The following is a 56,010-nucleotide window of genomic DNA, read 5'->3' on the forward strand; positions in this document are numbered from 1 at the left end:
GCGAGCAGGTCGTTCAGCACCTCGACCGCGGGGGCGCTGGTGAGCGCGTCGCGGCTCGCCTCGGGCGCGGCCGTCGCCCGGCCGTCGGATCCCCAGGCCATGCCCGAGTCCTCGTAGATGTAGGGGGGAAGCCCCTCGGCGCGCGCGGGCTCGGCGCCCAGGAAGGCGTGACGCTCAACGCCGAGCATGCCGAGCGCGGTGCGCAGCTCGTTCTGGCGCACGACGGCCAGCCCGTGCGAGCCGGCGAGCGCCTGCAGCGGGCCGGGCGTCACCTCGCCCTGCTCTCCGCGGGTGAGCGTGACGAGCAGGGGCTCGAGTCCCGCCTCGGCGAGCGCGGCGAGCGTGCCCCCGGTGGTGATGGTCTCGTCGTCGGGGTGCGCGTGCACGAACATCACGCGGGGCCGCCCCTCGAACCAGGTCGTCGGATCGACCGTCTGCTCGCTCATCATGCCCTCCAGCTTCGATCCGCGGTTCGGATCTCACCAATCATTCGGATCTTCCCGGTCGAACCCATCCGAGACAACGCCCTCGTCCGAAGCATCGGCGCGGGATCAGCCCTGCTGCTCGTACCACTCGCGCAGGCGCTGCTCGGCCTCGGCCACACCGATCGGCCCCTCGTCGAGGCGCACCTCGAGCAGGTACCGGTAGGCGCGGCCCACGAGCGGCCCGGGCGGGATCCCGAGCAGCGCCATGATCCGCTCGCCGTCGAGCTCAGGCCGCACCGCGGCGAGCTCCTCGGCCTCGGCGAGCTCGCCGATGCGCCGCTCGATGTCGTCGTACGCGTGCGCGAGGCGCTCGGCCTTGCGCCGATTGCGGGTCGTCACGTCGGCTCGGGTGAGGATGTGCAGACGGTCGAGCTCATCGCCGGCGTCGCGCACGTAGCGGCGCACCGCCGAGTCGGTCCACTGCTGGTCGCTGTAGCCGAAGAAGCGCAGGTGCAGCTCGACGAGGCGCGCCACCCGTTTGATCGTGTCGTTGTCGAAGCGCAGCTCGCGCAGGCGCTTCTTCGCGAGCTTCGCGCCCACGACGTCGTGGTGGTGGAACGTCACGCCGCCGCGCTCGAAGCGCCGGGTGGCCGGCTTGCCGATGTCGTGCAGCAGCGCCGCGATCCTGAGCACCACGTCGGGGGAGGGCTCGTGCCCGCGCTCCGCCTCCAGCTCGATCGCCTGCCGCAGCACCGTGAGGCTGTGCTCGTAGACGTCCTTGTGCCGGCCGTGATCGTCCTGCGTGGCGAGCAGCGCCGTGAGCTCGGGCAGGAAGCGCTCGACGAGGCCCGTCTCGACGAGCAGGCGGATGCCGGGGATCGGATCAGCGGTCGACAGCAGCTTGACGAACTCGTCGCGCACCCGCTCGGCCGAGATGATGTCGAGCCGCTCGGCGAACTCCCACATGGCCGCCTGCGTTTCGGGCACCACCTCGAAGCCCAGCTGCGAGGCGAAGCGCGCCGCGCGCAGCATGCGCAGCGGGTCGTCGGTGAACGACGCCTCGGGGGAGCCGGGGGTGCGGATCCGCCCGGCCAGCAGGTCCTCGACGCCGTCCGAGACGTCGACGAGCCGCATGTCGGGCAGCATGAGGGCGAGTGCGTTGATGGTGAAGTCGCGGCGCACCAGGTCTCCCTCGATGCTGTCGCCGAAGCTCACCTCGGGCTTGCGCGAGTCGTCACGATACGTGTCGGCGCGATAGGTGGTGATCTCGACGATCTCGCCGTGCACCCGCGCGGCGATCGTGCCGAAGTCGCGGCCCACGTCCCACACGTTCTGGGTGAGGGAGTCGAGGATCGCGCGCGTCTCGTCGGGGCGCGCGGAGGTGGTGAAGTCGAGGTCGGTGACGGATCTGCCGAGCAGCGCGTCGCGCACCGGTCCGCCGACGAGCGCGAATTCGTGGCCCCGGTCGGCGAACGCCCGCGCGAGCGTCGCGACGGGTGCGGACGCCGCGATGGTGCGCAGCGCCTCCATGGATTCGGCAAGGGTGGGCATCCCTCAAGGGTACCTGGGCGCAGGCCCCCGACCCGATCCCTAGACTGGTGGCCATGCCCTCGGTTTCCCGGTTTCGCGCGCGCCCGCTGCTCGCGGCAGTGTTCGCCCTGGGGCTTCTCGGCGCGCCGGCGGCCGGGGGAACGGCCGCCGCAGCGGCCGACGACGCGGTCGAGCTCACCCCCGCGACGGTCGACCTCTTCGCGTCCCCGCGCGAACCGGTGCTGCACGACGACGACTCCGAGCTGCAGATCGACGTGCTGGTGGGCAATCCGGGGGAGCAGCCGCTGCCCGAGACCGCGGTCGAGGTCACGCTCGACCCCCGCCCGCTCGAGACGATCGATGACCTCGACGGCGTCTTCCCCGAGCACCCGATCGAACTCGCCGACGCGCAGATCGGCGCCACCGCGGCCGAGACGGATCAGAGGGTCACCGTCACGGTGCCGCGCGATCGGCTGCCCTTCACCTCCGCCACCGAGTCGGGCGTCTACCTGCTGCGGGTCGCGCTCGGGGCCGAAGCCGACGTCACCGTGCCGCTCGTGTGGCAGGGCGCGGCCTCGACCGGCAGGGCGGGCGCGAGCGCTGAGGCGCCGTCGGTGCGGCTCGGCACGATCGTGCCCATCGTGCTGCCGAGCGACATCTTCACGCTGCCCACGCGCTCGCAGCTCGAGGAGCTGACGCCCGGCTGGTCCGATCTGCTCGACGAGGCGCGGGCGGCGCAGGCCACGCTCGCGATCGATCCGCGGGTCATCGCCGGGATCCGCGCCTACGGCGACGAGGCGCCCGAGCCGGCGCGGCAGTTCCTCGCACGGCTCGAGGCGAGCACGCTGTCGAGCTTCCTGCTGCAGTTCGCCGACGCGGATCCGTCGGCGCAGGCCGACCTCGGCTTCACCGCGCTGATGCAGCCGACCAGTCTCGACTTCGTGACGCGGTTCGGGAGCTTCAGCGCCGACGACGACACCGGCGACGACACCGACGCGGGGGAGACTCCGGGATCCTCCGCGGGGGAGCAGGGCGGCGATGACGCGGATCCACCCGCGTCCGACGACGCGACGAACACCGGCGACGGCACGAGCCCGGGCGATGAGCCGGCTTCCCAGGGGGGCGACGCGGGTCCGACGGAGGGGGATCAGAGCGACGGCGAACCGGTTCCGACCCAGCCGACCCTCGAGCAGCTGCTGAGCTGGGACGCGACCGCGGCCGTGGCGTGGCCCGCCGAGGGCTCCGCCGATCAGGGCACCCTCGAGCTGCTCCGTCTCGCGAACATCGACGCCTTCGTGCTCGATTCCGACAACATCGACCGCGCGAGCGGCGGGCCGAGGGTCTCCCTCGAACAGGGATCCGCGCTCATCACCGACGCCGCCCTGGCCGACGCGGCCCGCACCGCGCTCTCCGCTCCGAACGAGGTGCAGCGCGCCGCCGGCGTCTCCCGACTGTCCGCCCACCTGCTGCTCGCCGCGCAGAACGGCTCCGAGGATCTCGTGCTCGGCCTCGACCGCGGAGCGGTGGGCGACGCCGAGGATCCTGCCCTGCTCGTGGAGCAGCTGCGCGCGCTCGACTGGGTCGCCCCGACCGGCATCGCCGATCTTGACGAGGGCGAGGCGCTGCTGCGCGGCTCCGACACCCTCGAGGAGCGCCGCGAGCTGCTGCGGGCCGCGGTGGGCCGCGAGTCGTCGGTGAGCGAGCTCGGCGCGGTGCTCGTGCACCCCGAGTACCTGAGCGGCTACCAGCGCGCCCGCCTGCTCGAACTGTTCGCCACGCGCCACGCGGCCCCCGGGGTCGACTTCGACGAGGTCGCCTCGCGCTACCGCGAGCGGGACGCCGAACTGCTCGAGGGGGTGCGCGCCATCACCACCGAGCGCATGCAGCTCGTCGGCGCCACCACGCGGGTGCCCGTGCAGCTGCACAACTCGCTGCCGTTCGAGGCCGTCGTCGACGTGCAGGTCGTGCCGGCGTCGGCCGCGCTCGCCGTTCAGGAGCCCCGCTTCGCCTCGGTCGCGGTGCCCGCCGAGGGCAATGAGCGCGTGCTCGTGCCGGTGCACAGCCGCCTCTCGTCGGGCGAGTCGGGGCTCGTCGTCACCGTGGCGGCGACGTCGGGCGACCTCACCGTGTTCACCGGCACCCTGCCGATCTCGATCCGCAGCGGCGTCGAGACCATCGCCCTCGTGGTGCTCGGCGCGCTCGCGTCGCTGCTGCTCGGCTTCGGCATCTGGCGCAGCGTTCGACGACGACGCCGCGCGTCGGCGCTCGCCCGATCGGGCACTGCCGGAGGGGAGGCCGACGACAGCGGCCAGCGGGCCGGAGCGCGCGTCACGGCACCCGCGGAATAGCCCGCGCCTAGGATTGGTTGTACCCCCCGCGGCGGCCGATGGCCGTCGCCTCTGACCAGCATCGTGCGCGAGGAGCTTCATGCACCAGATCATCATCATCGGTTCCGGCCCGGCCGGGTTCACCGCGGCCGTCTACGCCGCTCGAGCGGGCCTGAAGCCGGTGCTCTTCGCGAGCTCCGTCGGCATCGGCGGCGAGCTGATGAACACCACCGATGTCGAGAACTTCCCCGGCTTCCCCGAGGGCATCCAGGGCCCCGACCTCATGCAGCGCATGCAGGAGCAGGCCGAGCGCTTCGGCACCGAGGTCGTCTACGACGACATCGTCGAGGTCGACTTCTCGAGCCCCGTCAAGCGGGTCACGGCGGGCGACGGCAGCGTGCACGAGGCGCGCACCGTCATCTACGCGACCGGCTCGGCCTATCGCAAGCTCGGTCTGCCCGACGAGGATCGCCTCTCGGGGCACGGCGTCTCCTGGTGCGCCACCTGCGACGGCTTCTTCTTCCGCGAGAAGACGATCGCCGTGGTCGGGGGCGGCGACTCCGCGATGGAGGAGGCCACCTTCCTCACCCGCTTCGCCGACAAGGTCTATGTGATCCACCGTCGCGAAGAGCTGAAGGCCTCGAAGATCATGCAGCAGCGGGCGTTCGACAACGAGAAGATCGAGTTCATCTGGAACTCCGAGGTGGCCGCGATCCACGGCGCAGACGAGGTCACCGGCGTCACGCTGCGCAGCACCGTCGACGGCGGCGAGCGCGAGCTCCCGCTGCAGGGCCTCTTCATCGCGATCGGCAACGATCCGCGCACCCACCTGGTGCACGGCAAGCTCGACCTGACCGTCGACGGCACCATCGCCGTCGAGGGCCGCAGCTCCCGCACCTCGGTCGCGGGCGTCTTCGCGGCCGGCGACGTGGTCGACCCCACCTACCGCCAGGCCATCACCGCCGCCGGCTCGGGCACGGTCGCCGCGCTCGACGCCGAGCACTACCTGGCCGCCCTCGACGGCTGAGCCTCACCCGCGTACGAAGGAGAAGAACAATGTCAGAACCCATCAACGTCGACGAGCAGACCTTCGACAAGGTCGTGCTGCAGAGCGACATCCCCGTGCTGGTCGACTTCTGGGCGGCCTGGTGCGGCCCGTGCCGCGCCGTCGCCCCGGTGCTCGATCAGATCGCCGCCGAGCAGGACGGCAAGCTGCGCATCGTCAAGCTGAACGTCGACGAGAACCCGAATCTCGCGGCGCAGTACCGCATCACCTCCATCCCCGCGATGAAGGTCTTCAAGAACGGTGAGGAGGTGCGCGAGATCATCGGTGCGATGCCGAAGCCGATGATCGAGGAGCACCTGAACGGGATCATCTGACCCCGTCGCCCCGCGGCTCATGCCGCGTCCGAGCCCCAGAGCCCGGAAGCCCGAACCCCGCCCCGGCTTCTTGCCGGGGCGGGGTTCGTCGTGCGCGGCGGGCCTTCCTCGCGCAGAGCCGGACGCACGCCCCGCGCGATTGGCGCCGCCGTGGTCAGCGTTCGGCGAGCGCGGCGAGACGATCGATCGACGCCCGCAGCGAATCCGCCGTCGTCGCCCGGGCTCGCGCCAGTCGCGACTCGTCGGTGAGCGCGGTCCAGTCGTAGGTGTGCCGCACGAGCGTGCCGCCCGCGGCGGCCTCCAGCTCCCAGCGCCAGACGTGCCCCCGCGGCTGCTCGCCGGTCGGGGCGGGCTTCCAGGCGATCCGGCGCCCCTCCTCGAACTCGACCACGTGATTCTCGCGTCCCTGGCCGTTGTGGATGACCATCTCGAAGACGTCGCCGACCGCGCGCACCCGCTGGCCGTCGGGGGCCTGTACGAGGTTGTCGTTGCCGTCCCAGCGGGGCTGCTGTGCGGGATCGGCGATCAGCTCGAAGATGTCGGCCGCGTCGGCGACGATCAGGCGTTCGGCGGTCACGATGCGGCTCTGCTCAGTCATGCCGCCAGTCAACCACAGGGCGCCGGTCGCCGTACTGCCGATCCCGGTCAGCTGAAGCCCGGGTCGCCCAGCTCCGACAGAATGCGCTTGAGGTCGGCGATCGTCGCGAAGTCGATGATGATCTGCCCCTTCTTCGCGCCGAGCTTCACCGCGACCCGGGTGTCGAAGCGGTCGCCGAGGCGATCCGCGATCTCGCCGAGCTGCGCCTGCACACCGCCGGCGCGCGGCTTGGGCGTCTTGCGCTTCGGCTCCTCGGAGGCCGCTGCTTCGGCGGCGCGCACCGACAGCCCCTCGTTGACGATCTTGTCGGCGAGCCGCTGCATCGACTCCCCGTCGCCGTCGAGCGACAGGATCGCGCGGGCGTGCCCCGCCGACAGCACACCGGCGGCCACGCGAGCCTGCACCTGCTCGGGCAGGCGGAGCAGACGGATCGTGTTCGAGATCTGCGGGCGGGAGCGGCCGATGCGCTCGGCCAGCTGCTCCTGAGTGATGCCGAAGTCGGCGAGCAGCTGCTGGTACGCCGAGGCCTCCTCGAGCGGGTTGAGCTGCGCCCGGTGCAGGTTCTCGAGCAGCGCGTCGCGCAGCATGTGCTCGTCGGCGGTGCTGCGCACGATCGCGGGGATCGTCTCGAGCCCGGCGCGCTTCGAGGCGCGCAGGCGGCGCTCGCCCATGATCAGCTCGTACCGGGGCTCGCCCTCGGCGGGCGTCGGCTCGATCGCGCGCACCACGATCGGCTGGAACACGCCGAACTCGCGCACGCTGTGCGTGAGTTCCTCGAGCGCCTCCTCGTCGAACTCGGTGCGCGGCTGCGAGCGGTTGGGCACGATCTCGGCGACGGGCAGGCGCGTCAGCTGCGCGCCCGGAACCTCCTGCAGCCGGGGTGCATCGGCGGCCTCCGGGGCCTCGCTCGTCGCGCCCTCGCTCTCGGCGGCGGCAACGGCGGCCGCGCCGTTGTTGGCGGGGAAGAACACATCGACCGGTCGCTCACCGGTCGCGGGAGCCTGGGGGATGAGCGCGCCGATCCCGCGGCCGAGCCCGCCTCGCTTCTTCGTCGCCATGCGTTACGCCTCTCCGTCTTCATGTGTGTCGGCTCCGTGCGGAGCCTCCGCGCCTCGCTCCGCCATCTCGGCGGCGGCCTCCAGGTACGCCAGCGCACCGATGGACCCTCCGTCATAGGCGTGCACCGTCTGCCCGTAGCTCGGCGCCTCCGAGATGCGCACCGATCTCGGGATCACGGCCGCGAGCACCTGCTCCGGGAAGTGCGAGCGCACCTCACCGGCGACCTCCTGCGCGAGATTCGTGCGCGCGTCGTACATCGTGAGCAGGATCGTGGAGATGGCGAGCCCCGGGTTGAGGTGCTTCTGAATGAGTTGGATGTTGCCGAGCAGCTGGCTCAGACCCTCGAGGGCGTAGTACTCGCACTGGATCGGGATCAGCACCTCGTCGGCGGCGACGAAGGCGTTGACGGTGAGCAGCCCGAGCGAGGGCGGGCAGTCGATGAAGACGTAGTGGTACGTGTTCTCGGGCTCCGCGAGGAACGCCTGCAGGGCCGTGCGGAGACGCTGCTCGCGGGCCACGAGCGATACGAGCTCGATCTCGGCGCCCGCGAGGTTGATGGTCGACGGCACGCAGAAGAGGTTCTCATGGTCGGTGGTCGGCTGCAGCGCGTCCTCGATGCTGCTGTCGCCCAGCAGCACGTCGTAGACGCTCGTGACCTCGGGGCGGTGGGGCACCCCGAGAGCCGTCGAAGCGTTGCCCTGGGGGTCGAGATCGATCACGAGCACCCGCGCTCCGCGTCGCGCGAGAGCCGAGGCGAGATTGACGGTGGTCGTGGTCTTGCCGACGCCGCCCTTCTGATTCGACACCGTGATCACGCGCGGTGCGTCGGGCAGGGGCGAGACCGTCTCGGCCAGTTTGCGGCGTCGTCGGATCTTGTCGACGAGGTGGTCGCCGACGAGCGTCTTCTCCGCTTCAGCCATGAGTACCGATTTTAGCTCGAAATACGCGGGTGGTCTCGGCGAGCCGCCCGGCCCCGAGTTCTTCGACCGAGATGTCGCGCACGCGGTGCTTGCGCAGCACCTTCTCGGCCGCGTCGATCTCGTTCTGCACCGAGGCGCCCTTGAGGAACAGCATCTCGCCGCCGTCACGCAGCAGGGGAGCGGTGAGGGGCACGAGCTTGCGCAGCGCGGTGACCGCTCGGGCGGTGACCTGATCGACCTCGAACGCGCCGTGATACTCCTCGGCCCGACCCCGCAGCACCTCGACGTTGTCGAGGCCGAGACGCTCGACCTGCTCGTTCAGCCAGTTGCACCGGCGCTCCATCGGCTCGATCAGACGGAAGGCCGCGTCGGGGCGCACGATCGCGAGCACGAGGCCGGGCATGCCTCCGCCCGTACCGATGTCGGCGACACGGGATCCCGCGGAGATGAGGGGAGCGAGGATCGCACTGTTCAGCAGGTGACGCGTCCAGAGGCGCGGCGGCTCGAGCGGGCCGATCAGGCCGAGCTCTTCACCGCGCTCGCCGAGATCCCGCGCGAACTCGCGCAGCGCGCCGACGCGGTCGCCGGCGATCTGCGCCGCGGCGCCCGGTTCCGCTTCGACCTGAGTCTCGCTCACCGCGCCCTCCTTCGCGTTCGTGTGTCCAGTGATGAGTCGGCCGGCGGACCGGCGCGAGCGGTGGTCCGTCGGGTGCGCGTTTCACGTGAAACGCGCACCCGCGTCGCTCAACCCCGGCTGATGACGAGTCGGCGATCCTTGCCCTCACCGCGCGACTCGGAGAAGAAGCCTCGCTCCGCCACGTCGTCGTGCACGAGCTTGCGCTCGTACGACGACATCGGCTCGAGCTCGACCCGATCTCGGCCCGCGGCGATCTGAGCGATCGCGGCGTCGACCATGCGCTTGAGCTCGACGGCGCGCGCGTCGCGCGAGCCGCCCACGTCGATGATGAGTCGGGAGAAGCGGCCGGTCTTCGCCTGCACCGCGAGCCGCGTGAGATCCTGCAGCGCCTGTACGGTGTCGGGTGCCGCGAGCTTGTCGAGATCGGTGCCGCCTCCGGTCACCGACACGTACGCACGACCGTTCGCGACATCGATGTCGATGTCACCGTCGAGATCAGCGATATCGAGCAAGCCCTCGATGTAGTCGGCCGCGAGATCGCCGTCGGCCTCCAGCTCCTCGAGGGCCGGATCCTCGTGCACGCGGTCGGCGGTTGCCTCGTCAGTGCTCACAGTGACCTCACTTTTTCTTCTTCTTGGCGCGCTTCGCGCTGACCGGCTGCTGACGCTGACCCTGCGGCTTCGGCTGCTCGGAGACCTCGAGCGCGCGCACCTCGTCGTCGGTCAGCTTACCCTTCGCCTTCAGGCGGGCCTGACGCGCCCGCCAGGCGTCGCTGCCCGGGGTCGGCATGCTGCGGATCACGATGAACTGCTGACCCATCGTCCACAGGTTCGACGAGAACCAGTAGATGTTGAGCGCGAGAGGGAACGCGACGCCCGAGAACAGGAACGCGAAGGGGATGATGTAGAGCAGGATCTTCTGCTGGCGGTACATCGGCGAGTTCTTCGTCTCATCCGAGACGTTCTTCGACATGATCTGCAGCTGGGTGAAGAACTGCGAGGCGATCATCAGCACCATGATCGCGCCGAGCAGCGCGACGACCATCCAGTTGCCGGTCTCCCAGCCCTGCGTGAAGGTCATCTTGAGCGGAGCGCCGAAGATCGACGCCGCGTTGAAGCTCTCGGTCAGATCCTGCGTCATGAAGCCGATGCCGGTCTTGTTCTCAGCCGCGTGACGCAGCACGTAGAAGAGCGAGAAGAAGATGGGCATCTGGATGAGGATCGGCAGGCACGATGCGAACGGATTGGTGCCGTGCTTCTTGTACAGCGCCATGGTCTCACGGCTCATCGCCTCGCGCGAGAACTGATCCTTCTTGCCCCGGTACTTGTCCTGAACCTTCTTCAGCTCGGGCGCGATCTCCATCATGCGGCGCTGCGACTTGATCTGCCGCACCATCACCGGGATGAGCGCCGAGCGCACCACGACCACGAGGCCGATGATCGACAGCACCCAGGTCACACCCGAGGCCGGATCCATGCCCACCGCGGTGAAGAGCCAGTGCCACGCCCACAGCACCAGCTCGACGAGCCAACGAAGCGGCCAGAGTATCGTTTCGAAGAAGTCCACCGGGATCAGGCCTTTCGCTCGATGGGGCGGACGAAGCCGCGCTGATTGATGAAGAAGTTCTGGCGCCGCCCGGGCGAAACATCATCGACACCGCCGGGGCTGAACGGGTTGCAGCGCAGCAAGCGCCAGATCGTCATGAGCGATCCGACGAGAAAGCCGCGCAGTTGATACGCCTCCACAGCGTACCGGGAACACGATGGATAATACCTGCACACCTGGCCGTAGAGCGGCGAGATGAAGCGGCGGTAGAGGTGCATGACGCCGATCATCAGGTTCCGAGGCAGGAACCAGAGTTCGTAGGCCGCGCGCCTCATCGCTGCTCCCCGGCGACGAGCTCGCGCTCGACGCGGTCGAGCGCTCGATTCATCTCGCGCTCGAGCTCGGAGAACGGCGCACCCGCCGCCGCAGGCAGCGCCCGGAAGACCACGTCGACGCCCCGTATGCCACTGCGGATGCGGCGCTCCACCACACTCTTCATCCGACGACGCACCAGATTGCGGGTCACCGCGTTTCCGACGGCCTTCGAGATGATGAACCCGAAGCGGGCGGGGGGAACCGGATCCGACCCTTCTGCGCGCTCGCCGCCCCCGGCCGGCGCGCCGGCCTGCGAGGAGGCATCGAGCCGACCGGTCGGAGAACGCAAAACCGCGTGGGTGATGCAGTACGCACCACCCACGCGGCGTCCGGTTCGCACGGCGAACCGATAATCCTCACCCCGGGTGACGCGATGCCGCTTGGCAGGCACGATCGGCCAGGGAGCAGAAGACGATTACGCGGTGAGCTTCGAGCGGCCCTTGCCGCGACGAGCCGCGACGATGGCGCGGCCGGCACGCGTGCGCATGCGAGCGCGGAAGCCGTGCACCTTGGCGCGACGGCGGTTGTTGGGCTGGAAAGTACGCTTGCTCATGAAAGACTCCGTGACTTATGGAACAGATCCCCGAAGCTCGCAGGCGTCGAGGAAGTCGGAATTGGGCAGGGCTGCAATGGCTGCCGCCCATACAAGGTAATCACTTTACGCCCAAACCGCGCCGCAGTCAAAGCCGATTCGCGGGGTTCCCCACCGCGCATCGCCCAGGGGTTTTCGGACTTGCCTGTGGACAAATCTGTGACTAACGTGGGCGCAGGTGTTCGTCCGGTCCTGAACTCGCCAGTAATCTCGGGCCTCCACGCGCGTCAGGCTGTGGATAAAGCTGGGCATAACATCTCCTCTTCCAGCTACGAGACCGAACCGAGTATCCGCGTGACAGACGACGAACTGCAGGAAGTCTGGGGCCGAGTCACCCAGACCGTCATGGGCGATCCCACGGTCGGGCCGGCCGTCGGCGCGCAGCTGGCGCTCGCAGTTCCCCGCGGCATCGCCGCAGGCACCCTCTACCTCGCGGTGCAGCTCGAATTCACCCTCAAGCTCCTCGAGAACCGTCTCCGACCCGCGATCATGAACGCCATCGCGGGCATCCCCGAGGCGCAGCAGATCGAGAACTTCGTGGTCATCGTCGACGAGGACGCCCACCCGGCGCTCGATCCCGATCCCGAACCGGCTTCGCATGCCACCGCGACCGCGCCGGCTCCCTTCCAGGGCGGCGACACCGATCCCGGCCTGCACACCACCGCGCCCACCCGGCACGACAGCGTGCGCCCCGTCGCCGAGCCGCGCAGCCGTCACGGCGTCGAAGACCAGGTCGACAGCCGTCTCAACGAGAAGTACGGTTTCGACAGCTTCGTCATCGGCCAGTCGAACCGCTTCGCCCACGCAGCGGCGGTCGCGGTGGCCGAGGCGCCGGCCCGCGCCTACAATCCGCTCTTCATCTACGGCGACTCGGGGCTGGGCAAGACCCACCTGCTGCACGCGATCGGCCACTACGCGCGCGAGCTCTTCCCCAGCGTGCGCGTGCGGTACGTGAGCTCCGAGGACTTCACCAACGACTTCATCAACTCGATCGCCAACAACCAGGGAGCGGCCTTCCACGCCCGCTACCGCAGCGTCGACATCTTGCTCGTCGACGACATCCAGTTCCTCGAGGACAAGGTCGAAACGCAGGAGGCGTTCTTCCACACTTTCAACACGCTGCACGACCACAACAAGCAGGTGGTCATCACGAGCGACGTGCAGCCGAAGCAGCTGCGCGGCTTCGAGGAGCGCATGCTGTCGCGCTTCGAGTGGGGTCTGCTCACCGACATCCAGGCGCCCGACCTCGAGACCCGCATCGCGATCCTGCGCAAGAAGGCGCAGCGCGAGAGTCTCGAGATCGATCACAGCATCCTCGAGTTCATCGCGAGCAAGTTCTCGTCGAACATCCGCGAGCTCGAGGGCACCCTCATCCGGGTCACGGCCTACGCCAGCCTCAACCAGCAGCGCATCGACATGCAGCTCGTGCACACGGTGCTGAAGGATCTCATCACCCTCGACGCCGACAACGAGGTGCAGCCTTCGGACATCATCAGTCGCACCGCCGAGTACTTCGACCTCTCGATCGACGATCTGTACGGCCCCACCCGGGCGCAGCAGATCGCCACCGCTCGGCAGATCGCGATGTACCTCTGTCGTGAGCTGACCCCGCTCTCGCTGCCGAAGATCGGACAGCTGTTCGGCGGGCGCGACCACACGACCGTGATGTACGCCCACAAGAAGATCTCGCAGCTCATCGCGGAGCGGCGATCGATCTACAACCAGGTGACCGAGTTGACCACCCGCATCAAGCAGGGATCGCACTGATCCGGGAGTCGGTTCCGCCGGTCACGGCCGGCGATGTTATCCACAACTTTCCACGGCCCTGTGAATAGATGGGGAGAAGTCGCGCGAATCTGTGGAGGAGATCGCCGCTCCTGTGGAAACAGGTGAATGACAGGAATTCCGCGTCATTCCGCCGATCCCCAGTAGTCCACGGTCTGCCAACAACTCACAGAGGTGTAGTTCTCTACGAAACACTGGCCTTGTGAGAGTTATCCACAGTTTCCACAGCTGTTAACACTGTTAACATCCCAATTCTTGTTAACGGGCACTCGATCACGCGGACCGCTCGGCGTTCTCAGCTGCACCCCGCTGTCACACGAAGCCCGCGGATGCCAGTGGGCTCCGAGTATGCAAAGATTGTGAACCGATGAGATTCACGCACACTCGTGCGCGTGGGAGGGAAGCCAGATGCGATTCACCGTCAACCGCGACGTGTTCAGCGACGCCGTGTCGTTCGCAGTGAAGCTGCTTCCGCAGCGCCCCACCCAACCCCTTCTGAGCGGGGCTCTCATCGAGGCCGAGGGCGACCAGCTCACCGTCTCATCCTTCGACTACGAGGTGTCGGCTCGCACGAGTGTCACCGCCGAGGTGTCGGAGGCGGGCCGCGCGCTCGTCTCGGGCCGCCTGCTCAGCGAGATCGCTCAGCGCCTTCCTCACGCCGACGTAGAACTTTCCCTCGTCGAGAATCGTGTCGAGGTGCGCTGCGGATCGGCGTCGTTCCGCCTTCCCGCAATGCCCGTGGAGGAGTACCCGCAGGTTCCGCAGGTCGACTCCGTCTCCGGATCGGTGCCGGCGGATCTCTTCGCGGACGCGATCGCTCAGGTGTCGCTCGCCGCGTCGAAGGACGACGTCACCCCGGTCATCACGGGTGTGCAGTTCGAGGTGAGTGAGAACTCCCTGACGCTCACCGCCACCGATCGCTATCGCGTCGCCACGCGCAGCATCGACTGGGAGAACCAGAGCGGGCAGAGCGATCTCAGCGCCCTGGTGCCGTCGAAGATCGTCACCGAAGTCGGCAAGACTTTCTCCGGCGATGGTCAGGTGCAGGTGTCGATCATCAAAGACGATGAGCGCGAACTCATCGCCTTCACGGGCGGGTCGAAGACCGTGACCTCGCTGCTGATCAAGGGCAACTACCCGCCGGTGGGCCGCCTGTTCCCGACGAGCGTCGACAACTACTCCGTGATCAACACCTCCGAGCTGGTCGAGGCGGTCGGTCGTGTCGGTCTGGTGCTCGAGCGAGAGGCCGCTCTGCGGTTCTCGTTCGCCGAGGGCACCGTCACTCTCGAGGCCGCCGGCACCGAGTCCGCCCAGGCCGTCGAGACCGTCGATGCTCACCTCGTCGGCGAGGAGATGGTGGTATCGCTCAAGCCGCAGTTCCTGCTCGACGGGTTGCGCTCGACGCACTCCGAGTTCGCGCGTATCGCCTTCACCCGCACCGACAACCCGGGCAAGCCCGGCCCCGTGCTCATCACGAGCCAGCGGAGCAAGGACGACGCCGACGAGGAGAGCTTCCGCTACCTGCTGCAGCCGAACCTGCTGCTTCGATAGGGGAGGGGAGCGATGCGGGTCGCGCATCTCTCGCTCGGAGACTTCCGCAACTACGCGACCGCGGAGCTCGAACTGGCAGCGGGCCCGAATCTTCTCGTCGGGCGCAACGGGCAGGGCAAGACGAATCTGGTCGAGGCGATCGCCTACTTCGCGATGCTTCGATCGCACCGCGCAACCGGTGACGCACCGCTGATCCGTGCCGGAGCGGAATCCGCGATCGCACGCCTGCGAGTCCAGGCTGCGGAGCGCGACGTGCTGCTCGAGCTGCAGTTGAATCGGGATCGGCCGAACCGTGCCCAGGTGAATCGCAACTCCGTGCGTCCGCGGGAGGTGACGAGATGGTTCTCGTCCGTCTCGTTCATGCCCGAGGACCTGGGAATCGTTCGTGGAGAGCCCTCAGGACGCCGACGCTTCCTCGATGATGCGCTCGTGTCGCGGCATCCGGTCGCTGCGGGAGCGCTCAGCGACTATGAACGAGTGGTGCGACAGCGCACATCGCTGCTCAAATCGGCGCGTCGCGGGAGCGGAGCGATCGAATCTACCCTGAGCATCTGGGATGATCAGCTCATCGAGTACGGCACTCAGATCATTCTGGCTCGCCGTGAACTCGTGCGGGATCTCGGCGCGCCGCTGCGCGCCGGATATCGGTCGCTGGTGGATCAGGATCACGGTCCGATATTGACGCTGCAGGAGTCGGTGGGTGCGGCACTGGGTGACGTTTCACGTGAAACACTGGCAATCGAGCAACTCGCCGACGTTTCACGTGAAACACTTGCCGAACAGTTTCGCGCGGCGCTTCAGGCTGTTCGCGTACGAGAGCTCGAGCGGGGAGTCACGCTCGTCGGACCCCACCGAGACGATCTCGTCTTGAGTCTCAACGATCTTCCGGTGAAGGGTTATGCAAGCCACGGCGAGTCCTGGTCGTTCGCGCTCTCGCTGAAGATGGCGCTCGCGTCGGTGCTTCGGGCAGAGTCTCCGGCGGGTGATCCGGTGATCATTCTCGACGACGTCTTCGCGGAACTCGATGCGCGCCGACGAGAACGGCTCATGTCTGCGGTGAGCGACTTCGAGCAGGTCATCGTGACCGCGGCAGTGGAGGATGACGTGCCCGACGGAGTAGCCTGGCATCGGGTCCGCATCGAGGCGGGCAGAATCCTCGAGGGGGAGCGGTGACGCAGACAGGAAGCGGTGGTTTCGCAACCGAGTCCTATCTGCGTGCGAAATCCATCTGGCGCGGCGTGCCCGCACGTCGGCGCAACCGGAGGCACCAGGACGACGACTCGCCGGGTGGGCGACCCTTCGGTGGGGGGCGCGATCCGCGTGCGCTCGGCGAGGTGCTCACGGTCATGGCGAGTGACATGGGCTGGAGCATCGAGCTCGAGCAGGCTCGCCTGGTCGCGGAGTGGCCGGAGTTCGCGGGGGAGGCCACGGCCGAGCACACCACCGTGCTCGGTATCAGTAATGGCGTGCTGCAGGTGCAGTGCGACTCCACCACCTGGGCCACGGAACTGCGGCGTCTGCGAGCCGAGATGCTGACGCGTCTGCTGCGAGACTATCCCGATGCCGAGGTGCGGGATCTGCGGTTCCTCGCGCCGGGGGCACCCAGCTGGCGGCACGGCCCCCGAACGGTCAAGGGGCGCGGTCCACGGGACACCTATGGGTGACGAAGAACCCCGGATCGGAGCCGTGCGTGTGTTCGCCGCATCGATGTGAGAACCCGGCGTGCCGCGCCTCGGTGGCGACGAGTGCCGCCCGCGCGGTCGATGCGTTTCAACCCGGGACGGTGCGGTCTCGATGGCTCGCCGGCCTGAGCGGCCCTCTGGGACAGACCGCGCCTCGATATTTCTCGCACCACCGGCAGCTTCTCCGATAAACTTCTGTGAGGCGAGGGCGCGGAGTTCATGCCGGTTGGCTGGATGCGCGTTCGATTGGGCGGCGGGGGTCAGCTGTCCGGCACATGCCGCTTCGCCGGTCGGCTCAGCGCGGCCATTTTTCGGGTGCTTCCGCGCGCCCCGAGCCTCCGTTGACGGCTGTGTGATTCGACCAGGGGCGATCCACGTCGAGAAATAGCCTTCTGAGGCCCGTCGCGGGCCTTTTCTCGGGCTGCGCTTGATAAGCTGGTGTGCGGAAGTGTCCTGGGCGCAAAAACGCGCCGAGAGGGCCGGAAAAGGATCATTGAAGGCATGAGTTCAGAACAGGCCGCGGCTGCGGAAGACTACGGCGCCGGTGCAATCCAGGTGCTCGAGGGCCTCGAGGCAGTACGCAAGCGTCCTGGTATGTACATCGGCTCCACGGGCCCACGGGGTCTGCACCACCTCGTCTACGAGATCGTCGACAACTCTGTCGACGAGGCGCTGGCCGGGTTCTGCGACACCATCGACGTGACGATCCTCGAAGACGGGGGAGTGCGCGTCGTCGACAACGGCCGAGGCATCCCCGTCGATCCCCACTCGTCGGATCCGTCGAAGTCGACCGTCGAGGTGGTGCTCACCGTGCTGCACGCCGGAGGCAAGTTCGGCGGCGGCGGCTACGCCGTCTCCGGCGGCCTGCATGGTGTCGGTTCCTCGGTGGTGAACGCTCTCTCGAGCCGCTTCGCAGTCGAGGTCAAGCGTCAAGGTTTCACGTGGAACATGTCGTTCAGCGGCAGCGTGCCCGATGCCCCGCTCGCGCAGGGCGAGCCGAGCGACGAGACCGGCACCACCATCACCTTCTGGCCGAGCGCCGAGATCTTCGAGACCGTCGAGTTCGATTATCAGACGCTGCGCACCCGGTTCCAGCAGATGGCGTTCCTCAACAAGGGCCTCAAGATCATCCTCACCGATCTGCGTCCGCAGGAGCCCGAGGAGAACGCGGAGGGCGAACTCGTCGCGCCGCCGGCGCCCCATGACGAGTTCCTCTACGAGAGGGGCATCGAGGACTACGTTCAGCACCTCAACGCGACCAAGCGCGCCGATGTGGTGAACGAGCAGATCATCTCCTTCGAGTCGGAGGACACCGAGCGCAAGATCGCGGTCGAGGTCGCGATGCAGTGGACCACGGCATACACCGAGAGTGTGCACACCTACGCGAACACGATCAACACGCACGAGGGCGGTACGCACGAGGAGGGCTTCCGCGCAGCGTTGACCACGCTCGTCAACCGCTACGCCCGCGAGAAGAACATCCTGCGCGAGAAGGACGACAACCTCTCCGGTGACGACGTGCGCGAGGGCCTCACCGCGGTCATCTCGGTGAAGCTCGGCGAACCTCAGTTCGAGGGTCAGACGAAGACCAAGCTCGGCAACACCGAGGCCAAGGCCTTCGTGCAGAAGGTCGTGGGCGATCAGCTCGGCGACTGGTTCGAGCGCAATCCCGGGCCGGCGAAGGACATCATTCGCAAGTCGATCCAGGCGGCCACCGCGCGACTCGCGGCGCGCAAGGCGCGCGAGACCGCGCGCCGCAAGGGTCTGCTCGAGTCCGGCGGCATGCCGGGCAAGCTCTCCGACTGCACCAGCAAGGATCCGAGCGTCTCCGAGATCTTCATCGTGGAGGGCGATTCGGCGGGCGGCTCGGCGAAGACCGGGCGCAATCCCCATACCCAGGCCATCCTGCCGCTTCGCGGCAAGATCCTGAACGTTGAGAAGGCTCGCCTCGACCGCGCCCTCAACAACGCCGAGGTGCAGGCCATGATCACCGCCTTCGGCGCCGGCATCGGCGAGGAGTTCGACCCGGAGAAGGCGCGGTACCACAAGATCGTGCTCATGGCCGACGCCGACGTCGACGGCCAGCACATCACCACGCTGCTGCTCACGCTGCTCTTCCGCTACATGCGGCCCCTGATCGACCTCGGTTACGTGTATCTCGCCCAGCCGCCGCTCTACCGCATCAAGTGGGCGAACGCCGAGCACGAGTACGTGTACAGCGATGCCGAGCGCGATGCCCGGCTCACTGCGGGATCCGAGAACGGCCGCCGTCTCGTGAAGGAGAGCGGTGTGCAGCGCTACAAGGGTCTCGGCGAGATGAACCACGAAGAGCTGTGGGAGACCACCATGAACCCCGAGACCCGCACGCTGCTGCAGGTCACGATGGAGGACGCCGCGGCGGCCGACGAGATCTTCGCCACGCTCATGGGCGAGGATGTCGAGGCGCGCCGCGGCTTCATCCAGCAGAACGCGAAGGACGTGCGCTTCCTTGACATCTGAGAACAACATCCCCGAGACCGAGACCGAGGCCGACGAGCCGGTCGAGCAGCAGCCGGCCATGCACGGCCGCATCGATCAGGTCGATCTGCAGCTCGAGATGCAGCGCTCGTACCTCGACTACGCGATGAGCGTGATCGTGGGTCGCGCGCTTCCCGATGTGCGCGACGGCCTGAAGCCGGTGCACCGCCGAGTCATCTACACGATGTACGACGGCGGCTATCGTCCCGACAAGGCGTTCTCGAAGTGCACCCGTGTCATCGGCGACGTGATGGGTCAGTTCCATCCGCACGGCGACAGCGCGGTCTACGACTCGCTCGTGCGCCTCGTGCAGCCGTGGTCCCTGCGCTACCCGCTGGCGCTCGGCCAGGGCAACTTCGGCTCGCCCGGCAATGACGGCGCCGCCGCGCACCGATACACCGAGACGAAGATGTCGCCGCTCGCCATGGAGATGGTGCGCGACATCGACGAAGACACCGTCGATTTCCAGGACAACTACGACGGCCGCACGCAGGAGCCGACCGTGCTCACGAGCCGGTTCCCGAACCTGCTCGTCAACGGCTCCGTCGGCATCGCGGTCGGCATGGCCACGAACATCCCGCCGCACAATCTGCGCGAGGTCTCCGAGGCCGCCATCTGGCACCTCGAGCACCCCGAGGCCAGCCGGGACGAACTGCTCGAGGCGCTCATGGAGCGCGTGCACGGCCCCGACTTCCCGACGGGCGCCCAGATTCTCGGCTCCAAGGGCATCCGCGAGGCGTACCGCACGGGCCGCGGCTCGATCACCATGCGCGCCGTGGTCAACATCGAGGAGATCCAGGGCCGCACCTGCCTCGTCGTCACCGAGCTGCCCTATCAGGTCAACCCCGACAACCTCGCGGTGAAGATCGCCGACCTGGTCAAGGACAACAAGGTGCAGGGCATCGCGGACATCCGCGACGAGACCAGCGGCCGCACCGGCCAGCGCCTCGTGATCGTGCTCAAGCGCGATGCGATCGCGAAGGTCGTGCTCAACAACCTGTACAAGCACACGCAGTTGCAGGAGAACTTCGGCGCGAACATGCTCGCGATCGTCGACGGCGTGCCCCGCACGCTCGCACTCGACGGCTTCATCACCACCTGGGCCAGGCACCAGGTCGAGGTGATCGTGCGCCGCACCGAGTTCCGCCTGCGCAAGGCGGAGGCCGAGGCACACATCCAGCGCGGCTACCTCAAGGCGCTCGACGCGCTCGACGAAGTCATCGCACTGATCCGGCGCTCGCCCACCGTGGAGGAGGCGCGTGAGGGCCTCATGGGACTGCTCGGCGTCGATCAGATCCAGGCGGATGCGATCCTCGGCCTGCAGCTGCGCCGCCTCGCGGCGCTCGAGCGTCAGAAGATCCTCGACCTGGCCGCCAAGCTCGAGGCTCAGATCGCCGAGTACCAGGCCATCCTGGCCTCCCCGAGCGAGCAGCGCGGCATCGTCGTCTCCGAGCTCACGGAGCTCGTCAACAAGTACGGCGACGAGCGGCGCACCACGATCCTGCACGGCTTCGACGGCGACATGTCGATGGAGGACCTGATCCCCGAAGAAGAGATGGTCGTGACCGTCACGCGCGGCGGCTACGTGAAGCGCACGCGCATCGACAACTACCGATCGCAGCATCGCGGCGGCAAGGGCGTGAAGGGCGCGCAGCTGCGCGCCGATGACATCATCGAGCACTTCTTCGTGACGACGACGCATCACTGGCTGCTGTTCTTCACGAACACCGGCCGCGTCTACCGGGCGAAGACCTACGAGGTGCCCGAGGGCGGCCGCGACTCCAAGGGACAGCACCTCGCGAACCTGCTGGCGCTCGCTCCCGACGAGACCGTCACGCAGATCCTCGACGTGCGCGACTTCGAGGCCGCCGGCTACCTCGTGCTCGCCACCCGCGACGGCCTCGTGAAGAAGACCGCGCTCCCCGAGTACGACACCAACCGCACGGGCGGCATCATCGCCATCAAGCTGCGCGAGGGCGACGAGCTCGTCTCGGCGCTCATCGCCGAGTCGAGCGACGACGTGCTGCTCGTGTCGAAGCACGGTATGTCGGTGCGATTCACCGCCTCTGATCAGGCACTTCGACCGATGGGACGTTCGACGAGCGGCGTGCGGGGCATGAACTTCCGAGACGGCGACTCGCTGCTGTCGGCCTCCCGTATCAACGGCGTCGAGGGCTACGTGTTCGTCGTCACCGAGGGCGGGTACGCGAAGCGCACCGCGGTCGACGAGTACCGCGTGCAGAACCGTGGCGGCTACGGCATCAAGGTGGCGAAGCTCGACGAGAACCGCGGCGACCTGGTCGGCGCGCTCATCGTGGAGGAGACGGACGAGGTGCTCGCGGTGCTCGCCAGCGGTAAGGTCGTGCGGTCGGCGGTGGCCGAGGTGCCGGCGAAGGGCCGCAACACCATGGGGGTCGTCTTTGCAAGATTCCCAGAGCGGGACCGTATCATTGGCATCGCGCGAAACACGGAGCGCGGGCTCGACGACGAAGAGTCCGAGTCCCTGGGCACCGAGAACGCTGAGAACAAGGAAGACGTGAATGAGTAACACTGTCGCCGACAAGCTGGCAAAGAAGACCCGCAAGAAGGCCCCGGCGAAGCAGGTGCGCCTGAAGCTCGTCTACATCGACTTCTGGTCGGCGGTGAAGTTCTCGTTCCTCATCTCGCTGTGCGTGGGAATCGTGAGCGTGGTCTCCGCCATCCTCATCTACACGGTGCTCATGCAGACCGGCGTCTTCTCGCAGGTCGACGCCCTGTTCATGGACATCGTCGGCGAGGACAACAGCCTGATGAAGTTCATCGGCTTCTCGCAGGTGCTCGGCTTCTCGGTGGTGGTGGGCATCCTCAACACCATCGTGGGCACGGCTCTCGGGGCCATCGGATCGCTCATCTACAACCTGCTCGTGCGGGTGCTGGGCGGCTTCCAGCTGGGCTTCACCAGCAACTAGACGGCGCGATCATCTCGCGCGACCACGGCAACTCGCCCGATGTTCGATCTCGATTTCTGATTTCGGCCGGCATCGGATAAAGTTATTGCTTGGTCAAGGGGCTATAGCTCAGGCGGTTAGAGCGCTTCACTGATAATGAAGAGGTCCCAGGTTCAAGTCCTGGTAGCCCCACCGAATAACTCCCGAGAGAGTTGTTCAGCGGGTCCTTAGCTCAGTTGGTAGAGCGCCTGCTTTGCAAGCAGGATGTCGGGAGTTCGATTCTCCCAGGATCCACCACTGATCCAGAAGATCCCCGCCCGGTTCATCGGACGGGGATCTTCTGCGCGAGGGGGCCGTTCCGCCGGGCTCCCTTCGGGTCCATACTGAAGCCATGGCGATCCAGGTTCGACCGGCGACGGTCTTCGAAGACGTGGCCGCGCTCGTGGGCCCGAAGAAGCCCACGTCGAACGTGTGCTTCTGCCTGAGTTACCGGGTGGGCAACAAGGAGAACAACGCCCTGCGCGGGCACGAGCGGGCCGATCGAGTGCGGGAACTGTGCGCTCAGGATCCGCCGCCCGGCGTGATCGCCTACCTCGACGGCGAGCCGGTCGGGTGGGCCGCAGTGCACCCCCGCGCCGACACCAGCTTCGCCGGCAACCGACTGATCCCGTACGTCGACGACCTCGACGTCTGGTCGCTGTGGTGCTTCCGCGTGCGCCCCGGCCACCGCAAGCAGGGCCTCATGCACGCGCTCATCGCGGGCGCCGTCGACCACGCCCGCACGAGCGGCGCTCCCGCGATCGAGGGCTACCCCGTCGACAATGCGGGCGATCGGGTGAACCTCACCATGGCGTACGTCGGCACGCGCCGTCTTTTCGAGAGCGCCGGCTTCGAGAAGGCGGCCGACACGGGGTCGGTGCTCGACGGGTTCCCTCGCGTACTCATGAGGAAGTCGCTGGCCTAGTACTCCGATGGCGGATGCCGGCACGCCCCCGTGCGGCGACGCGGGGAAACCGCAGGGAGGCGGATGCGTGCGGCGAGGCCGCGGAGTAGGGTGACGGGCATGGCCTCCCGTCTTTCAGAACTGATCATCGACTGCCGGGATCCGCAGCTTCTCGCGGACTTCTGGTGCGAAGTGCTGGGCTACACGGTGCTCGACCTCGACGAGGGCGCGATCGAGATCGGCCCCGAGGCCGGCTTCGGCGGCGTGCAGCCCACCCTGATCTTCAGCCCGACCGATGAGCCGAAGACGGGCAAGCTGCGCATGCACTTCGATCTCAACCCGACGGATCGGGATCAGCAAGCCGAGCTCGAGCGGCTGCTCGCGCTGGGCGCGCGGTTCGCCGACGTCGGGCAGACGGGGGAGGAGCAGTGGCACGTGCTGCTCGACCCCGAGGGCAACGAGTTCTGCCTGCTGCGCCGTCGTCTCGACTGAGCCGCCGCCGCGCCTGCGAACGACCCCCCGAGCCGTCGAGCCGCGGCTCAACCCTCCCCGAAGCGAAGCGAATCCCGGTCGCTACTCCCGCAGCCGGTGCTCCGCGAAGGCGACCGCGAGCGGCAGCCCGGCCCTCCGGCCCTGATCGGCGAGCAGTCCCGTGACGAGATCCTCGGGCGACGGGTGCCACGGCAGGTCGGCGAGATAGGCCTCGTGCGCGCTGAGCGAGGCGATCGCGCGGCGCGCCGCGTCCTCGTCGACGGGCACGGCGTGCGTCGGCCGTGCACCGGTGAGCAGCAGGCGCTGCACGCTCCAGGGCGCCAGATCCTCCTCGTGCAGCAGCTCGGGGAAGACCCACCGGTTGTCGGCGTCGCGCGCTGCGTCGATCGCGGCGAGGCCCGCTGCGCGGTGATCCGCATGGTCGAAGCCCCAGGCCACCTCGAGCTGTCCCGATCCGCAGACCACCGCGTCGGGCCGGAACGCCCGGATCTCGCGCGCGATCGCTCGGCGCAGCTCGAGCCCGTATTCGAGCACGCCATCGGGGAAGTCGAGGATCGTGAGCCGTTCGACCCCCACCGTCTCGCACGCCGCGCGCTGCTCGCGGGCGCGCAACGGGCCGGCCTCCTCGGGAGGGCGCTGCATGCCGGCCTCGCCCGCGGTGAGCAGTAGATAGCCCACCTCGATGCCCCGCGACACCCACGATGCCACCGCCGCGGACGTGCCGTACTCGGCGTCGTCGGGATGCGCGACCACGACGAGCACGCGGCCGATGCCGGTCTCGTCGAGGGGCGGGAGGGGCGGCTCGGCCGCCGGGCTCTGCGGTGCGTCCTGGGTGTCCATGACCTCAGCCTAGGCATGGATCCCGCGCGCGGAACAGGGGTAGGGAAAACCGGAAGCCTTCTCTCCGGGTCCCTCGGTGTCGCTGTGAGCGAGCCACGGCCTAGCGTAGAGGCATGACATCACAGACACAGCCGCTGCCGCAGGGGCAGCCGGGCGCCGGGCAGCCCCCCGTGCCGCCCGCCGCCGATCAGCAGGCCACGCAGAGGCTGCCGCATCCGCCCGCGGGCGCGAGCGCCGCGGAACCCGGCAGGCCGGCGCCCGGAGCCCCGGTGCCGCCGCCCGCCGCGCCGAACGCGCCGGGATCCGCCGCCGCTCCCACCCCCAAGACCAGGCGCCCACCGCTGCGCATCGCCATGACGATCCTGCACCTCGCGGCCGTCGGCGTGGTCGGCTTCACCGTGATCGGCCTGCTGTTCGGCGCGCTCGGCACCGGCCTCGGGCTGCTGCTGGTGCTCGGCATCGGCGCGGTCGTGCTGGTGGGTCTCGTCTACGCGCTGTTCGGGATCGCCTGGTTCGAGACGCATCGCGTGAGCGGCCTGTACCACCTCGAGACCCCCGCGCTGCGCTGGACGCCACAGTCCGGCCCCGGCTTCAAGGCGTGGCTGCGCGCGCTCGGCCGCCAGTCGATCGACGGCCGCATGTGGCGCGCACTCGCCAACTTCGGCATCGCGAGCCTCATGGGCGTCGCGGTGCTCGGCCTGGCCCAGGGGCTCGTGCACTCGGTGATCTCGGCCTTCCGCACCTTCTCGGTGTGGTGGCAGCCGGGGCTGCTGAGCGCGCTGCTGTGCGCCGTCGGCATCGTCGGTCTCGCCCTGCTGCACCGTCTCATCTCGGTCGCCATCGTGGGCGCCGACGTGAAGGAGGAGCAGCTCAACGCGCAGGTGCGCACCAGCACCGCTCAGCGCGAGAGCGCGGTACGAGCGGCCGATGTGGAGCGCACGCGCATCGAGCGGGATCTCCACGACGGCGTGCAGCCGCGTCTCGTGTCGGTGGGGATGACCCTGGGACTCGCCCAGGAGAAGATCGACAGCGACCCCGAGGCCGCGAAGGCGCTCGTCGCCGAGGCCCACACCTCCACGAAGGCGGCGATCACCGAGCTGCGCCAGCTGGCGCGCGGCATCTACGCCTCGGTGCTCGACGACCGCGGGCTCGACGCGGCCCTCTCGGCACTCGCCGCACGATCCCACGTTCCCGTGCAGCTCGACGTGCGCCTGCCCTCGCGCTGCAGCCGCAACGCCGAAGCCGCCGTCTACTTCGCGATCGCCGAGTCGCTCACCAACGCCGCGAAGCACTCGCGGGCCAGCGAGTGCCGCGTCGTGGTGCGGGTGCGCGACGGCAACACGCTCTGGGCCCGCGTCGAGGACAACGGCGTCGGCGGAGCGAGCGTGCTGCCCGGCGGCGGCATCGACGGCGTGATGAACCGGGTGCTCGCCGCCGGCGGCACCACCCGACTCGACAGCCCGCAGGGCGGGCCGACCACCCTGGAGGTGAGTGTGCCATGCGCATCCTGATCTGCGAAGACTCCGTGCTGCTGCGCGAGGGCCTCGTGCGGCTGCTGGAGCACGGCGGTCACGAGGTGGTCGCCGCGCTGCCTGACGCCGGCGAGCTGATGGGGCGGGTGGGGGAGACCGATCCGGATCTCTGCATCCTCGACGTGCGACTGCCTCCGACATTCACCGACGAGGGCATCCGAGCCGCGCTCGAGCTGCGCCGCGCCCGCCCCGGGCTCGCGGTGCTGGTGCTCTCGCAGTATGTCGAGGAGCGGTACGCGAGCGATCTGATCGCCGGCCAGGGCGGCGCCTTCGGATACCTGCTCAAGGACCGCGTCGCCGACGTGGGGGAGTTCATCGATTCGGTGGAGCGGATCGGCCAGGGCGCGACGGTGCTCGACCCCGAGGTGGTGGCGCAACTGCTCACCCGCCGCAGCCGGGACGACCGCATGCGCTCCCTCACCGACCGCGAGCGCACCGTGCTCGCGGCGCTCGCCGAGGGTCGCTCCAACCAGGCCATCGCGGGGCTTCTCTTCCTCTCGGAGGCGAGCGTCGAGAAGCACATCACCGCGATCTTCCAGAAGCTCGGCCTCGACGCCGAGGAGGGGGGCAACCGACGCGTGCTCGCCGCCATCGCGCACATCGAGAGCACCGCGGGGCCCGGCACCGGTTCCGCCCCGGGCCACCCGAACACGACCACCCACACACAGACGGGATCATTCTCATGACCAGCAACAACGGGCCCTCCGCGCCCCGCTCGTCCGCCGCCACCACGATCACGATCGTCGCGGCCGTCGTGGGCGGAGTCGTGCTCTTCGGCGCTGCCGTGTCGAGCACCCTGAACGTGCTCGGCGCGTTCGCACCGCGGGCGGGTCTCCCGTTCGCCGATCAGCTCGACCTGCCCCGCGAGATCATGGACGACATCGCCGACGATCTGCCCGGCTACGACTCCGGGGGCGTCGCCGCCGGCGGATCCTCGGAGCGCCGCGGCGACGGGACGGGCGGCTCGGGCGCCGCGGAAGAGCTGCGCGCACCCGTCACGGGCATCACGGGCCTCGAGATCGAGGCCTCCGCGTCGTCGTTCACGCTCGAGTTCGGCGATGTCGACGAGGCCGTGCTGGTGGTGGAGCGCGACACCGACCGCACCGGCAAGTGGACGATGCGCCAGGATGACGACGAGCTGGTGGTGGAGCGCGCCCAGGGCTCCCGCACCGGCGGCTGCCTGTTCGGCTGCGCCGAGCGCGGCGGCCGCGAGATCGTCACCCTGACGCTGCCGACGAGCCTCGGCGAGGGCGGCCGGCTGAGCGGCGACCTGCGGGTTGCGGCGGGCGAGCTGCTGGCCGTCGGCGAGTTCGCCGATCTCGACCTCGAGGTCAGCGCCGGCAATCTGGTCTTCACGGGCGCGGCGACCGAACTCGATCTCGGAGTGCAGGCGGGCCGCGCCGAGGTGGAGGCGGCCGATGTGCGCGACGCCCAGATCGAGGTCGAGGCGGGCGAGGCCGTGGTCAGGCTGACCGGCAGCGCCCCGGCGCTCGTCGACCTCCAGGCGGACGCCGGCAGCGCGGACGTGCGGCTTCCCGAGGGGGAGTACCGGCTCGACGTGCGCGGCGAGCTCGGCAAGATCGACAACCGGCTCTCCGCGAGCGAGCAGTCGAAGAACGTGGTGAAGGTGCGGTCGTCGCTCGCCGAGGTGGTCCTGCGCTGAGCCGCGGCCTCTGAGCCCGCCGTCCCCGAGCCCGCCGCCCCCGAGCATGTCGAAGGGACGGCGGGCTCCTGGCGTCTCCGCCCCCGCAGCCGCCGGGCGCGCGCGCCTGATCGCCCGCGGGCGACGCGCGGGGCGAGAGGGTCGGCGTGCCGCGCTCGGACCACTCGTAGAATGACGGCATGGCGCAGTGGCGGGAGGACGTGCTCGGTGCGGGGTTCGAGTGCACCGATCTCGAACTCGGCACCGATGACGAGGGGCCGATCGTCGCGACGCTCGTGAGGTCGGCCCCGGCTCACCGGCCGTGGTTCGAGCGGATGTTTCACGGGAAACGTCTGCTCGACGGGGTGGACGTGCTCTACGTGCACGGCTGGTCGGACTACTTCTTCCAGCGGGATCTCGCGGCCTTCTGGACGACCCGCGGCGCTCGCTTCTTCGCGCTGGATCTGCGCAAGTACGGCCGCAGCCTGCGCGAGGGGCAGACGCCCGGTTACATCGAGAACCTCGACGACTACCACTTAGAGGTCGACGCCGCCCTCGAAGTGATGGGGGAGGGCGAACCCGAGCCGAGGCCCCTGATACTGTTCGGGCACTCGACCGGCGGCCTCGTGCTCAGCCTCTGGGCGGCTGAGCATCCGGGCAGGGCGCACGCGCTCGTGCTGAACAGCCCGTGGCTGGAGTTCCAACTCGCGAGTGCCGGCCGCCAGGTGCTCATGCCGCTGCTCAACCTGGGGGCGCGCACCAACCCGCGCGAGGTCGCCCCGCAACTCGACTACGGCTTCTACACGCGCGCCCAGCGCGAGGTCGGGCCGCTGGACGAGCTGGAGCTCGTCAACGCGGCCTGGCGCCCCGAGCGGACCCACGCCGTGCGGGGCGGCTGGCTGCGGGCGATCCTCGAGGGGCACGCCCGGGTGAGTCGCGGTCTCGACATCGCGGAGCCGGTGGAGGTGCTGCTCTCGGCGCGCACCGCGATGCCGCTCAAGTGGACCGAGGAGCTCACGCGAGCCGACTCGGTGCTCGACGTCGACGAGGTCGCGAAGGCCGCGTTGAAACTCGGGTCGACGGTGACCGTGGATCGTATCGACGGCGCCCTGCACGACGTCTTCCTGTCGAGCGGGCCGGTGCGGGCCGTGGCCTACGAGCGCTTGGAGCGCTGGCTGCGAGGGTGGAGCGCCTCCCGCCCCTCTGCACCCGTGCAGACGCCGTAGCATTCCGGCCTTCGGCGCGCGCCGGCCCGCCGTCCCCTGAGCCTGTCGCGGGGGAGCTCGCAGCGCGACAGGCTAGGCTCGGAGCATGGATCTTCGAGTGGCCGCCTACGCAGTGGTGGAACGCCGCGGCAAGATCCTGCTGACGCACTGGCGACGCGGTCACCTGCACGGCTGGACCCTGCCCGGGGGCGGGCTCGAGAGCGGAGAGGATCCCCGCGACGCGGTGGTGCGCGAGGTGCTCGAGGAGACCGGGCTCGAGGCCCGCGTCGGCAAGCTGCTCGGCGTCGACTCCCGGGTGATGGTGCGCGAGGAGGTGCCCGAGGGCTCCGACCCCGAACTCCACACGATCCGCATCGTGTACCGCGCCTCCGTGAAGGACGGCCCCCTGCAGCACGAGGTCGACGGCTCCTCCGACGAGGCGCGCTGGGTGGCGATCCGCGAGATCCGGTCGTTGCGCACGCTGTCGCTCGTGCAGACGGGCATGCGCATGGCCGGCATCACCGCGCGCCGCGCCCCCGCGAAGTCGGGCGGCAAGCAGGGCGGCCGCCAGGCGGGCAAGCCCCGCAAGCAGCAGCCGCGCGGCTGAGGGGCGACTCCTCCTCGCCGAGACGGCTGAAGAAACGAAAAAGCGGTGCCGGATCACGTGGATCCAGCACCGCCCCTGCGGTTCGGCGCGGCCGATCAGTTCTCGGGTGCGACCCAGAGATCCTCGTCGGTGCGGAACGCCTGCCACAGCGCATAGCCGACACCCGCGGCCGCCGCGAGCCCGAGGCCCAGGGCGATGACGCCGCCGACGCGGCGCTTGGGCTTGAGGTAGCCGGTGCGCTCGCCGAAGCCGCGCACCTGCTTCGCGGCGTCGTGGTTCTCGATCTCGTCGAGGGTGTTGATCGTGCGCGTGAGGGCCGCCGCGACGAACGGGGCGGTGAAGCGTCGTACGTTGTCGGCCGAGCGGCGGGCCCGGGTGACGCCGCGCTCGATGGCCGGGCGCGCGGTGTCGACGGCGCGGTCGATGCGGGGCTGCAGGTGCTCGTCGCTCAGACGGCGGGCCTGATGGCCGGCCGAGTGCAGCACCTCACCGGCGTGCCCCAGTACGACGCGCTGCTGGTCGAGCAGCTGCTGGGCGTCCTTGCGCAGACGGCGGAGTTCGCGGCGGCGCTTGCGTGAGAGTTTCATACCTGTCCTCCTAGCTCGGCGAGGCAATGCTCAGAGCGACATCGCTCGTACCTCAACGCTACACCGAACGACGACCGTCGCGCGGCCCCGGGCAGCACGGTTGCAAGGGATTCCCAGTTGACGGTAGGCTGTGCCGCCCGTGCCGCCGCTCCGCTTGTCAGCGGCCGCGCCTAGACTGGTCTGCATGAGCATTCACACCTCCGTAGCCACCATTCACACCAACCACGGCGACATCGTCATCAACCTCTTCGGCGACCACGCTCCGAAGACGGTGAAGAACTTCGTCGACCTCGCGAACAAGGGCTTCTACGACGGCGTCATCTTCCACCGCATCATCAAGGACTTCATGATCCAGGGCGGCGACCCCACCGGCACCGGCACCGGCGGCCCGGGCTACACCTTCGACGACGAGATCCACCCCGAGCTCGTCTTCGACAAGAAGTACCAGCTCGCCATGGCGAACGCGGGCAAGCGCCCCGACATGACCGGCCGTCTCGCGGGCACCAACGGCTCGCAGTTCTTCATCACCACCACGGCCCCCAGCTGGCTGAACGGCAACCACACGATCTTCGGCGAGGTCGCCGACGACGCCTCGAAGGCCGTCGTCGACGCCATCGAGGCGGTGCCGACCGGCGGGATGGACCGCCCGGTCGACGACGTCGTGATCACCGGCGTCGACATCGCCGAGGCCTGAGCTCCGTGGTGGCGAACGGATCGGGGCCGGCGTTCGGCGAACGCGTCGAGTACGGCCCCGACGACGTCTGCTACCGCCACCCGAGCACGCACAGCTTCACGCTGTGCCAGCGCTGCGGCCGCACGATCTGCTCCGAATGCCAGGTCGTGTCGGCCGTCGGGGTGCTGTGCCCCGAGTGCGTGAAGCAGACTCAGCCGGGGGCGGCGAAGCGGGCGGCGCGATCCGCCCGGGTCACCGGCCGCCGGGTCGCAGCGCTCGACACCCCCGTCACCTACGCCATCGTGGCGGTCAACCTGGTGGTGTTCGTGCTGCAGTTGCTGGGACGCTACTTCTTCTCGGACGAGGTGACGCGCGCGCTCTGGTACATGCCGATCTACTCGGTGCCCGAGTCGGTGTCGAGCCAGCTGTTCAGCGACGTCGGCTTCGAGCCGTGGCGCATGCTCACGGCGACGTTCACGCACTCGACGGGGTTCCTGCTGCACATCCTCTTCAACATGTACGCGCTGTGGCTCTTCGGCCGCAACCTCGAGCAGTTGATGGGGCGGGTGCAGTTCCTCGTGCTCTACCTCTTCGCGGGGCTGGGCGGCTCGCTGGCCGTGATGCTGTGGGTGTACGCGGATCCGAGCACGCTGATCGTGCCCACAGTGGGGGCGTCGGGGGCGATCTTCGGGGTGCTGGGTGCGACGGTGGTCGCATTCAGATCGGCCGGCGCGAACGTCGCATCGCTGATCGCGCTGATCGCCATCAACTTCGGCATCGGCCTGCTGCCCGGGGCGAACATCTCGTGGCAGGCGCACCTCGGCGGCATGATCGTGGGAGCGCTCACCATGTGGCTGCTCGTCTCGAATCGGGGGCCGCGCAAGCGCACGCAGCGCATCGTCTCACTGGTGGTGCTCGGTGCGGTGCTGGTCGCGATGTGCTTCGCCTACTTCGCGGTACTGCCCTGAGCCGGCACCCGCGACTCGCGCGAAACGGCTGAGGCCCCGGCGGATCGCCGGGGCCTCAGTGAGTTATCCACAGGTATATCCCCAGTTGGGGAGGAATTACACCGGTGTCATTGATGACAACTTCGCGCCCATGTCGGCGCGAGCGAGCAGCTGGAGCGCTACTTCCACCAGGGAGTCATGAGGAAGCCCACGAGCACGAGGCCGAAGCCCACGAAGATGTTGGCCTGGCCGAGAGCTGGCACGGGCAGCTGCAGCGTGGTGCTCGTGATGTAGTAGAGCACGATCCAGATCAGTCCCAGCAGCATGAAGCCGAACATGACCGGCTTGAACCACACCGGGTTCGGCGCGTCCTTGCGAGACGGAGCCGTCTCCGCCCGATCCTGGGCGAGCTCCGCCGACTTGCGCTTGCTTACGTTCTTCCCAGCTGCTGCCATGCTCTCGATTCTACCGGGATTCCGGCCGGGCACAGGCAATCGCCGTAGAATGAGGGGCGTGATGGAGACCCGCGACAGGCGCGGCCGACGCCGACGGGCCAGACTGAGCCCGCTGACCGTGATCGGCGAACTGCTGCTGCTCGGCGGCCTCGGCGTGCTGGGCTACATCATCTGGCAGCCCTGGCACACCGGGGTGGGCGTCACCGCGAAGCAGGCGGAGCTCTCCGAGAGCGACTCCGCCCGATGGGACGCCGAGCACACGGCGCAGCCCTACGACGGCGTCGTGCCCGTCACCGCGCGGCCGGCGTCCGCAGAGGTGTTCGGCGTGCTGCGCGTGCCGGCCTTCGGCACCGCCTACGCGAACCGGGTGGCCGAGACGACCGACTGGTGGACCGTGCTCAACCTCGACGACAAGGGCATCGGCCACTACGAAGACACGCAGATGCCGGGCGAGCCCGGCAACGTCGCTCTGGCCGGGCACCGATCCGGCCCCCTCATCAACTCGTTCCGCGAGGTCATGAACCTGCGCGTGGGCGACCCCCTCTTCCTCGAGACCGCCGACGGCTGGTACACCTACCGCTTCCGCAACATCGAGTACGTGCTGCCCGACGCGGGCGACGTGCTCAACCCCTTCCCGCGGCTCGAGGGAGAGCCGGGCACCGACCAGATCCTCACCCTCACCACCTGCCACCCCAAGTGGGCGGGCAGCGACGAGCGCGCCATCGCCTACTCGGTGTTCGAATCGTTCCAGCCGCGCGCGGATGGGCCGCCCGCCGAACTGCTCGAGCTGAACCCCACCATGGAGGGCCACCAGGCCCTGAGAGGAGATCAGGAAAGCTGATGTTCTCCCTGCTCTGGCGTTTCTTCCCGGGCCCCGCCTGGCTGCGGGTGATCGTGCTGCTGCTCGCGGCCGCCGCACTCGTCTACGTGCTCATCGCCTACGTCTACCCGTGGGTGGCAATCGAATTCCTCGAACCGGAAGAGGTGACGGTCGGAACATGACGAACATCCTGATCATCGACAACTACGACAGCTTCGTCTACACGCTCAACGGGTACCTGCAGCAGTTGGGCGCCACGACGCGGGTGATCCGCAACGACGAGGTGAGCGCGGGCGAACTCGAGCAGCTCGCCGCGCAGTACGACGGGGTGCTCATCTCTCCGGGTCCCGGCACGCCGACCGACGCCGGCGTCTCGATCCCGATGGTGAGCATCGCACTGCGCACCGGAGTTCCCGTGCTGGGCGTCTGCCTGGGCCACCAGGCCATCGCCGAGGCGCTCGGAGCGACCGTCACCCACGCCGACGAGCTGATGCACGGCAAGATCTCGCGCGTGCGCCACTCGGGCGACTCGTTCTTCGAGGGCGTCGCCCCCGAGTTCAACGCCACCCGCTACCACTCGCTCGCCGTGGTGCGCGCCACCGTGCCCGACAGCCTCGTCGTCACCGCCGAGACCGCCAGTGGCATCGTGATGGCGCTGCGCCACCGCGAGCTGCCGATCTACGGCGTGCAGTACCACCCCGAGTCGGTGCTCACCGAGGGCGGCTACCAGCAGCTCGGCAACTGGCTGGCCGTCGTCGGCCTGCCGAACGCCGCCGTCATCGCTCAGAGCCTCTCTCCGCTGCTCAAGGCCTGAGCCCGGCGGCCGCCCCGAACCCCTCGCGGGCGAGCCGCGCGAACGAGTCGAGGCCCGGATCCCAAGGGATCCGGGCCTCGACCGTGTGCGGCGCAGGGCGCGTGCTACGCCGCGCAGTACTTGATCTCGACCGAGGAGCCCTGCTGCTGCTCGCCCATGAGCGTCTGCCCGTTCACCGGGTAGTTGCCCTGGGACGGGCAGGTGTCGGGCGTGTAGGTGACATCGAGGCCGAGGCCGTCGATCATCGACCGCGCGATGTCGAGCGGCTGACCGATCACCTCGGGGATCTGCACCTTGCCGCTCGAGATCCTGAGCTCGACGCTCGAACCCGACTGCAGCTCGGTGCCGGGAGCCGGGATGACCTCGAGCACGCGGTTGGCCGGTGAGAGCGGATCGTCGACGCTCGTGACGAGGCCGACGGTGAGGCCCAGGTCGGCCAGCGTCTGCTTGTAGTCCTCGGCGTTCATGCGATCGATGTCGGGCACCTCGGCCGTCACGGGCCCGGTGGAGACGTAGAGGGTGACCTTGTCGCCGCGGCTGAGCATGGTGCCCGCCTCGGGGTCGGTCGAGATGATGTGCCCGGCGGCGATGTCGTCGCTCGTCTGCTCGATCGGGATCGCCGTGAGGTCGTGCTCGCTCAGCAGTGTGATGGCCGCCTCGCGCTCGAGATCGACGAGCTGCGGCACCTCGCGGGAGGTGTCGGGCAGGAATGTCTGCGGGGCGAGCGTCACCAGCCAGAAGACGACCGCGATGATGATGGCGCCGATGGTGAGGATCGCCGCCCAGGTCCACATGACCGGGGGCCGGCTCTGGGTGCGCGCGCCGCCGCCGCCCTCGGCGAGCTGCCGAAGCGCGAGATCCGACTCCGTCACCTCGTTGCCGCCGGTGAACAGCACCGTCTCGGGCTGCTGCAGCACGAGCTTCGGCATCTGGCCGTTCGCGGCGAGTCGCAGCGCGTCGCGGAACTCGGATGCCGACTGGAATCGCTTGGCGCGATCCTTCGCGAGGCCGTAGAGCACCACCCGGTCGAGCTCGGGCGTGACCTCGGGCTTGCGATCGCTGGGCGCCTGCGGGCGCTCGCTCACGTGCTGGTAGGCCACGGCTACCGCGGTGTCGCCGCGGAAGGGGACGTCGCCCGTCAGCAGCTCGTAGAGCAGCACCGCCGTCGAGTAGAGGTCGGTGCGCGCATCGATCGATTCGCCCTTGGCCTGCTCGGGCGAAAAGTACGCCGCGGTTCCGAGGATGGCGGTGGTCTGCTGCAGCGTCGACGAGGTCTCGGAGACCGCGCGCGCGATGCCGAAGTCCATCACCTTGACCTGGCCGGTCTTGGTGATCATGATGTTCGCCGGTTTGATGTCGCGGTGCACGATGCCGGCCCGGTGCGAGTACTCGAGGGCGGTCAGCACCGAGTCGACGACTCGGCACGCCTCCGTCTGCGAGAGCGCACCCTCGGAGACCAGCTGGCGCAGGTTTCTGCCCTCGACGTACTCCATGACGATGAAGGGCAGGCGCTTCGGCCCGTCGGCGGTCTGAATCAGATCGTCGCCGGCGTCGAAGACGCGCACCACGGTGGGGTGCGCCATGCGGGACGCCGACTGTGCCTCCTGGCGGAAGCGGGAGCGGAACTCCTCATCGCCGGCCAGATCCGCCTTCATCACCTTGATGGCGACCTGCCGCCCGAGCTTCGTGTCCGTGCCGCGGTAGACCGTGGCCATGCCACCCTGGCCGACGAACTCCCCGATGGCGTAGCGCCCGGCGAGGATGCGCTGTTCGCCGCCACTTGGCGTCTCCGGCATGTCCACCTCTTCCGTGCTCATAGATGTTCCAAGTGTATAGGGACACGTGCTGAGTAAGACCTCGCAGCGCGGGTCGTCTCAGCGGTTCTACTGCCCGTCGGATCCGCCGGACCCGCCGGATCCGCCGGATCCGCCGCCGCCCTCGGCGGGCGGCGCCTTGACGGTCACGACGAGCGGCGGCGATGCGGGGGCCTCGCGCACGACGCCCACGCTGTTCTGGCAGGTCGCCGAGTAGGTGATGCTGATCGAGCCGTTCTCGGCGCCCGGGCTCAGCGTCTCGGCCTGCAGGTTCGCGACGGCGCCGGACACGCCCGCGAGCGATCCCGACCCGGTGACGCTCACCGAGTAGTTCTGCACCGTGAAGTTGGTGGGGCAGAAGCTCTGCGCGGTCGCGAGCTGCACCGTGAAGGCCTGTCCCGAGTTGACCTCGCTGCGATCGCTGGTCGGCGCCGCCGGCTGCCCGGCCTGACCGAACGCCACGTTGTAGGTGAGGGTGATCGGCTGGTCGAAGGGCACCTTGGGGCCCGTCGGGTTGACCGCGGTGACGAGGCCGACCTGATCGTCGGGAGCTGCGTTGCCCTCCTGCGGGCTGACGTTCGAGAAGCCGAGGCCGTTGAGGTACCCCACGGCCTCCTCGATGTTCATGCCGATGAGCTCGCTGTCGTCGACGACGCCTGTGGTGGGCGCCTTCGTGGTGGTCGGCTTCTTCGTGGTGGTCTTCGGGGTGCTCGTGGTGGTGGCCGGCTTCTCCCCGCTGTTCTGGTTCATCAGCGCGACGGCGGTGCCGACGCCGATGATGAGCAGCAGCGCGAGCAGCGTGATGAGCGGCCACGTCCACGGGCTGCGCTTCTTCTTGCGAGGCTGCTCGTCGGCGCCCTCCTCGACGGGGTCGGCCGTGAGGTCGGCGGCGGCGCCCGGGCCGGCGAGCGCGGTCGTCTGCGGCAGCGCGGTCGTCGCGGCGTCCATCGTCTGCGTCTGCTGCGGCAGCGCCGTGGTGGCGGGCTCGGCCTCGCCCAGCACCTGCGGCACGTAGCTCGCGGCGAGGCGCACGTCGCCGCGGTGCAGGGCCGTCGCGGCCTGCGCGAGCTTCGCCGCGGTCTGCGGCCGGCCGGCCGCGTCCTTCGCGAGGCACGCCATCACGAGGTTGCGCACGGGCTCCGGCACGTCGGCCGGCAGATCCGGCGGGGTGTCGTTGATCTGCGCCATCGCGATCGCGACCTGCGACTCGCCCGTGAAGGGGCGCTTGCCTGCGAGGCACTCGTAGGCCACGACGCCCAGCGAGTAGATGTCGGTCGCCGGGGTGGCGGTGTGACCGCTCGCCTGCTCGGGCGCGAGGTACTGCACCGTGCCCATCACCTGACCGGTCGCGGTGAGCGGCACCTGATCGGCGATCCGCGCGATGCCGAAGTCGGTGATCTTCACGCGGCCCTCGGGCGTGATCAGCAGGTTGCCGGGCTTGATGTCGCGGTGCACGAGGCCGGCATCGTGGGCGGCCTGCAGTGAGGTGGCGGTCTGCGCCACGATCCCGAGCACGCGGTTGGCGGGCAGCCGGCCCTCGCGCTCGATGATCGCCGAGAGCGGCTCACCCGGCACGAGCTCCATCACGATGTAGGCGGAGCCCTGCTCCTCGCCGTAATCGAAGACGTTGGCGATGCCCTCGTGGTTCACGAGCGCGGCGTGGCGGGCCTCGGCGCGGAAGCGCTCGAGGAACCCGGGGTCGCCCATGTACTCGTCCTTGAGGATCTTGATGGCGACGGTGCGACCGATGATGCTGTCCGTCGCCTTCCACACCTCGCCCATACCACCGACGGCGATCCTCGAGCTCAGCTCGTAGCGTCCGCCGAATGTGATACCTGCCGCTGGTCTCATTCGCTCAACACCGCTTCCATTACTCGTTTTCCGACTGCCGTGGGCAGATCGTACGATCCACCCGCAAAACCATACGCCTCGCCGCCGCCGTCGGCGACGACCACCGCCACCGCCACCTGCGGGTCGTCGACCGGCGCGAAGCCCGTGAACCACAGCGTGAAGGGCAGGTCGTTGCCCGCCTCATCCTGCCCGTTCTCGGCCGTACCGGTCTTGCCCGCGACCCGCACGCCCTCGATGCCCGCGTTCTTCGCGAGGCCCTCGGGGTTCGAGACGCCGTGCTCCATCATCTCAGCAACCGCATGCGCCGTATCGCTCGAGACGGGCTTCGAGAACTCGGTCGGCGTGAACTCCTTCTCGACGCGCAGATCCGGGGTGATGATCTCGTCGACGAGGTAGGGGGTCATGACGGTGCCGTCGTTCGCGATGCCGGCCGAGACCATCGCGATCTGCAGCGGCGTGGCGCGCACGTCGAGCTGACCGATCGACGAGAGCGCCGTGCCGGCCTGGTCGGCGGGGATCGGCGCCTGGCTGGGGGTGACCGAGAGCGGGATCGAGACGTCCTGTCCGAAGCCGAAGGCGTTGGCCATGTTCGGCACCTCGTCGCGGTCCATGCTCATCGCGAGCTCGGCGATCGGGATGTTGCAGGAGAGCACGATCGCCTGCTCGAGCGTGGCCTTCGCGCCCGAGCCGCAGGTGGTGCGGGAGGCGTTCTGCATCACCGCGGTCGACTGCGGCAGCGTGAGCTGCGCCGGGTTGTCGAACTCCGTGGCTGGGGTCGCGGCGCCGGCCTCGATGGCGGCCGCGGCGACGAGCAGCTTGTAGACGGAGCCCGGGTGGTAGAGGTCGCCCGCGATCGCACGGTTCTGCAGCGGCTGGGACGGCTCGTCCTCGAGCTGCCGGTAGTTCGCGATGATCTCGGCGTCGTTGTTCGTCGAGAGCAGGTTCGGATCGTAGCCGGGCGTCGAGACGAGTGCGAGGATGCGGCCCGTCTTCGGCTCGATCGCCACGACCGCGCCCTCGAAGCCGCTCTCGTTCATCGCGGCGGCCGCCGCCTCCTGCACCGCCGGGTCGATCGTGGTCTCGACCGAGCTGCCCTGCGGCTCCACGCCGTTGAGGGTGTTCATGATGCGGGTGAAGAACTGCGCGTTGCCGATGCCCGACAGATCCTGGTTCATCGCGGCCTCGAGGCCGGAGGCGCCCTGCAGATGCGAGAAGTAGCCCGTGATGGGGGCGTAGAGGGGGCCGTTCGAGTACTGGCGCACGAACCGGTACGAGTCGCCCGTGGGCGTCGAGTACGCGACGGGCTCGCCGCCGACCAGGATCGAGCCGCGCTCGACCTTGTAGCCGTTCTTGATGGTGCGCCCGTTGAGCTCGTTCGCGCGCAGCTCGTCGGCCTGCACGAACTGGATCATCGTGACGGCGAAGAACAGCACCAGGAACATGGCGAACACGGTGCGGGTGATGAACTTGAGCTGCTTGTTCACGAGCGGATCACCAGCTTCGGTCGGTTGCGCACGGAGTTCGAGAGCAGGATCAGCAGTGCGATGATGATCCAGTTCGACACGAGGGAGGAGCCGCCGGCCGCGAGGAACGGCGCCGTCAGGCCGGTCAGCGGGATCACGCGGGTCACGCCGCCGACCACGATGAACACCTGCAGGGCGATCGTGAAGGCGAGGCCCGACGCGAGCAGCTTGCCGAAGTCGTCCTGGCCGGCGAAGCCGATCCGCAGCCCGCGTCCCACGAGCAGCAGGTAGGCGGCGAGGATGACGAACAGGCCGATGAGGCCGAGCTCTTCGCCCAGGCTCGGGATGATGTAGTCGCTCTGCGCGAGGGGGGTGTCGTTCGGGTAGCCCTGCCCGAGGCCCGTGCCGGTCATGCCGCCGTTCGCCATGCCGAACAGGCCCTGCACCATCTGGTGGCTCGCCCCGTAGGGGTCGGCGAACGGGTCGAGCCAGTTCGCGAATCGGCGGTTCACGTACTCGAGGGCCTGGCTGGCGACGAGGCCGCCGACGAGGAACAGGCCGACGCCCAGGATGATCCAGCCGACGCGGCCCGTCGCGAGGTACAGCATCGACAGGAACAGGCCGAAGTAGAGCAGCGAGGTGCCGAGGTCGCGCTGGAACACGAGCACGGACATCGCGGCGAGCCAGAACACGAGCAGCGGGCCGAGATCCCGGCCCCGCGGGAAGCGGATGCCGAGGAACTTCTTGCCCACCATCGCGAGCGAGTCGCGGTTGCGCACCAGGTAGCCCGCGAAGAAGACCGCGAGCAGGATCTTCGCGATCTCGCCCGGCTGGAACGAGAACGAGCCGATGTGGATCCACACCCGAGCGCCGTTGATCTCCTGCCCGATGCCCGGCAGCATGGGCAGCAGCAGCAGGATCACCGCGCCGAGCCCGGTGAGGTAGGTGTAGCGGAAGAGCACCAGGTGGTTGCGGATCACGGCGAGCACCGCGATCGCGGCGACCACGGCCACGGTCGACCAGACGAGCTGGCGCACCGACGTCGACTCCCAGCCCGAGACGGAGCGCGCCAGGTCGATGCGATAGATCATCGCGACGCCGACGAGGTTGAGGAGCGTAGCGATCGGCATGATGAGCGGGTCGGCGTCGGGGGCGATGCGGCGGATCGTGATGTGCAGCGCGAACAGCGCGATGAGGAAGAGCGCCCCGGTGGGCAGCAGGGTCGTGGTGACCCGCCCGAGCACGGTGAGGTCGACGATCACGATCGCGGCGATCCCGACCGCCATCGCGAACAGCACCAGCGAGAGCTCGAGGCCGAGCAGCTTGCGAGGGGCGCGCAGCGCGGTGATGCGCTGCAGCACCGTCTCGCTGGTGCGGGTCTTCTCGAAGGTGCGCGGTTCCTTGGCCGCGCCGCGGGCGTCACTCATCGTGCACCCCCAGCCTCAGCACGATGTCGCGCGCCTCCTCGAGCGAGCCGGCGCCGAGGGTGCGCTTGACCTGGCGCTGCTCGAGGCCGTCGAGATCGGCGAGGGGGATCTCGGTGTCCTCGGCCGTCGAGTAGAGCGAGAACGAGCCGATCTCCTGTTGCACGCCCCGGTAGATGATGACGGTCTCGCCGTCGGTGCCGACGAAGTAGCGGCTCTGCGTCCACTGGTAGCCGAACAGCAGCGCGCCGCCGATCGCGACCAGCACCGCCACCGCGCCGAGCGCCCACAGCAGGCGGCGGCGCTTGTTGCGACGCTTCGTCTCTGCCATGAGCTCGGCGAGGTACTCGTCGACGCGGGGCTCGAAGTGGCTCTCCTCGATCTGCGGGGGGCGGCGCACGGGACGGCGGCGCCCCATGAGCCGGGTGCGGGCGGTCGTGACGGAGCCGTCGCGGGAGCCGGCCGAGGTCGCCGCGGATCCCGCGAAGCGCCGGTTCGAGGGGGCCGGCAGGGGCTGCCCGCCCGTGGTGACCTGCCCGACCACGTCGGTGAGCTCGACCGTGTCGGTGGAGGACGCCGAAGAGGGCTCGACGCTCGGCGCGCCCTCCTCGGCCCCGTGCGTCTCGGGAGCCGCTGCCTCGGGCACGGTCTCGACGAGCACGACCGTCACGTTGTCGGGTGCGCCGTGCGCGAGACTCTTGTCGATGAGCGAGTCGACGGCGCCCTGCAGCGAGGTGCGGCGGCGCAGGATCTTCTCGATGTCGGAATCCTCGACGTAGCCGCAGAGGCCGTCGGAGCAGAGCAGCCAGACGTCGCCGGGGCGGGTGTCGAGCACCTCGGTGTCGACCTGGGGCGAGGCCTCGACATCGCCGAGCACGCGCATCAGCACCGAGCGGCGGGGGTGGATCTTCGCCTCGTCCTCGGTGATCTTGCCACTGTCGACGAGGCGCTGCACGAAGGTGTGATCCTTCGTGATCTGCCGCAGCTCGTTGTCTCGCAGCAGGTAGAGGCGCGAGTCGCCGATGTGGGCGAGTGCGAGCCGGTCGCCCACGGTGATGAAGCCGGTGAAGGTGGTGCCCATGCCCGCCAGCTCGGGGCGATCCTTGACGGTGCTGCGCAGTTTGGCGTTGGTGTCGAGGATCGCCGAGCGCAGCGTGTTGGTCGTGGCCTCGGGGCTGCCGGTCGGCGCGACGTCGAAGTCGGCCATCGTCTTGGCCGCGATGGCCGAGGCGACGTCGCCTCCGGCGTGGCCCCCCATGCCGTCGGCGACGAGGAAGAGGTAGTCGCCCGCGAACCCGGAATCCTGGTTGTTGGAGCGCACCATGCCGACATGCGAGCCGATGGCGCTTTCGTAGCCGACCGTCACGCTCAGGGCCTCAGCTCGAAGGTCGTGGTGCCGATGGTGACCGGCGTGAACAGGGGCACGGGGACGGGCTTCGTGACGCGGGTGCCGTCGAGACGGGTGCCGTTCGTGGAGTCGAGATCGGTGAGGATCCACTCCTCGCCGTTGCGGGCGAGACGGGCGTGGTAGGTGGAGGTGTACTCGTCGACAATGACGAGGGTGGAGTCGCCGCTGCGACCGATCGTGAGGATGTCGTCGTCGAGGGGGATGGAGGTGCCGTTCGCGACGCCGGAGGTGATGACGAGGTGCCGGGCCGGGCCGGAGCCTCCGGCCGAGGGGAAGGGGTTGGCGGGCGAGGCGGGCGCTGCCGCCACGGGCGAGGCGGCGGCCGGGGCCGTGACCTGCAGCGAGGGCTGGGGCACCGGGTTGCCGTTGCCGTCGGTGCGGAGGCGCCGCACGGGCGCGCCGAAGAGGTCGCTGCGCAGCGCGTAGACGATGGCGAAGATGAAGAACCACAGCAGCAGCAGGAAGCCGATGCGCAGGATGAGCAGGGTGAGTTCGCTCATAGACCCCTCCAGAAATCTTCGTCGATGCCGGGGGTGCCGCCCGCGGAGGGCGGCGGCGCCGCGGCGCTCGGGGGCGTCGCCGTGGGCTTCGCGCTCGCCGAGGGGGGTGGTGCGGGTGCCGGCCGCGCGGGCCGGCTCGCGCGGCCGGGTACGAGCTGGAATCGCAGCGCCGTCTGGCCGATCGTGATCACGATGCCGGGGGAGAGCGCCGCCTCGCGGAAGCGCTGGCCGTTGATCTTGGAGCCGTTGGTCGAGCCGAGGTCTCGCGCGAGGCCGGCGGCGCCGTCCCAGATGATCTCGAGGTGCTTGCGCGAGGCCGCGGTGTCGCCGATGCGGATGCCGCAGTCGCTGCCGCGGCCGACGGTCGTGGTGCCGCGCGGCAGTTCGTGGCGGGCGCCGTCGACGTCGACGACGGCGACCCAGTCGACCGAGCCCTCGACCCGGGAGGCGTCGATCTCGAGCACCCCCGTGGTGAGCGAGCCGTCGGAGCGGATCTCGACGTCGGGATCGCCGAGCAGCTGGTAGCTCTGCTGCTTCGCGTGCTTCACGACGACGGCGCGCAGCTCCTGCTCGAGGGTGTCGCCGAGGCCGCGCAGGCGATCCGCGTCCTTCTGCGAGACGCGCACCACGAAGCGGTTGGGGGCGAGCACGCGATCGCGGTCGACGATCACGGCGCCGATGTCGAGCTCGCGCTTCAGGGCCGCCGCGATCTCGACGGGCTGCACGCCCGAGCGGAACGTGCGTGCGAACGCGCCGTTGACGGCGCGCTCGAGCCCGCGCTCGACGCTGTCCAGAATGCCCACGTGCTGCGCTCGCCCTTTCCGCTCGGTCGGATCGCACGCCGATCGGCTGCGACTTCCGCATTAGTGTATCCCGCAGTCATGGGGCGGTGCCGAGAAGCGCCGCTGCCGCGGAGAGCGCGGGAGGCGGCTGCGGCCGCTCGCGCCCGCTTTGGTGCGAGGCTCGTGGTGCTGCTAAGCTTGCAGAGTTGTCCGAGCCGAAAGGCCCGGAGACGTCTCGCGCGAGTGGCGGAATTGGCAGACGCGCTGGCTTCAGGTGCCAGTGCCCGCAAGGGCGTGGGGGTTCAAGTCCCCCCTCGCGCACGAGAAACACCCGGCAGCGGGATCCTTTCGGGGCTCCGGTCGCCGGGTGTTCGTCGTTGCAGTGCGACCGCGTCCACAGTGCTGGTAGGCGTCCTCGGTGAGGAGGACGTCCACGCCGCCGGCTACAGCGCGCCTCCCGCTTCACCCCTCCGAGACCGTGGTGCCCGCCCAGTCGGCGCGTGTGAGTGAGATCTCTTCGGTCATGTCGGTGAGGAAGCGCGTCACGGCAGCCCGCTCCTCGCTCGTCAGCCGTGCGGCGGCATAGAAGCGTCGAGCCTGCTGCCGCCCCACCGTCTGCTTCGCAGAGGCCTCGGTCTCCGGTGTGACTTCGATCACGAACGCGCGCCGATCGCGCGGGTGGAGGCGGCGGGTGATGTGGTTGTCGCGTTCGAGCCGGTTCAGTAGCTTGGTCGTGGACGCCGCCGAGATGCGCAGGTGCGCGGCGATCATTCCGGGGGTGACGATCTCGCCCTGGCGTTTCGCGACGATCAGATAGTGCAGTGCGCGCATGTCCTGCTCGCTCAGCTTCATGTACTTGCGGGAGGCCTCCGAGAGCAGCGTCTCGGCCTCGCGCAGCCGGGCGAGGGCGTTCATGAGTTGCGCGATCTCCTTCATCGCCGCCTCGGGCACGTCGGAGACGTCGACGAGGTCGCTGCTGCCGGCCTTCATGCCGACGCGATACAGGTTCTCCGAGATGCGGTCTGCCGTCTCGGCGGAGTCACGATTCTCCATGGGGCAATCCTACGATTCTTTCGCGCTTCTACGAATAAATTATCCTTGCGTTTAATATCCTTATTTAGCAATAATATGGTTTGAGATAGTTTAGGTGCTCGATTGGGGGATTGCATGGATCAGACCGAACTCGTCGTGCTGCTGGACGACGTCGGTGCGCCCGTGGGCACCGCTCCCAAGTGTGACGTGCACACCGCGAACACCCCGCTGCACCTCGCGTTCTCGTGCTATCTGCTGGATCGTGAGGGCCGCATCCTCGTGACGCGTCGCGCGCTCGCGAAGCGCACCTGGCCCGGGGTGTGGACCAACAGCTTCTGCGGCCATCCCGGCCCGGAGGAGGCGCTGGGTTCGGCGGTGCGGCGCCGAGGCCGCCAGGAGCTCGACGTCGGCATCGAGTCGGTGCAGGAGCGGCTGCCCGACTTCTCCTATCGAGCCGTCGACGCCGGAGGCACCGTCGAGAACGAGTTCTGCCCGGTCTTCACCGCTGTCGCGAGCGGCCCGGTCGCGCCCCGGGCCGAAGAGGTCATGGAGTGGGAGTGGGCCGAACCAGAGGCCCTGCTCGTCGCCGTCTCGAACACCCCCTTCGTCTTCAGCCCCTGGCTCAGGGAGCAGCTGCCGCGCCTCTTCGAGATCGGTGCGTTCCCGGGAGGGCCGCACGGTGCTTGAGATGCTGGAGAGGCGCAGTGAGACCGACGGCGTCGTGCGGGAGATCGAGCTGCACCTGCGAGACCTCCTCGACGCGCGGAGCGCGAGCGGAGCCGCGTACGGACCGCACTTCGACCGGCTCTGGCGGCTCGGATCCGAGTGCCTGCTCGGCGGCAAGCTGCTGAGGCCGCGGCTGCTCATGGGGGCGTTCGACGCCCTCGCGCGCGAGCCAGGCGGCGATGCGGCCCGTCGGCCCGCGGCGCTCCGCATCGCGGCCGCCGTCGAGCTGCTGCACTTCTCCTTCCTGCTGCACGACGACGTGATCGACGAGGATCTGCTGCGCCGCGGCGCCCCCAACGTGATCGGGCGCGTGATCGATGCGTCGCGAGCCGCGTCGGGCGTCGAAGCGGACGATGCGTCGGATCGAGCGCTCCACTGGGCACGCAGCAGCGGGATCCTGCTGGGAGACCTGATGCTCTCGGCGGCGCATCAGGTCTTCGCGAGGGAGGCCCTGCCGGAGGCCGTGCGCGTGCGGCTGCTGGATCTGCTCGACCGCACCATCACCGAGTCGGTCGCGGGGGAGCAGTACGACGTGGGATTGAGCGACGGCGTCATCCCGGCCGACCTCGACACGGTGCTCGACATGAGCCGGTTGAAGACGGCCACCTACACCTTCGAGTTGCCGCTGCGCGCCGCTGCGGTCCTCGCCGGATCGGGATCCCGGGTGGAGCAGGCCCTCGGAGAGGTGGCGCGGCACCTGGGCGTCGCGTTCCAGCTGCAGGACGATCTGCTGTGCGCTTTCGGCGACAGCCGGGAGCACGGCAAGGATGCGTTCTCCGATTTCCGCGAGGGCAAGGAGACGGCGATCATCGCCTACGCCCGCATGACGGACGCCTGGCCGACCCTCGAACCGCTGCTCGGGGCGCGCGACTTCACCGAGGAGCACGGCCGCGCCATTCGCGCGGCGCTCGTGCAGTGCGGCGCGGAGGGCTTCATCGGCTCCATGGTCGACGATCGTATCCGAGCTGCGGTCGAGATCGCCTCTCGGGAGGCGACGGTCATTCCCGGTGGGCTCTCGAGATTTCTCCTGAGGGTCGTCGACACCCTCGAGGGGCGGCGGGCATGATGCGACGCGCCGACGATCTCGGCCCCCTCGAACGGTACACCGCAGCCTCGGAAGCGGCGGCCCAGCGCGTCATCGCCGCATACTCGACCTCCTTCGGCCTCGCGACCCGGCTGCTCGGAGCGCGCCACCGCACGCACATCCGCAACATCTACGCGCTGGTCAGGATCGCCGATGAACTCGTGGACGGCGTCGCCGAGCACGCAGGAGTGGCCGCCGTGGAGCAGCGCCGCAGACTGGCCGCCCTCGAGGATGAGACGGAACAGGCCATGCGGAGCGGCTACAGCAGCAACCCCATCGTGCACGCCTTCGCCGTCACCGCGCGCGATGCCGGCATCGACGTCGGTCTCACGCGCCCGTTCTTCGCCTCGATGCGCATGGACCTCCCCGAGGCCCCGCCGGTCGGAACGGCGGAAGCCCCTCCGCGCGCGGCCGCCGTGCGCGCGTTCGACGTCTCCGACCACGCCGCCTACGTGTACGGCTCCGCCGAGGTCGTCGGTCTCATGTGCCTGCGGGTCTTCATGCGCGATGAGGCGTGCAGCGCCGAGACGGCGCAGGTGCTCGAGCACGGGGCGAGGCAGCTCGGAGCCGCTTTCCAGAACGTCAACTTCCTGCGTGATCTCGGCGACGACGCCGACCGTCTGAAGCGCGACTATCTGGGCGGGGAGGCCGAGATGACCCCGGAGCTGCAGCGGCGCTGGATCGAGACGATCCGCGCGCAGCTGGCCGACGCCGAGCAGACCGTGCCGCTGCTGCCCTCCGACGCGCGCGGTGCGGTGGGCTGCGCGCTCCGGCTGTTCAGGAGGCTCACCGAGCGGATCGCGCGCACACCGGCGGTGAGCCTGCGCAGTCGCCGTGTGCGGGTCTCGAACCCGGTGAAGGCGTGGCTCGCGCTGCAGTCGATCGTCTCGGCGCGGAAGGAGGGTCTCGCATGACGCGCACCATCGTCATCGGAGGCGGGATCGCCGGTCTGGCGACCGCGGCACTGCTGGCCCGCGAGGGCCACCGGGTGCGCCTGCTCGAGCAGAACGAGCAGCTCGGCGGGCGCGCCGGCAGCGCGGAGGTCGAGGGGTTCCGGTTCGACACCGGCCCGTCCTGGTATCTCATGCCCCGGGTCTTCGAGCACTTCTTCGAACTCCTCGGCACCAGCGCTGACGAGCAGCTGGATCTGCGCACGCTCGACCCGGGCTACCGGGTCTTCGGCGAACCCGCGTCCGAGGGCCGCGCGCCCGAGATGACCGTGCCCCACGGGCGCGAGCGCGTGGAGGCGGCGTTCGAACGGCGGGAGCCGGGGAGCGGCCGGCGCCTGCGCCGGTACCTCGCCTCAGCACGTCGCGCCTCGGAGATGGCCGAGCGCTACTTCCTCTACAACCCGTTCACCCGGTGGCGATCGCTCGCCGCGCCGGAGGTGCTGCGAGCGGCGCCGCGGCTGCTCGGGCTGCTCGGCACCTCGCTCGCGCGCTTCGCCGGGCGACGATTCTCGGATCCGCTGCTGCGTCAGGTGCTCGGCTATCCGGCGGTGTTCCTCGGCACCGATCCGGACCGCGCACCGGCGATGTACCACCTGATGAGCGCGCTCGATCTCGACGAGGGGGTGCAGTACCCCATGGGCGGATTCTGGCATCTCATCGAGCGGTTGGAGGCGCTGGCGCGTGACACGGGTGTCGAGATCGTGACCGGCGCGCGCGTCACCGGCATCCTGACGCGCCGGGAGCGCGAGGGTGCCACGGTGAGCGGGGTGCGGTGGAGCGACGCGCGCGGGGAGCAGCACGTCGAGCACGCCAATCTCGTCGTCTCGGGCGCCGACCTGCACCACACCGAGACGGCACTGCTGCCGCCCGAGCTGCGCAGTTACCCGGAGGCCTGGTGGGAGCGGCTCGAGAGCGGCCCGGGCGCCGTCATCGTGCTGCTCGGCGTCGAGGGGGCGCTGCCGCAGCTCGAGCACCACTCGCTCTTCTTCACGCGCGACTGGGGGGCGAACTTCCGGGCGATCTTCGGCGACCGACCGAGCGTGCCCGATCCCGCGTCCATCTACGTCTGCCGCCCGAGCGCGACCGATGGCGGCGTGGCGCCCGAGGGGCACGAGAACCTGTTCGTGCTGATCCCGGTGCCCGCCGACGAGGGGATCGGCGCCGGGGGAGCCGACGGCGGCGGCGACCCGCGGGTGGAGCGGGCTGCGGATGCCGCGATCCGGCAGATCGAGGAGTGGGCCGGGATCCCCGACCTTCGGGAGCGGATCGTCGTGCGGCGCACGATCGGGCCGGCCGACTTCGCCGAGCAGTACCAGTCGTGGCGGGGCGGCATGCTCGGCCCGGCGCACGTGCTGCGTCAGAGCGCGATGTGGCGGGCCCAGAACGCGTCGAAGCGGGTGAGCGGCCTGTTCTACGCGGGCGCGACCACCGCTCCGGGCGTGGGCGTGCCGATGTGCCTCATCAGCGCCGAGCTGGTGCTCAAGAGGATCCGGGGCGATCACTCCGCCGGCCCGACCGCGCCGCGGCCGTCGACTGCTCCGGTGACTGCTCCGGCGCGGCCCGGGGCGGTTCGATGATCTCGTTCGCCTATCTCGCCTGCCTGCTGGCCGGAATCGCCTGCATGCTGCTCATCGACCGTCGGTTCCGTCTGTTCTTCTGGAGGGACGCCGCAGCGGCGGCGATGGTGACGGCCGCGGGCACGGTCTTCCTGCTGCTCTGGGACGCCGCCGGCATTGCGGCCGGGATCTTCCTCAGAGGCGGGGCGGAGATCGCCTCGGGCATCGTGCTCGCTCCCGAGCTGCCGCTCGAGGAGCCGGTCTTCCTCGTCTTCCTCGTGCTCTGCACCATGGTGCTGTACACGGGGAGTGCCCGGCTCATCGAGCGTCGCGCCGAGAGGCGGGCGTCATGAGCTATGCCCTGCTCTCGGCCGGTTTCCTCGTGGTGGCGGTGCTCGGCGGTGTGCTCCTCGCGCGCGCCGCCGGGGCGTCCCGGCCGGTGCTGCCCGCCGTGGCGGTGGCAGGCGCTGCGCTGCTCGTGCTCACCGCGGTCTTCGACACGCTCATGATCGCCTCGGGGCTCTTCACCTACGAGGAGAGCCTCGTGTCGGGGGTGCGCGTGGGGCTCGCGCCCGTCGAGGATTTCGCCTACCCGCTCGCCGCGGTCGTCGCGCTGCCCGCGCTCTGGGCGCTGCTGACGCGGAAGCGGTCGGTGCCGGCGGGGGCGCTCCTGCGGCACGCGTGGGTGGCTTCGCGGCCGGTGAGCTGGGTGAACACCGCGTTCCCGTTCGCAGCGGCCATGCTGCTGACGACGCGCGAGATCGACTGGCTGCTCATCGTGGGAACGCTCTACTACCTGGTGCCCTACAACCTCGCGATGTACGGCATCAACGACGTCTTCGACTACGCCTCCGACGTCCAGAACCCCCGCAAGGGCGGCATCGAGGGCGCCCTGCTGCCACCAGCGTTCCACCGCCCCATGCTCTGGCTCGCGCTGGCGACCAATCTGCCGTTCCTGATCGTGCTGCTGGCGGCCGGCACCCCGCTCTCGGCGCTCGCGATCGCGGTGAGCACCTTCGCCCTCGTCGCCTACTCCGCTCCCGGTCTGCGCTTCAAAGAGCGCCCGGGGCTCGATTCCCTCACGTCGAGCGCCCACTTCGTGACGCCGGCGATCGTCGCGCTCGCGCTCGCGGGCGCACGCGTCGACGCCGGTCTGCTGATCACCCTCGCCGCGTTCTTCATCTGGGGGATCGCGGCGCACGCGTTCGGCGCGGTGCAGGACATCGTGCCGGATCGCGAGGCGGGGATCGGTTCGATCGCGACGGCCTTCGGTGCGGGGCGCACGGTGCGGCTCGCGCTCGCCCTCTGGCTCCTCGCCGGCGTGCTGATGCTCTTCGCGCCGTGGCCCGGCCCGTTGGCCGCCGTCGTGGCGGTCCCGTATCTCGTCAACTGCGCACCATACGTGCGCGTCTCGGATGCCGGATCCGCCCGCACGAACCGGGCGTGGCGCCGGTTCATCTGGCTCAACTACTTCTCCGGCTTCCTCGTTACCCTGATCCTCATCCTCTTCTGGAGCATTTCATCATGACCGAGATCCACCCCCGCCACGGCGCGTCCCCCGCATCGGAGACGCCTCCGCGTCGCCGCGTGCCGCGCTGGCTGCGGGTGCTGCTGCCCGCGCTGCTCATCCTCGTGTGGTTCGCCGGCGCCGGCGTGGGAGGTCCATACTTCGGCAAGGTGAGCGAGGTCTCCTCGAACGACCAGACCTCGTACCTGCCCGAATCGGCCGACGCCACTCGCGTGCAGGAGCGGCTGGGCGACTTCAGCGAGCAGAACGCCATCCCGGCGGTCGTGGTCTTCGCGGGCTCCGAACCTCTCACCGACGCGCAGGTCGAGCGGTTGCAGACGGCGGTCGACGATCTGACGAGCATCGACGGTGTGCTGCCTGACGCTTCGCCGATGATCCCGTCCGACGACGGCCTCGCGCTCGAGGTCTTCGTGCCCGTCGACGGCTCGTCCGAGGTGGGCGATGTCGTCTCGGAGATGTCGGATCGGCTGCGGGCGGCGGCCCCCGCAGGCGTCGAGTCGTTCGTGACGGGCCCGGCGGGCTTCACCGCCGATCTCGTCGAGGCCTTCTCCGGCATCGACGGCATCCTGCTGCTGGTGGCGCTCATCGCGGTGTTCATCATCCTCATCGTCGTGTACCGCTCGTTCCTGCTGCCCATCGCGGTGCTCGCGACGAGCCTGTTCGCGCTGACCGTCGCGCTGCTCGTCGTGTGGTGGCTCGCGAAGGCCGGGGTGCTGCTGCTCAGCGGCCAGACGCAGGGCATCCTCTTCATCCTCGTGATCGGCGCGGCCACCGACTACTCGCTGCTCTACGTCTCGCGCTATCGCGAGGAGCTGCGCGTGCAGCAGGACAAGTGGACGGCGACGATGCGAGCGATCCGCGGCTCGTTCGAGCCGATCCTCGCGTCGGGCGGCACCGTCATCGCCGGCCTGCTCTGCCTGCTCTTCAGCGACCTGAAGTCGAACAGCTCGCTCGGGCCGGTGGCGTCGATCGGCATCGTCTTCGCGATGCTCTCGGCGCTGACGCTGCTGCCGTCGATCCTCTTCGCCTTCGGCCGCGCGGGGTTCTGGCCGAGGCGGCCGAAGTACGAGCCCGAGGTGGTGGCGGCCGAGGGCGGCGTGCCGTCGAAGGGCCTGTGGCCGCGCGCGGGGCGCTGCATCCGCAGGAGCCCGCGCGCGATCTGGATCGTCACGGCGGTGGTGCTGCTGATCGGCGCGGCGGGTGTGACGCAGCTGCAGGCGCAGGGGGTGCCGCAGTCGGATCTCGTGCTCGGAGCGTCGGAGGCGCGCGATGGGCAGGCGGCGCTGGGCGAGCACTTCCCGGGGGGATCGGGGAGCCCGGTGTCGGTGCTGGTGGCCGAGGACCAGCTGCAGGCGGCGGCCGATGTGCTGCTCGACAGCGCGGGCGTCGACGGCGTGGCGGTGCTCAGCGCCGACTCGCCCTCGGGCACGGCGCCCGTCACGGCCGAGGGGATCACCGCCTTCGGCCCGCCGGGTACGCCTGCGCCCGAGCCGACCGTGGCGAGCGGCGAGGTGCTGCTGCAGGGCACCCTCTCCGACGCGGCCGATTCGGCGGCCGCGGAGCAGACGGTGCGAGATCTGCGGGCGGCGTTCGCGGCCGACGGGCCGGAGGCGCTCGTAGGCGGGGTGACGGCGACGGCGATCGACACGAACGACGCCTCGATCCACGATCGCGCCCTCATCATCCCGATCGTGCTCGCGGTGATCCTCGTCATCCTCATGCTGCTGCTTCGGTCGATCGTGGCCCCGGTGCTGCTGGTGCTCACCACGGTGGTGTCGTTCGGCACGGCGCTCGGGGTGTCTGCGCTCGTGTTCGACGGGATCTTCGAGTTCCCCGGAGCGGATCCCGCGGTGCCGCTCTACGGCTTCGTGTTCCTCGTGGCGCTCGGGATCGACTACAACATCTTCCTCGCGACGAGGATCCGAGAGGAGTCGCTGCGGCACGGCACGAGGGAGGGGATCATCCGCGGCCTCTCGGTCACCGGAGGGGTCATCACGTCGGCTGGACTGGTGCTCGCGGCGACGTTCGCCGCTCTGGCGGTGATCCCGATCCTCTTCCTCGCGCAGATCTCGTTCATCGTCGCCTTCGGTGTGCTGCTCGACACCTTCGTCGTGCGGGCGCTGCTCGTGCCGGCTCTCATGTACGACATCGGCCCGGCGGTCTGGTGGCCGTCGAAGCTGAGCCGGTCGAGCGGGGGTGCTGCGCCCGTGAGGGCGCGCGGCTGAGCTCGCCTCGGGGCGTGCCGGCGGCTCGGGCGGTCGCACGGCCGGGTTCGCGGCCCGCCTTTCTGGGCGCCCGGAAGAGGTGCCGCCCGGGCGGGGACGATGAACCGGACGTCACAAAATTGTAAACCTTTACATTTGAGGCCGGACGAGCCTTGACTCCTGCCGAATGAGTGCGTACTGTCGCATGTACACGTTTACATTCCCCAGTCGTCCGTTATCAAAGGAGATCAATATGCACGACTACAGCGCTCGTTCCCTGCGACGGCCCCTCGTCGTCGGAGCGGCCCTGCTGAGCATCGGGCTGCTCGCTTCCTGTTCCTCGGCCGCCCCCGACTCCGGCGACACGGGCGGCGCGGGGGGCGAGACCCAGAGCGTCGCCCTGTCCCTCGACTGGAGCACCTACGTCGCCTACCACGCCCCCTTCGCCGTCGCGGCCGAGCAGGGCATCTGGGCCGAGCACGGGCTCGACGTCACCGAGACGCTGCCGGGCGGCTCGGGCGACGCGGCGGTCGAAGTCGGCACCGCGAAGACCGACATTGCCTGGGTCGACCTCTCCACGGCCGCCGCCTCGATGCTGCAGGAGGTGCCGATCACCTCGGTCGCCAAGGTGCAGGACAAGAACGCCAGCGGCCTCACCGTGCTCGAGAGCACCACCCTCGAATCGGCCGACGACGTCGTGGGCATGCGCATCGGGTCGACGCCCGGCGGATCGGACTCGACGCTCATCGGAGCGTTCCTGAACGCCAACGACATCGGCGAAGACGAGGTCACGATTGTCAACCTGCCCGCCAACGGCAAGTTCCCGGCGCTGATGACCGGAGAGGTCGACGCGATCAGCGGGCAGGTCTACTTCTACTCGAGCAGCGCCGAGGCCGAGGGGCAGCAGGCGCACGGCCTGTCCTTCTCCGAGATGGGTCTCAACGTGCTCGACCACGGCTTCATCGCGAACGACACGTTCATCGAGCAGAACCCCGAGGCGATCAGCAGCTTCCTCGCCGCCTACCGCGAGGCGCTGCAGATCACGATCGACGATCCCGCCGCCGCGTGCGCGACGCTCGTCGAGCGGTCCGACGGCGAGGTGCTGCAGGACTCCTGCGAGACCCAGCTGGACCTCTGGCTGCCGCTGACCACCGACCCCGCCGCGGCGAACTGGGGCGAGAACACGAGCGACGAGTGGCAGGAGACGGTCGAGGTGCTGACCACCTACGGCGACGCGACGGGCACCCGCGATCCCGCCACGATGTTCACGAACGATCTGCTGCCGAGCGATTGAGGGGCCGATGAAACCGATCGAGATCACCTGCGAGCACGTCACCAAGCGGTATCAGGCGCGCAAGACCGAGGTCGTCGCGCTCGACGATGTGACGCTGCACGTGCAACCCGGCGAGTTCGTGTCGCTGCTGGGACCGAGCGGCTGCGGCAAGACCACCCTGCTGCGACTGATCGGGGGCCTGGAGCCGACGACCCGCGGCAGCCTGCTGATCGACGGATCCGAGGTGAGCGACTCCCACCCCGAGCTCGGCGTCGTCTTCCAGACCGACCTGCTGATGCCGTGGCGAACGGTGCTCGACAACGTTCTGCTGCAGGCCGAGGTGCGCAAGACCCGCTCCAAGCAGACGGAGCAGCGGGCCCGCGAACTGCTGGCCCAGGTCGGGCTCGACGGCTTCGTCGACAGCTATCCGAACGAGCTCTCCGGGGGCATGAAGCAGCGCGTCGGAATCTGCAGAGCGCTGCTCCACCGCCCCCGGCTGCTGCTGATGGACGAGCCGTTCGCCGCGCTCGACGCCATGACGCGCGACCAGATCTCCATGGATCTCTCCGAGCTCGCGGCCACCACGGGCACGACGATCGTGTTCGTCACGCACTCGATCCCCGAGGCCGTGTTCCTCTCCGACCGCATCTACGTGATGTCGCCCCGGCCTGGGCGCGTGGTCGCCGAGGTGGAGGTGGGCATGCCGCAGCCCCGGCAGCTCCACCACCGGCTGGAGGGGGCGTTCACCTCGAAGGTCGCCGAGGTGACGGAGATCTTCGAATCCCTGGGTGTGTTGAGCGGCGGACAGAGAGGAACCGGCGATGACTAGATCGAACGACGGCACGGTCGCCGTGCAGCTCAGGCGCACGCCTGCGCGGCGCCGCGGGAAGGCGGGATCCGGCAGCACCTGGCTGCGACGCGTTCCCTGGCTCGCCCCGGTTCTGACGCTGGTGCTGCTGGTCGTGCTCTGGGAGGTCGCGGTTCGCGCGGCGGAGATCCCGAGGTTCCTGCTTCCCGCCCCCAGCGCCGTGTGGGACTCCATGATCGAGAACTGGAACGTGCTGATGAAGCACGCCGGGGTGACGCTGCTCGAAACGATGATCGGCTTCGTGCTCAGCGTCGTCGTCGGGGTCGCGCTCGCCGTCGTCATGGTCATGTGGCCGCTCGCGGGAGCGGCGGTCTTCCCGATCCTGGTCGCCTCGCAGGTGATCCCCAAGGTCGCGATCGCTCCGCTGATGGTGGTCTGGATCGGCACCGGCGTCACCACCTCATCGCTCATCGCCTTCGTGATGGCGTTCTTCCCCGTCGTCGTCAATGCGACGCTCGGCATGAAGTCGGTGAACGACTCGTCGATCGACCTGCTGCGCTCGATGCGGGCGACGAAGTGGCAGGTGTTCCGCTTCCTGCGCTTCCCCAACGCGCTCCCGTACATCATGACCGGCATGCAGCTCGCGGTCGCCTTCGCCATCGTCGGCGCGATCGTGGGCGAGTTCGTCGGCAGCGAAGCGGGCCTCGGCTACCTGCTGATCGTGACGCAGGGCAACCTGCGCACCGATCTGCTCTTCGCCGCCCTGGTCGTGCTCACGGCGCTCGGGCTGCTGCTCTACTACGGGGTCGAGCTGCTCGGAAAGCTCTTCCTGCGTCGCCGGGGCTGACGTCCGGCACCGGCCACCGCCTCGAAGTCGCTCACCCAGAGAAAAGGAATCCCCACAGTCATGCAGACATCCAACGACCGTGCATCGACCCGGATCGACCGGACCGAGTTCCACTCCGTGCTCGACGGGCAGCAGCGGGTGGGCCCGCACCGTGCTCCCCTCGTCGACCCCGGCCGCGGCGCCGAGTGGGGCGCGGTGAGCTGGGCGATCGAGCACGTGGAGGAGGCGGTGGATCTCGCGGGCCAGGCGTATCGTGCGGGATCGTGGGCGCGAGCCACCCGCACCGCCCGTGCGGACGTGCTCGACGCGATCGGGCGCGGCGTGCTGGAGCGCGTCGAGGAGATCGCGGTGCTGGAGACGCTCGCGAACGGGAAGCCGCTCGCCGCCACCCGCGCGGAGGTCGCCGTCAGCGCGCGCTGGTGGGAGTACTACGCCGCGCTTCTGCGCACCCTTCGCGACGAGAGCCTCGAGCTCTCGGAGAGCAAGCAGGCGCAGCTGTCCCAGGAACCGGTGGGCGTCGTAGCCCTCGTGACCCCGTTCAACGGCGCGTTCTCGCTGGGCACCTGGAAACTCGCGCCGGCGCTCGCCGCGGGCAACTCGGTGGTGGTCAAGCCGCCGCTCAACTCTCCCGCTTCGACCGTGATCCTGCAGGAGGTGATGCAGCAGGCGGGACTCCCGCGAGGCATCGTGCAGATCGTGCAGGGCGGGGCCGAGGTCGGCTCCGCGCTCGTCGAGCACCCCGGGGTGGGGATGGTGTCGTTCACCGGCAGCACCGGCGCCGCCGGCAGTGTGGGGCGAGCGGTGTCGGGGCGTCTCGCCAGGTTCGTCGCGGAGGCGGGCGGGAAGTCGGCGCACATCGTGTTCGAGGACGCCGACGTCCGCGACGCGGTGACGGCGGTCGTGCAGGGCGGCTTCTCGGGCACCGGTCAGACGTGCGTCGCCGGTTCGCGGGTGCTGGTGCACCGCTCGATCGCTCAGGAGTTCACCGCCGAGCTGCTGCGGCGGATCTCTCTGCTGCGGGTCGGCGATCCGTTCGACGCGCAGACGCACCTCGGCCCGATCGCGTCCGCCGCGCAGCACTCGAGGATCCGGGACCTCATCGACCGGGCGATCTCGGACGGGGCGCAGCTGCTCGCGGGGGGATCGACCCCGCCCGAGGTGCCCGAAGGGCTTCGGGGCGGCTACTGGGTGTCGCCGACGGTGCTCAAGGTCGAGGATCACCGCGCCATGATCTGCCAGACCGAGGTGTTCGGTCCGGTGCTCGCGGTCGTCGAGTTCGACGACGAGGCGGAGGCGATCACGCTGGCCAACGACACGGACTTCGGCCTCGCGGCCGGCTTCTGGACGCGGGAT

At 69.3% G+C, this 56,010-nt stretch carries 55 protein-coding genes and 3 tRNA genes (2 of these 58 only partly in view); 36 read left to right on the top strand and 22 right to left on the bottom strand.

Annotated elements, in window-relative coordinates:
* Together H490_RS24370 and H490_RS24375 are read right to left on the bottom strand one after the other, a co-directional pair.
* Positions 1-446 carry the 5' portion of a PIG-L family deacetylase gene (locus H490_RS24370; RefSeq protein ID WP_238560332.1) on the bottom strand. The gene continues 403 nt to the left of window position 1, outside the view, so the window shows 446 of its 849 coding nt (coding positions 1-446); it begins with the start codon at positions 444-446; its stop codon lies beyond the left edge, outside the window.
* Between the two features lie 105 nt (positions 447-551).
* Positions 552-1,976, bottom strand: a complete 1,425-nt coding sequence (locus H490_RS24375) for a CCA tRNA nucleotidyltransferase (RefSeq protein ID WP_031290035.1) — start codon at positions 1,974-1,976, stop codon at positions 552-554.
* 53 nt (positions 1,977-2,029) lie between these two features.
* Here H490_RS24375 and H490_RS24380 point away from each other — a divergent pair, with 53 nt between their 5' ends.
* From H490_RS24380 to trxA, 3 genes are all read left to right on the top strand, one after another.
* The gene (locus H490_RS24380; RefSeq protein ID WP_152424245.1) at positions 2,030-4,303 is read left to right on the top strand and encodes a DUF6049 family protein; all 2,274 of its coding nucleotides are present in this window, start codon (positions 2,030-2,032) and stop codon (positions 4,301-4,303) included.
* Between the two features lie 79 nt (positions 4,304-4,382).
* Complete coding sequence (gene trxB, locus H490_RS24385) at positions 4,383-5,309, top strand: thioredoxin-disulfide reductase (protein WP_017884091.1); 927 nt, start codon at positions 4,383-4,385, stop codon at positions 5,307-5,309.
* A gap of 29 nt (positions 5,310-5,338) precedes the next feature.
* Entirely contained in the window at positions 5,339-5,662 is a 324-nt protein-coding gene (gene trxA / locus H490_RS24390; protein WP_017884092.1) for a thioredoxin, read from the top strand.
* A gap of 154 nt (positions 5,663-5,816) precedes the next feature.
* On the opposite strand, the gene H490_RS24395 is transcribed toward trxA, so the two are convergent.
* From H490_RS24395 to rpmH, 9 genes are all read right to left on the bottom strand, one after another.
* Positions 5,817-6,260 (bottom strand): SRPBCC family protein, encoded by a 444-nt coding sequence (locus H490_RS24395; RefSeq protein ID WP_017884093.1) that lies wholly within the window; start codon positions 6,258-6,260, stop codon positions 5,817-5,819.
* A gap of 47 nt (positions 6,261-6,307) precedes the next feature.
* A complete protein-coding gene (locus tag H490_RS24400) occupies positions 6,308-7,318 on the bottom strand; it encodes a ParB/RepB/Spo0J family partition protein (RefSeq protein ID WP_017884094.1) in 1,011 nt (336 codons plus the stop codon).
* A 3-nt stretch (positions 7,319-7,321) separates the two neighbouring features.
* Positions 7,322-8,239 (bottom strand): ParA family protein, encoded by a 918-nt coding sequence (locus tag H490_RS24405; protein ID WP_017884095.1) that lies wholly within the window; start codon positions 8,237-8,239, stop codon positions 7,322-7,324.
* Positions 8,232-8,876 (bottom strand): 16S rRNA (guanine(527)-N(7))-methyltransferase RsmG, encoded by a 645-nt coding sequence (gene rsmG / locus H490_RS24410; protein WP_017884096.1) that lies wholly within the window; start codon positions 8,874-8,876, stop codon positions 8,232-8,234. The genes H490_RS24405 and rsmG overlap by 8 nt, the downstream gene beginning before the upstream one ends.
* Positions 8,877-8,983: 107 nt before the next feature.
* Positions 8,984-9,487: a protein jag gene (locus H490_RS24415; protein ID WP_017884097.1), complete on the bottom strand. Its 504-nt coding sequence runs from the start codon at positions 9,485-9,487 to the stop codon at positions 8,984-8,986.
* Positions 9,488-9,494: 7 nt separating this feature from the next.
* The gene (yidC, locus tag H490_RS24420; protein WP_017884098.1) at positions 9,495-10,442 is read right to left on the bottom strand and encodes a membrane protein insertase YidC; all 948 of its coding nucleotides are present in this window, start codon (positions 10,440-10,442) and stop codon (positions 9,495-9,497) included.
* A 5-nt stretch (positions 10,443-10,447) separates the two neighbouring features.
* A complete protein-coding gene (gene yidD, locus H490_RS24425) occupies positions 10,448-10,756 on the bottom strand; it encodes a membrane protein insertion efficiency factor YidD (RefSeq protein WP_017884099.1) in 309 nt (102 codons plus the stop codon).
* Complete coding sequence (gene rnpA / locus H490_RS31705) at positions 10,753-11,187, bottom strand: ribonuclease P protein component (protein ID WP_081611644.1); 435 nt, start codon at positions 11,185-11,187, stop codon at positions 10,753-10,755. Before rnpA ends, yidD begins: the two co-directional genes overlap by 4 nt.
* Positions 11,188-11,211: 24 nt before the next feature.
* Positions 11,212-11,349: a 50S ribosomal protein L34 gene (gene rpmH, locus H490_RS24430; RefSeq protein WP_010155609.1), complete on the bottom strand. Its 138-nt coding sequence runs from the start codon at positions 11,347-11,349 to the stop codon at positions 11,212-11,214.
* Between the two features lie 327 nt (positions 11,350-11,676).
* Here rpmH and dnaA point away from each other — a divergent pair, with 327 nt between their 5' ends.
* The 11 genes from dnaA (at position 11,677) to H490_RS24485 (ending at position 23,285) form a co-directional block, all read left to right on the top strand.
* On the top strand, positions 11,677-13,155 hold the full coding sequence (dnaA, locus tag H490_RS24435; protein WP_416371708.1) for a chromosomal replication initiator protein DnaA: 1,479 nt from the start codon (positions 11,677-11,679) through the stop codon (positions 13,153-13,155).
* A gap of 426 nt (positions 13,156-13,581) precedes the next feature.
* Positions 13,582-14,724, top strand: a complete 1,143-nt coding sequence (gene dnaN / locus H490_RS24440; protein WP_017884102.1) for a DNA polymerase III subunit beta — start codon at positions 13,582-13,584, stop codon at positions 14,722-14,724.
* Positions 14,725-14,736: 12 nt separating this feature from the next.
* The gene (gene recF, locus H490_RS24445; protein WP_017884103.1) at positions 14,737-15,897 is read left to right on the top strand and encodes a DNA replication/repair protein RecF; all 1,161 of its coding nucleotides are present in this window, start codon (positions 14,737-14,739) and stop codon (positions 15,895-15,897) included.
* Between the two features lie 161 nt (positions 15,898-16,058).
* Entirely contained in the window at positions 16,059-16,388 is a 330-nt protein-coding gene (locus tag H490_RS32700; RefSeq protein WP_228407393.1) for a DUF721 domain-containing protein, read from the top strand.
* A gap of 519 nt (positions 16,389-16,907) precedes the next feature.
* On the top strand, positions 16,908-18,905 hold the full coding sequence (gyrB, locus tag H490_RS24455; protein WP_031290040.1) for a DNA topoisomerase (ATP-hydrolyzing) subunit B: 1,998 nt from the start codon (positions 16,908-16,910) through the stop codon (positions 18,903-18,905).
* 58 nt (positions 18,906-18,963) lie between these two features.
* A complete protein-coding gene (gyrA, locus tag H490_RS24460) occupies positions 18,964-21,471 on the top strand; it encodes a DNA gyrase subunit A (RefSeq protein ID WP_193743407.1) in 2,508 nt (835 codons plus the stop codon).
* A complete protein-coding gene (locus H490_RS24465; RefSeq protein WP_017884107.1) occupies positions 21,464-21,871 on the top strand; it encodes a DUF3566 domain-containing protein in 408 nt (135 codons plus the stop codon). The genes gyrA and H490_RS24465 overlap by 8 nt, the downstream gene beginning before the upstream one ends.
* 97 nt (positions 21,872-21,968) lie before the next feature.
* A tRNA-Ile gene (locus H490_RS24470) sits at positions 21,969-22,042 on the top strand.
* 29 nt (positions 22,043-22,071) lie between these two features.
* Positions 22,072-22,147, top strand: a tRNA-Ala gene (locus tag H490_RS24475).
* Positions 22,148-22,241: 94 nt separating this feature from the next.
* Positions 22,242-22,814, top strand: a complete 573-nt coding sequence (locus tag H490_RS24480; protein WP_017884108.1) for a GNAT family N-acetyltransferase — start codon at positions 22,242-22,244, stop codon at positions 22,812-22,814.
* A gap of 99 nt (positions 22,815-22,913) precedes the next feature.
* On the top strand, positions 22,914-23,285 hold the full coding sequence (locus H490_RS24485) for a VOC family protein (protein WP_017884109.1): 372 nt from the start codon (positions 22,914-22,916) through the stop codon (positions 23,283-23,285).
* An 81-nt stretch (positions 23,286-23,366) separates the two neighbouring features.
* On the opposite strand, the gene H490_RS24490 is transcribed toward H490_RS24485, so the two are convergent.
* On the bottom strand, positions 23,367-24,125 hold the full coding sequence (locus H490_RS24490) for a PIG-L deacetylase family protein (protein WP_017884110.1): 759 nt from the start codon (positions 24,123-24,125) through the stop codon (positions 23,367-23,369).
* 113 nt (positions 24,126-24,238) lie between these two features.
* Between H490_RS24490 and H490_RS24495 the strand changes: the two genes are divergently transcribed.
* From H490_RS24495 to H490_RS24510, 5 genes are all read left to right on the top strand, one after another.
* The gene (locus H490_RS24495) at positions 24,239-25,636 is read left to right on the top strand and encodes a sensor histidine kinase (RefSeq protein ID WP_017884111.1); all 1,398 of its coding nucleotides are present in this window, start codon (positions 24,239-24,241) and stop codon (positions 25,634-25,636) included.
* Positions 25,624-26,343: a response regulator transcription factor gene (locus H490_RS24500; protein WP_017884112.1), complete on the top strand. Its 720-nt coding sequence runs from the start codon at positions 25,624-25,626 to the stop codon at positions 26,341-26,343. Before H490_RS24495 ends, H490_RS24500 begins: the two co-directional genes overlap by 13 nt.
* Positions 26,340-27,320 (top strand): hypothetical protein, encoded by a 981-nt coding sequence (locus tag H490_RS31120; protein WP_017884113.1) that lies wholly within the window; start codon positions 26,340-26,342, stop codon positions 27,318-27,320. The genes H490_RS24500 and H490_RS31120 overlap by 4 nt, the downstream gene beginning before the upstream one ends.
* Before the next feature lie 179 nt (positions 27,321-27,499).
* Positions 27,500-28,525 carry an alpha/beta hydrolase gene (locus tag H490_RS24505; protein ID WP_017884114.1) on the top strand — a complete coding sequence of 342 codons (1,026 nt, stop codon included), beginning with the start codon at positions 27,500-27,502 and terminating at the stop codon, positions 28,523-28,525.
* An 85-nt stretch (positions 28,526-28,610) separates the two neighbouring features.
* On the top strand, positions 28,611-29,111 hold the full coding sequence (locus H490_RS24510; protein ID WP_031290042.1) for an NUDIX hydrolase: 501 nt from the start codon (positions 28,611-28,613) through the stop codon (positions 29,109-29,111).
* Between the two features lie 95 nt (positions 29,112-29,206).
* Here H490_RS24510 and H490_RS24515 read toward each other — a convergent pair whose 3' ends face one another.
* Positions 29,207-29,698, bottom strand: coding sequence for a hypothetical protein (locus H490_RS24515; RefSeq protein WP_017884116.1), 492 nt, complete (start codon positions 29,696-29,698; stop codon positions 29,207-29,209).
* 184 nt (positions 29,699-29,882) lie between these two features.
* Here H490_RS24515 and H490_RS24520 point away from each other — a divergent pair, with 184 nt between their 5' ends.
* The gene (locus H490_RS24520; protein WP_017884117.1) at positions 29,883-30,392 is read left to right on the top strand and encodes a peptidylprolyl isomerase; all 510 of its coding nucleotides are present in this window, start codon (positions 29,883-29,885) and stop codon (positions 30,390-30,392) included.
* 5 nt (positions 30,393-30,397) lie between these two features.
* On the top strand, positions 30,398-31,339 hold the full coding sequence (locus H490_RS24525; protein WP_228407132.1) for a rhomboid family intramembrane serine protease: 942 nt from the start codon (positions 30,398-30,400) through the stop codon (positions 31,337-31,339).
* 158 nt (positions 31,340-31,497) lie between these two features.
* Here the strand turns inward: H490_RS24525 and H490_RS24530 are convergent, their stop codons facing one another.
* Positions 31,498-31,773, bottom strand: coding sequence for a cell division protein CrgA (locus H490_RS24530; protein WP_017884119.1), 276 nt, complete (start codon positions 31,771-31,773; stop codon positions 31,498-31,500).
* 61 nt (positions 31,774-31,834) lie between these two features.
* Here H490_RS24530 and H490_RS24535 point away from each other — a divergent pair, with 61 nt between their 5' ends.
* Genes H490_RS24535 through H490_RS24540 form a run of 3 tightly spaced genes read left to right on the top strand, consistent with a single transcriptional unit; the run spans position 31,835 to position 33,407 of the window.
* Positions 31,835-32,614: a class E sortase gene (locus H490_RS24535; RefSeq protein ID WP_017884120.1), complete on the top strand. Its 780-nt coding sequence runs from the start codon at positions 31,835-31,837 to the stop codon at positions 32,612-32,614.
* Positions 32,614-32,775 carry a hypothetical protein gene (locus H490_RS32345; RefSeq protein ID WP_017884121.1) on the top strand — a complete coding sequence of 54 codons (162 nt, stop codon included), beginning with the start codon at positions 32,614-32,616 and terminating at the stop codon, positions 32,773-32,775. The genes H490_RS24535 and H490_RS32345 overlap by 1 nt, the downstream gene beginning before the upstream one ends.
* Positions 32,772-33,407, top strand: a complete 636-nt coding sequence (locus tag H490_RS24540; RefSeq protein WP_017884122.1) for an anthranilate synthase component II — start codon at positions 32,772-32,774, stop codon at positions 33,405-33,407. The genes H490_RS32345 and H490_RS24540 overlap by 4 nt, the downstream gene beginning before the upstream one ends.
* Positions 33,408-33,511: 104 nt before the next feature.
* On the opposite strand, the gene pknB is transcribed toward H490_RS24540, so the two are convergent.
* From pknB to H490_RS24575, 7 genes are all read right to left on the bottom strand, one after another.
* Positions 33,512-35,224, bottom strand: coding sequence for a Stk1 family PASTA domain-containing Ser/Thr kinase (gene pknB, locus H490_RS24545; protein ID WP_017884123.1), 1,713 nt, complete (start codon positions 35,222-35,224; stop codon positions 33,512-33,514).
* Between the two features lie 66 nt (positions 35,225-35,290).
* Complete coding sequence (locus tag H490_RS24550; protein WP_081611645.1) at positions 35,291-37,072, bottom strand: serine/threonine-protein kinase; 1,782 nt, start codon at positions 37,070-37,072, stop codon at positions 35,291-35,293.
* Complete coding sequence (locus H490_RS24555) at positions 37,069-38,556, bottom strand: penicillin-binding transpeptidase domain-containing protein (protein WP_017884125.1); 1,488 nt, start codon at positions 38,554-38,556, stop codon at positions 37,069-37,071. Before H490_RS24555 ends, H490_RS24550 begins: the two co-directional genes overlap by 4 nt.
* Positions 38,553-39,962 carry an FtsW/RodA/SpoVE family cell cycle protein gene (locus H490_RS24560; protein WP_017884126.1) on the bottom strand — a complete coding sequence of 470 codons (1,410 nt, stop codon included), beginning with the start codon at positions 39,960-39,962 and terminating at the stop codon, positions 38,553-38,555. The genes H490_RS24555 and H490_RS24560 overlap by 4 nt, the downstream gene beginning before the upstream one ends.
* On the bottom strand, positions 39,955-41,325 hold the full coding sequence (locus H490_RS24565; protein WP_017884127.1) for a Stp1/IreP family PP2C-type Ser/Thr phosphatase: 1,371 nt from the start codon (positions 41,323-41,325) through the stop codon (positions 39,955-39,957). The genes H490_RS24560 and H490_RS24565 overlap by 8 nt, the downstream gene beginning before the upstream one ends.
* A 2-nt stretch (positions 41,326-41,327) precedes the next feature.
* A complete protein-coding gene (locus H490_RS24570) occupies positions 41,328-41,867 on the bottom strand; it encodes an FHA domain-containing protein (protein WP_017884128.1) in 540 nt (179 codons plus the stop codon).
* The gene (locus tag H490_RS24575; RefSeq protein ID WP_017884129.1) at positions 41,864-42,670 is read right to left on the bottom strand and encodes an FhaA domain-containing protein; all 807 of its coding nucleotides are present in this window, start codon (positions 42,668-42,670) and stop codon (positions 41,864-41,866) included. The genes H490_RS24570 and H490_RS24575 overlap by 4 nt, the downstream gene beginning before the upstream one ends.
* A 216-nt stretch (positions 42,671-42,886) precedes the next feature.
* Between H490_RS24575 and H490_RS24580 the strand changes: the two genes are divergently transcribed.
* Positions 42,887-42,970: transfer RNA gene (locus H490_RS24580), tRNA-Leu, on the top strand.
* A 141-nt stretch (positions 42,971-43,111) separates the two neighbouring features.
* On the opposite strand, the gene H490_RS24585 is transcribed toward H490_RS24580, so the two are convergent.
* Positions 43,112-43,702, bottom strand: a complete 591-nt coding sequence (locus H490_RS24585) for a MarR family winged helix-turn-helix transcriptional regulator (protein WP_017884130.1) — start codon at positions 43,700-43,702, stop codon at positions 43,112-43,114.
* A gap of 114 nt (positions 43,703-43,816) precedes the next feature.
* On the opposite strand from H490_RS24585, the gene idi reads away from it, so the two are divergent.
* From idi to H490_RS24640, 11 genes are all read left to right on the top strand, one after another.
* Positions 43,817-44,368: an isopentenyl-diphosphate Delta-isomerase gene (idi, locus tag H490_RS24590; RefSeq protein ID WP_017884131.1), complete on the top strand. Its 552-nt coding sequence runs from the start codon at positions 43,817-43,819 to the stop codon at positions 44,366-44,368.
* Position 44,369: 1 nt separating this feature from the next.
* Positions 44,370-45,473, top strand: a complete 1,104-nt coding sequence (locus H490_RS24595) for a polyprenyl synthetase family protein (protein WP_031290044.1) — start codon at positions 44,370-44,372, stop codon at positions 45,471-45,473.
* Complete coding sequence (locus tag H490_RS24600; RefSeq protein ID WP_017884133.1) at positions 45,470-46,405, top strand: phytoene/squalene synthase family protein; 936 nt, start codon at positions 45,470-45,472, stop codon at positions 46,403-46,405. The genes H490_RS24595 and H490_RS24600 overlap by 4 nt, the downstream gene beginning before the upstream one ends.
* Positions 46,402-48,018, top strand: a complete 1,617-nt coding sequence (crtI, locus tag H490_RS24605) for a phytoene desaturase family protein (RefSeq protein WP_017884134.1) — start codon at positions 46,402-46,404, stop codon at positions 48,016-48,018. The genes H490_RS24600 and crtI overlap by 4 nt, the downstream gene beginning before the upstream one ends.
* On the top strand, positions 48,015-48,350 hold the full coding sequence (locus H490_RS24610; protein ID WP_017884135.1) for a lycopene cyclase domain-containing protein: 336 nt from the start codon (positions 48,015-48,017) through the stop codon (positions 48,348-48,350). The genes crtI and H490_RS24610 overlap by 4 nt, the downstream gene beginning before the upstream one ends.
* Positions 48,347-49,525 carry a prenyltransferase gene (locus H490_RS24615; RefSeq protein ID WP_017884136.1) on the top strand — a complete coding sequence of 393 codons (1,179 nt, stop codon included), beginning with the start codon at positions 48,347-48,349 and terminating at the stop codon, positions 49,523-49,525. The genes H490_RS24610 and H490_RS24615 overlap by 4 nt, the downstream gene beginning before the upstream one ends.
* A complete protein-coding gene (locus H490_RS24620; RefSeq protein WP_017884137.1) occupies positions 49,522-51,750 on the top strand; it encodes an MMPL family transporter in 2,229 nt (742 codons plus the stop codon). The genes H490_RS24615 and H490_RS24620 overlap by 4 nt, the downstream gene beginning before the upstream one ends.
* Before the next feature lie 232 nt (positions 51,751-51,982).
* A complete protein-coding gene (locus H490_RS24625) occupies positions 51,983-53,023 on the top strand; it encodes an ABC transporter substrate-binding protein (protein WP_017884138.1) in 1,041 nt (346 codons plus the stop codon).
* A gap of 7 nt (positions 53,024-53,030) precedes the next feature.
* Entirely contained in the window at positions 53,031-53,831 is an 801-nt protein-coding gene (locus H490_RS24630) for an ABC transporter ATP-binding protein (protein ID WP_017884139.1), read from the top strand.
* Positions 53,824-54,657 (top strand): ABC transporter permease, encoded by an 834-nt coding sequence (locus tag H490_RS24635; protein ID WP_017884140.1) that lies wholly within the window; start codon positions 53,824-53,826, stop codon positions 54,655-54,657. Before H490_RS24630 ends, H490_RS24635 begins: the two co-directional genes overlap by 8 nt.
* A gap of 60 nt (positions 54,658-54,717) precedes the next feature.
* Positions 54,718-56,010, top strand: the 5' portion of a protein-coding gene (locus tag H490_RS24640) for an aldehyde dehydrogenase family protein (protein ID WP_017884141.1). 225 nt of this gene lie beyond the right edge of the window; only the first 1,293 of its 1,518 coding nucleotides appear in the window; the start codon lies at positions 54,718-54,720; the stop codon falls past the right edge of the window.

The sequence above is a fragment of the Leucobacter sp. UCD-THU genome (genome assembly GCF_000349545.1).
GTDB lineage: Bacteria > Actinomycetota > Actinomycetes > Actinomycetales > Microbacteriaceae > Leucobacter > Leucobacter muris.

Coding starts and splice junctions, on each gene's coding strand:
- H490_RS24530 (WP_017884119.1), bottom strand. CDS start 31,773: ATGGCAGCAGCTGGGAAGAACGTAAGCAAGCGCAAGTCGGCGGAGCTC.
- yidD (WP_017884099.1), bottom strand. CDS start 10,756: ATGAGGCGCGCGGCCTACGAACTCTGGTTCCTGCCTCGGAACCTGATG.
- H490_RS24485 (WP_017884109.1), top strand. CDS start 22,914: ATGGCCTCCCGTCTTTCAGAACTGATCATCGACTGCCGGGATCCGCAG.
- H490_RS24615 (WP_017884136.1), top strand. CDS start 48,347: ATGAGCTATGCCCTGCTCTCGGCCGGTTTCCTCGTGGTGGCGGTGCTC.
- H490_RS24505 (WP_017884114.1), top strand. CDS start 27,500: ATGGCGCAGTGGCGGGAGGACGTGCTCGGTGCGGGGTTCGAGTGCACC.
- H490_RS24635 (WP_017884140.1), top strand. CDS start 53,824: ATGACTAGATCGAACGACGGCACGGTCGCCGTGCAGCTCAGGCGCACG.
- H490_RS24540 (WP_017884122.1), top strand. CDS start 32,772: ATGACGAACATCCTGATCATCGACAACTACGACAGCTTCGTCTACACG.
- H490_RS24480 (WP_017884108.1), top strand. CDS start 22,242: ATGGCGATCCAGGTTCGACCGGCGACGGTCTTCGAAGACGTGGCCGCG.
- H490_RS24610 (WP_017884135.1), top strand. CDS start 48,015: ATGATCTCGTTCGCCTATCTCGCCTGCCTGCTGGCCGGAATCGCCTGC.
- H490_RS24495 (WP_017884111.1), top strand. CDS start 24,239: ATGACATCACAGACACAGCCGCTGCCGCAGGGGCAGCCGGGCGCCGGG.
- H490_RS24510 (WP_031290042.1), top strand. CDS start 28,611: ATGGATCTTCGAGTGGCCGCCTACGCAGTGGTGGAACGCCGCGGCAAG.
- H490_RS24515 (WP_017884116.1), bottom strand. CDS start 29,698: ATGAAACTCTCACGCAAGCGCCGCCGCGAACTCCGCCGTCTGCGCAAG.
- H490_RS24595 (WP_031290044.1), top strand. CDS start 44,370: ATGCTGGAGAGGCGCAGTGAGACCGACGGCGTCGTGCGGGAGATCGAG.
- H490_RS24550 (WP_081611645.1), bottom strand. CDS start 37,072: ATGAGACCAGCGGCAGGTATCACATTCGGCGGACGCTACGAGCTGAGC.
- H490_RS24490 (WP_017884110.1), bottom strand. CDS start 24,125: ATGGACACCCAGGACGCACCGCAGAGCCCGGCGGCCGAGCCGCCCCTC.
- H490_RS24560 (WP_017884126.1), bottom strand. CDS start 39,962: ATGAGTGACGCCCGCGGCGCGGCCAAGGAACCGCGCACCTTCGAGAAG.
- H490_RS24465 (WP_017884107.1), top strand. CDS start 21,464: ATGAGTAACACTGTCGCCGACAAGCTGGCAAAGAAGACCCGCAAGAAG.
- dnaN (WP_017884102.1), top strand. CDS start 13,582: ATGCGATTCACCGTCAACCGCGACGTGTTCAGCGACGCCGTGTCGTTC.
- trxA (WP_017884092.1), top strand. CDS start 5,339: ATGTCAGAACCCATCAACGTCGACGAGCAGACCTTCGACAAGGTCGTG.
- pknB (WP_017884123.1), bottom strand. CDS start 35,224: ATGAGCACGGAAGAGGTGGACATGCCGGAGACGCCAAGTGGCGGCGAA.
- H490_RS31120 (WP_017884113.1), top strand. CDS start 26,340: ATGACCAGCAACAACGGGCCCTCCGCGCCCCGCTCGTCCGCCGCCACC.
- rpmH (WP_010155609.1), bottom strand. CDS start 11,349: ATGAGCAAGCGTACTTTCCAGCCCAACAACCGCCGTCGCGCCAAGGTG.
- H490_RS24600 (WP_017884133.1), top strand. CDS start 45,470: ATGATGCGACGCGCCGACGATCTCGGCCCCCTCGAACGGTACACCGCA.
- H490_RS24375 (WP_031290035.1), bottom strand. CDS start 1,976: ATGCCCACCCTTGCCGAATCCATGGAGGCGCTGCGCACCATCGCGGCG.
- H490_RS24500 (WP_017884112.1), top strand. CDS start 25,624: ATGCGCATCCTGATCTGCGAAGACTCCGTGCTGCTGCGCGAGGGCCTC.
- H490_RS24630 (WP_017884139.1), top strand. CDS start 53,031: ATGAAACCGATCGAGATCACCTGCGAGCACGTCACCAAGCGGTATCAG.
- H490_RS24400 (WP_017884094.1), bottom strand. CDS start 7,318: ATGGCGACGAAGAAGCGAGGCGGGCTCGGCCGCGGGATCGGCGCGCTC.
- H490_RS32345 (WP_017884121.1), top strand. CDS start 32,614: ATGTTCTCCCTGCTCTGGCGTTTCTTCCCGGGCCCCGCCTGGCTGCGG.
- H490_RS24405 (WP_017884095.1), bottom strand. CDS start 8,239: ATGGCTGAAGCGGAGAAGACGCTCGTCGGCGACCACCTCGTCGACAAG.
- H490_RS24395 (WP_017884093.1), bottom strand. CDS start 6,260: ATGACTGAGCAGAGCCGCATCGTGACCGCCGAACGCCTGATCGTCGCC.
- H490_RS24585 (WP_017884130.1), bottom strand. CDS start 43,702: ATGGAGAATCGTGACTCCGCCGAGACGGCAGACCGCATCTCGGAGAAC.
- recF (WP_017884103.1), top strand. CDS start 14,737: ATGCGGGTCGCGCATCTCTCGCTCGGAGACTTCCGCAACTACGCGACC.
- crtI (WP_017884134.1), top strand. CDS start 46,402: ATGACGCGCACCATCGTCATCGGAGGCGGGATCGCCGGTCTGGCGACC.
- H490_RS24535 (WP_017884120.1), top strand. CDS start 31,835: ATGGAGACCCGCGACAGGCGCGGCCGACGCCGACGGGCCAGACTGAGC.
- gyrB (WP_031290040.1), top strand. CDS start 16,908: ATGAGTTCAGAACAGGCCGCGGCTGCGGAAGACTACGGCGCCGGTGCA.
- idi (WP_017884131.1), top strand. CDS start 43,817: ATGGATCAGACCGAACTCGTCGTGCTGCTGGACGACGTCGGTGCGCCC.
- gyrA (WP_193743407.1), top strand. CDS start 18,964: ATGCACGGCCGCATCGATCAGGTCGATCTGCAGCTCGAGATGCAGCGC.
- H490_RS24380 (WP_152424245.1), top strand. CDS start 2,030: ATGCCCTCGGTTTCCCGGTTTCGCGCGCGCCCGCTGCTCGCGGCAGTG.
- trxB (WP_017884091.1), top strand. CDS start 4,383: ATGCACCAGATCATCATCATCGGTTCCGGCCCGGCCGGGTTCACCGCG.
- H490_RS24625 (WP_017884138.1), top strand. CDS start 51,983: ATGCACGACTACAGCGCTCGTTCCCTGCGACGGCCCCTCGTCGTCGGA.
- H490_RS24620 (WP_017884137.1), top strand. CDS start 49,522: ATGACCGAGATCCACCCCCGCCACGGCGCGTCCCCCGCATCGGAGACG.
- H490_RS24520 (WP_017884117.1), top strand. CDS start 29,883: ATGAGCATTCACACCTCCGTAGCCACCATTCACACCAACCACGGCGAC.
- H490_RS24570 (WP_017884128.1), bottom strand. CDS start 41,867: ATGAGCGAACTCACCCTGCTCATCCTGCGCATCGGCTTCCTGCTGCTG.